The organism is Micromonospora sp. NPDC005173 (assembly GCF_040608515.1).
Taxonomy (GTDB): domain Bacteria; phylum Actinomycetota; class Actinomycetes; order Mycobacteriales; family Micromonosporaceae; genus Micromonospora.
In genome coordinates this window covers 1-53,406 of sequence record NZ_JBEXIK010000018.1, presented here as the reverse complement: position 1 = coordinate 53,406, position 53,406 = coordinate 1, and the positions used below count along the sequence as shown (strand labels likewise).

Below are 53,406 nucleotides of genomic sequence, written 5' to 3'. Positions count from 1 at the left end.
AGCCGCCCCATATCTGGGGCAGCTCGACAGGGCATCGGAGCAACGTCCGGCACCGGGCCGATCAGGCGGCCTGGCAGGTGCGGCACCAGTAGAGGTTGCGGCCGGCCAGTTCGCCGCGACTCACCTCGCCCCGGCAGACGTGGCAGGGCGCGCCGGGGCGGCGGTAGACGTACACCTCGCCGCCGTGCCGGTCCACCCGGGGCGGCCGGCCCATCGCCGCCGGCAGGTGCGCGTCACGCACGGTGTCGATCCGGCCGTGCTCGACCGCGAGCCGCATCAGCCCGACCAGGTCGGCCCAGAGCGCGTCCCAACCGGCCCGGGTCAGCCGCCGCCCGGGCAGCGTCGGCGGCAGCCCGGCCCGGAACAGCGCCTCGGTCACGAAGATCAGCCCGGTGCCGGCCACCACGGACTGGTCCAGCAGCAGCGCGGTCAGCGGCGTCGGGCTTCGCGAGATCCGGGCGTACGCCCGCTCCGGGTCGGCATCGGTGCGCAGCGGATCCGGCCCGAGGCGGCCACGCAGTGCGGCCACCTCGGGCGGGGTGAGCAGCTCGCAGGCGGTCGGCCCGCGCAGGTCCAGCCAGTGCCGGTCGCTGGCCAGCCGCAGCCGAATTTGACCGACCGGCTCCGGCGGCTCCCCCGGCCCGTCGGTGAACTTTCCGTACAGCCCGAGGTGCACGTGCAGGGTCAACTCGCCGACGTAGTGGTGCAGCAGGTGCTTGCCGTACGCCTCGGTGCCGTCCAGCACCGCGCCGGAGAGCAGGGCGGCGCCCTCGGTGAAACGGCCCTGCGGGCTGGCGGCGTGCAGCTTGTCCCCGGCGAACAGCTCGGCGTGCCGAGCCGCCAGCCGATGAATCGTGTGTCCCTCTGGCACGGGTGCCAAGGATAGTCAGCAGCGACCTCAGAGGGCTGGGCCCCGGTCCGAGCAGCCGGTGAGCAACCCCAAGGAATCCATTGACTTCTATTACAAGGAATATTAACTGTAGGCAACGGATGCCGGACAGGTCGGGGCAATCCGTGACATCCATCTGCCGCGCGAGAGGAAGCCGTCAAATGGCCGCCATCCCCGTACCCCCGCCACCGGGCCAGCGCCGACGGTCCCGACGCCGAACGACCGCGGCGAGCTTCCTCACGCTCTGCACCGCCGCGGCCGTCGCCACGGTCGCCCTGCCCGCCCCGGCGTCCGCCGCCGGCGAGCCGGTGAGCATCTGGCTGACCACCACCTCGGACTCCGGTGGCCGCCAGGTCAGCCGGGGCCTCCAACCACAGGCACCGGTCACCTTCGCCGCCACCAGCGGCGGCGCGACGCACACCATCACGGTCGACGAGAACACCCGCTACCAGCAGTTCGAGGGCGGTGGCGCGTCGATCACCGACACCACTGCGTACCTGTTCCGAGGCGGTCCGATCAGCGCCGCCACCCGCGACGCCGTGATGAGCAAGCTCTTCTCCCCAACCGACGGCATCGGCCTCTCCTTCGTCCGCAACCCGATCGGCGCCTCAGACCTCTCCCGCCCCGGCAACGTCTCGCTCGACGACACCTGCTGCAACCTGAACGACTTCCACGCCAACGGCTACGACACCAACGTCCGGCTGCTCACCGCGCAGGCCCGGTCGCTCAACCCGGCGCTGCGGGTGATGGGCGTGCCGTGGAGCGCCCCGGGCTGGATGAAGGACAACGGCCGGATGGACCAGATGGGCTGGCTCAAGTCCGAGTACTACCCGATGTACGCCCAGTACCTGGTCAAGTACGTGCAGATGTACCAGGCCGCCGGCGTACCGGTGAACTACCTCTCGGTGCAGAACGAGCCGAACTGCTGCCAGGCCGGCAACCCGACGGCGATGAACTACCCGGGCATGAGCTGGAACGGGTCCGGGCTGGTGGAGCTCACCAAGAACCACCTGTACCCGGCGCTGCGCGCCGCCGGCCTCACCACCAAGGTGCTCGTGCACGACTGGAACTACGGCGACTATCCGAACTTCGGCGCGGTGCTGCTGGCCGACGCCGCCGTCCGCAACGACCCGCTCTTCGGCGGCATCGCCTGGCACGGCTACTTCGGTGACCCGGCGGTCGGCACCCAGGTGCGCAACCAGTACCCGGCGGTACGCCAGTTCAGCACCGAACACTCCGGCGGCACCTGGATCGGCAACCAGCACAATGAGGACCTGGCCGACATCGTCAACTACGCCCGCAACTACAGCGGCAGCCTGGTCAAGTGGAGCCTCGCCCTCAACCAGTCGATGGGCCCGCACAACGGCGGCTGTGACGTCTGCACCGGTCTGGTCACCGTGCAGGAGGGCGGCTCCCGGGCCGGCCAGGTCGACTACACGATCGAGTACTACACCACCGGGCACCTCACCAAGTTCGTCAAGCCCGGGGCGTACCGGATCGCCTCGACCGCCAACGGCTCGGTGCCGAACGTGGCGTACGTCAACCCGGACGGCTCCAAGGCGCTGATCGCCCACAACGGCGGCACCGGCACCCAGTCGGTCAAGGTGGCCTGGGGCGGGCAGTCCTTCACGTACTCGCTTCCGGCCCGGACCACGGCCACCTTCACCTGGTCGGGCAGCCAGTCCGGTGGGGGCGGCGGGGGCCGGACCGGCCCGATCGTCGGACTGGCTGGCAAGTGCCTCGACGTGGCTGCGGCCAGCAGCGCCGACGGCACGACCGTCCAGCTGTACGACTGCAACGGCAGCGCCGCACAGCAGTGGACGCTCGGCACCGACGGCACCGTGCGGGCGCTGGGCAAGTGCCTGGACGTCCGGGACAACGCCACGGCCGACGGCAGCCGGGTGCAGATCTGGACCTGCACCGCCGCCGCGAACCAGCGCTGGACCGCGACGGCGGCCCGCGACCTGGTCAGCGTCAGCGCGAACAAGTGTCTGGACGTGGTGGGCAACACCTCGGCCAACGCCACCCCCACCCAGGTCTGGAGTTGCACCGGTGGCGCCAACCAGAAATGGACGGTGCCGGCCTGACCGCCGGTGCGATCGGGTGTCGAAAATCGAGCTTCTGGGTACCTCCGGTGACATACCGCGTGGGTGCCACCCGTTCCGTCGGCCACCACGCATTCATCAGGAGGTGTGTTGTGGTCAGGATTCCTTCGCTGTCCCGCCGGTCCGAGCCGGCACCGACGCGGGACGAGAACCTCGACGGCCGCATTGACGGCCGCGACACCCCGGTCGACAGCGGCCGGGAAAGCTCGGCGGTCACCGGCGTGGGCCGGTCGGACGACAGCCCCGGCCGCCCGGTGGTCACCGATCGGGCCGCCGACCAGACGACGTACCGCAGCGCCACCGCGACCGACGACCAGGCCGGCGACGCCGGCGAGGCCGAGCGGCGGGCGACCGAACGGGCCGCGGTGGCCCGCGCCGCCACCGCCCGTCCGGTGGAGGGCGAGACCCGGCGGCCTGACCCGGAGGACCGGGTCGCGACCGACCGGCCGGTCTCCCCGGCGCCGGAGCGGACCGAGCCGCCGGTGACGCGCGGCCCGAAGCCGCGCGCCAGCCTGCTCGCCACGTTCGGCCTCATCGTCGCCGTCGCCGGTGCGCTCTTCGTGCTGACCGGCGCCCTGGCCGGGTACGGCATCGGGCTCGGCGCCCTCGGCGCGGTGCTCTCGGTGCTCGGCCTGTCCGCCACCCGCCGCCGGCACGTCGCCGGCAAGACCGACGCGCTGTTCGGCGTGCTGATCGGGCTGGCCGCGGTGGTGCTCGGGGTGCTGGCGATGACCGGCCAGTTCGACTGGCCGACCACCGACGGCGACTGGGTGCAGCGGTTCCGCGAGTGGCTCGACTCACAGTTTGTCGATCGTTTCTAGCGGGCACTGTTCCGCTCGCCGGTGGTGCACCGGCAAAAGCCGGCGGTTCGCCGGCAGCCCGAACTCTCCGGTGGTTCATCGGCCGGGCGACACCCTTTCAGGGGCGGCGGTTCGCCGCCCCTGAAGTGTTTTCGGGGCCCGGTTCGCCGGGCCCCGAGGCGTTTCCACGGCCTCGTCGACCACTCACGCAACGAATCGCAGCCGCCGACGGCTCAGACGCAACGAATGTTCGGTGTGCGCAACTCTCGGTGGTGGATCCTGCTGCTGGCGCCGCATAACGTTGAGCAACGGCGCCAGCCCGTGGGCCATGGTGGCCGGGCGCGCCCGACCCCTGGGAGCAGGACAATGACGATGGACGCCACCAGCCAGCGCCTGTTGATGTGCCGGCCGACGTACTTCGCCGTGGATTACGCGATCAACCCGTGGATGGACCCGAGCGCGCCGGTCGACGCCGCGCTGGCCGTCCAGCAGTGGGAGCGGCTGCGCCAGACGTACCTCGACCTGGGCCACACCGTCGAGGAGATCACTCCGGTGCAGGGCCTGCCCGACATGGTCTTCGCCGCCAACGGCGGCACCGTGATCGACGGCAAGGCGATGGCCGTGCAGTTCCGCGACCCGCAGCGCGCCGACGAGGCGCCGGCCTACCGGGCCTGGTTCGAGGCCGCCGGCTTCGAGATGTACGACCCGAAGCACGTCAACGAGGGCGAAGGCGACATCCTGCTGGCCGGCGACTACCTGCTGGCCGGCACCGGGTTCCGCACCGCGCACGCCTCGCACGCCCAGTTGCAGGAGGTCTTCGGCTACCCGGTGGTCACCATGCAGCTGGTCGACCCCCGCTTCTACCACCTGGACACGGCGCTGACCGTGCTCGACGAGCGGACCGTGGCGTACCTGCCCGAGGCGTTCTCGCCCGGCAGCCAGGCCGTGCTGCGTCGGCTCTTCCCCGACGCCGTGCACGCCACCATGGCCGACGCCGAGGTGCTGGGGCTGAACGCGGTCAGCGACGGGCGGCACGTGGTGCTGCCCGCGCAGGCCACCGACCTGGCCGCCAAGCTGCGCGACCGGGGCTACGAGACCATCGGTGTCGACCTGTCCGAGCTGCGTAAGGCCGGCGGCGGACCGAAGTGCTGCACGCTGCGACTCCGTCAGGGAAAGGCAAGCAAGTGATCGTGGACGACATGCTGCGGACGCCGGGAGCGGTCCGGGACGCCGAGCGCTGGACAGCGCACAACTACCACCCGCTGCCGGTGGTGATCTCGTCCGCGGAGGGTGCCTGGCTCACCGACGTGGACGGCCGGCGCTACCTGGACTGCCTGGCCGGCTACTCCGCCCTCAACTTCGGCCACCGGCATCCACAACTGATCGCCGCCGCACACGCGCAGCTGGACCGGTTGACGCTGACCAGCCGGGCGTTCATCCACGACCAGTTCGCCGACTTCTGCCGGGAGCTGGCCGAGCTGTGCGGCAAGGATCTGGTGCTGCCGATGAACACCGGCGCCGAGGCCGTGGAGACCGGGATCAAGGTGGCCCGCAAGTGGGGTTACCAGGTCAAGGGTGTGGCAGCCGGTCAGGCCAACATCGTGGTGGCCGAGGGCAATTTCCACGGCCGGACCACCACCATCGTGAGCTTCTCCACCGACGAGGACGCCCGCGCCGACTTCGGGCCGTACACCCCGGGCTTCACCGTGGTCCCGTACGGCGACCTGGACGCGCTGGCTGCCGCGATCGACGAGAACACCGTCGCCGTGCTGCTGGAACCGATCCAGGGCGAGCAGGGCGTCGTGATGCCGCCGGAGGGCTACCTGCCGGGCGTACGCCAGGTGTGCACCGACCGCAACGTGCTCTTCATCGCTGACGAGATCCAGTCCGGCCTGGGCCGCACCGGCACCACCTTCGCCTGTGACCACGAGGGCGTCGTGCCGGACATGTACCTGCTGGGCAAGGCGCTCGGCGGCGGCATCGTGCCGGTTTCCGCCGTGGCCGCGAACGCCGACGTGCTCGGCGTGCTCAAGCCCGGCCAGCACGGCTCCACCTTCGGCGGCAACCCGCTGGCCTGCGCGGTGGCGATCGAGGTGGTCCGACTGCTGGCAACCGGCGAGTTCCAGCGCCGCTCGGCCGAGCTGGGCGAACGGCTGCGGGCCGGCCTGGAGGGGCTGGTCGGCAAGGGCCTGGTCGGGGTGCGCGTCCGTGGTCTCTGGGCCGGTCTGGACATCGACCCGGCGCTGATGAGCGGACGGGAGGCGTGCGAGCGGCTCGCCCAGCGCGGTGTGCTCGCCAAGGACACCCACGGCTCCACCATCCGGCTCGCCCCGCCGCTGGTGATCACCGAGGAGGAGATCGACCTCGCGGTGGCTCAGCTCGCCGCCGTGCTGGCCAGCTGAACCGGAACGTACTTCGGGCGGGCGTCGGGACCACGATCCCGGCGCCCGCCCGCACGTCAGGCGCGGGGTAGGCGCATCGCCATGGTGGGGGCCTCGGCCATCACCGAGGTCGGGGTGAACGGGGCGCCGGCGGGCAGCTCCTCGGCGCGGCCGACCTGCACCCCGGGGTAGAGCTCCACCATGTCGCCCTCGCCCAGCACCCGGGACTGCTGCGGGGCCAGGGGGATCCGGTCGGACTCGGCCATCGAGCCGGCCGGCCGGATGCCGGAGCCGTTGGTGCTGACGTCGGTCACGATGACCTCGCCGACCCGCAGCTCGAAGCGGACGTGCCCACGACTGATCCACCGCCGGGCCTCGTCATTGAGCCACTGCCCGAGCATGATCCCGCCGTCCTGTTCGGGTGCCCGACCGGCCACCACCGGCTGCTCCTCGGTCAGCACGAACCGCCGCCGGACCAGGCCGCCGACGCGGACCGCGAGCACCTCGGAGCGTGGCCGGGGGCCGGCGTCACCGAGCCGCACGCCGTGCCGGGGGCAGGTCGGTACGCCGTTGCGCAGCGCGGGCGGCGGCTGACCGGCCGGGCTGCGTTCCACCACCCGGGCCAGGTCGGCGAACGCGCCGCCTCCGCCACCACTGCCGAAGAGCGCGCAGCCCGGCTCGGGGCAGCGCCACTGGCGGGCCAGCAGCTTCGCCCCGGTCGGCGAGCGCTTGCCGGCAACCGGCGTGTGCCCGCCACCGACGTGCGCGATGAACGCAGGTCCGCCGGCACCGGGCACCGGGGCGAGCACCCGTCCGGCCTGCTCGACCAGCCACGGGAACCGCCCGCGCAGCCCGTCGAAGCGGACCCGGCTGAGCACCGGAAGCCCGAGCAGGTCGGCTACCTCCAACATCCGGTCGCCCGGGTTGTCGAGCACCTCGACGAGCCCGTCGTCGGCCCAGCGGCGGACCACCATCCGCTCGTTGGAGGTGAGGTCGGCGTCGGAGAGCAGCGCCCGGTGCACCACGGCGTAGACCTGGACGCTGTCCTCCTCCAGCTCGCGGGAGAGCGCGTCGATGACCATGCCGAGCCGCAGCAGGCTGGCCGGCCGGCCGCCGTCGATGTCCTGGTAGCGGATCACCTCAGCCAGGTCGAGCACGGCCCGGGCCAGCGACGGGTCCGTGCAGACCCGGCCCTCGATGGCGTCCAGCACCTTGCTGATCTCAAACCTCATCGGGCGCTCCGAATGATCTCGTCGATCCGACGCGCCAGGTCGACGTCGCGGTGGGTGACCCCGCCGGCCGAGTGGGTGACGCAGCGGAAGGTCAGCGTGCGCCAGCGGATGTCGATGTCAGGGTGGTGGTCCAGCTCCTCGGCTGTCCCGGCCACCCGGTCGACCACCGCGATGGCCGCCGGGAAGCTGGTCAGCTCCACCGTGCGGCTGATCCCGGTGCCATCGCCCGACCAGCCCGTCAGCCCGCCCAGCTCGTCTCGCACCGCCTCCGCGGTGAGCAGGTCTGCCATGCGCCGACCCTACCGGGCACGGCGAGTGCCACCGACCAGCGGTGGCGGGGTGTCGGGGCGGACCCCACACGACGAAGCGGGGGCGGTGCCCTCCGGCACCGCCCCCACCAGGTACGTCCTCAGCCGCGCAGCGGCCGGCGTGCTCAGCCGCGCAGCGGCTGTCCGACGTCGTGCAGGTGGCCGAGCGCCTGCCGGTACGACTCGACCAGCCCGGTCTCGGTGTACGAGATGCCCTGCTCGTCGCAGTAGGCGCGAACGATCGGCTGCGCCCGGCGCAGGTTGGCCCGGGGCATGTTCGGGAACAGGTGGTGCTCGATCTGGTAGTTGAGCCCGCCCAGCGCGGTGTCCACCAGCCGGCTGCCCCGCACGTTGCGGGAGGTCAGCACCTGCTTACGCAGGAAGTCCAGCTCGTCCTCGGCGGTCGGCATCGGCATGCCCTTGTGGTTCGGCGCGAACGCGCAGCCCATGTAGAGGCCCCACAACGCCTGGTGCACGACAGCGAAGAGCAGTGCCTTCCCCGGCGACATGACCGCCAGCAGCAGCGCCACGTAGCCGGCGGTGTGCAGGACGAGCAGCCCCGCCTCGACGGCCCGGTGCCGCATTGGGGTGCTGTACCCGCCGTCCGATTCCCGGCCGACGATCGCCCGGATGCTCGCCACGTGCAGGTTCAGCCCCTCCAGCAGCAGCATCGGGAAGAAGAAGTACGCCTGCCGCTTGGCCATCCAGCGGCCGAACCCACGGGTCTCCAGCGCCTGCTCGGGCGTCCACACCAGGGCACCCGCGCCGACGTCCGGGTCCTCGTCCTCGTGGTTCGGGTTGGCGTGGTGCCGGTTGTGCTTGTCGACCCACCAGCCGTAGCTGATCCCCACTGCGACGTTGCCGGCGAGCAGCCCCACCAGTTCGCTGGGGCCGCGCCGACGGAACATCTGGCGGTGCCCGGCATCGTGGCCGAGGAACGCGACCTGGGTGGTGGCCACCGCCATCACGGCTGCGAGCGGCAGCTGCCACCAGGAGTCGCCGACCAGGAACACGGCGACCCAGCCGGCCACGAAGGCACCGAGCGTGATCACGATGCGGGCGACGTACGCGGCTGGGCGCCGCTCCAGCAGGCCTGCCTCGCTGATCCGTCGGGACAACTGTGCGTAGTCACTGCCTCGCCGACGTACCGGCGGTTCCGCCACCGCTCCGAGCGCCATTGGTGCTCCCGTCCCGCTCACGCCCGTGCCGGGGCGCCCGGGCTCATCTCGAGTCTCCCGGCATTGGTTGCGCTGAGTAACCCTGACAACCCCCGAATGGGGGGTAGGGCGAGCCCTACCCCCGGGGATTCGGCTCAGCCCATCCGGGCCACCACGGCCCGTATCCGGGCCAGGTCGCGGCGCCGCCGCTCGTAGCTGGCGGCGAGTCCGATCAGCGCCAGCCCGCCGGCACCCAGGTAGATCCACCGCGGCAGCAGGTCCCAGCCGCGGGCCAGTTCGTGCAGCGCCAGCACCGCCAGCACCCCACCGCCGAGCAGCACCGGGGCCTGCCAGCGGCGGGTGGCGCCGGCCAGCACCACGCCCAGCGCCGCCACGCCGAGCAGCAGCCGCCGCCACGGCTGCGGGTCCGCACCGGCCAGCACCGACACCAGGCTCGGCAGCAGCGCCGCGACCAGCCCCGGGCCGAGCGCCGGCCAGCTGGTCAGCCCGGGTCGGGTGCGCAGCGCCAACAGGCCCGCGCCGAGTGCGAGGGCCGCAGCCGGCAGGGTGTACGCCTCCAGCACGGTCACCCCGCCCGCGGCCAACAGCACCCACGCCCCGAGCAGTTCGCTGCCACCGGCGATGCCGGCGAGTGCCCACCGCCGGTCGGCCGGCTCGCCCCGGCGCAGCAGCCGCAGCGCCACTGCGACGCCCCAGAGCACGCAGACGGTCGCGAGGTGCCGCGCCACCTCGACCGCGAGCAGTGCCGCCACCAGCGCCACCGCCTGTGCGGCACCGTCCTGCACCCGCCCGACCCCGGCCCGCCCCGCCACACTCCAGTCGGCCGAAGCACCCGCCCCGGACGTGTCGGTGGGCGCTCCCGCCGCAGCGACCGGCGGACTGATCGCGGCGGCGACCGCCAGGACCAGCGCGGCCACCCCCAGCAGCGGGTACGCCGCCGCCCGCAGCGGCAGCCCGCCGGCGAGCGGCACGGTCACCGCCAGCGCGGAGGCCGCGCCCACCGCCGCAAGACAACCCGTGACGCGCACCTCGACGATCCGCGCCCCGACGGCGACGGCCACCGCCGCCACCAGCAGCATGCCCTCGGCGGCGAGCGTGCCCGCCCGGGTGGCCAACAGCCCCACCACACCGGCGGCGGCCAGCACCGCCCCCACCGGCACCGCCATCGGCGCGAGCGCCGGGCGAGGCACCGCCAGGGCCGCGAGCAGCAGCGCGGCCAACCCGGCGAGCAGGACGGCTACCGGCAGCACCGGCCAGGGCGCGCCGACCGCGACGAGGAGCACCGGCAGCGCACCCGCGGCGAACGGCAGCGCGGGCAGCAGCGTTGGTCGGACCCCCCGGCCGATCAGCGCGGCGGCCACCGCCAACGCGACCAGCGCCAGCCCGGCGGGGAGCGCCGCCGGGTCGGCGACGACCGTGGGCACCCCGGACCAGATCGGCCCCCGGCTGCCGTACGGGGCGGCCAGCGCACTCAGCAGTGCCGGCAGTGCGGCCAGCACCGCGACCGCCGCCAGCCCGGCGCCCGCCACCACCAGTGGACCCGACCGGCTGATCGCCGGCGGCCCCCCGACCGCCGACGACCCCCCGACCACCGGCACCCGCGACTCATCAGGTTGATCGCCGGCTGTCGGCAGGTCCCGCCGGGCGACGAACACGACGCCCAGCGCCGCCAGCGCGGCGTACAGCCCGAGCCGCTCATCCCCCGCCACGACCAGCGGCGCGAGCCCGGCCGCAGTCACCGCGACCGCAGCACCGGTCACCGCGTACCCGGTCAGCTCGACCCGGTGGCGACGCGCCGCGAGCACCGCGACCAGCGGCAGCCCGGCGGCGGCCAGCGCGGCCCGGGCCTGCCACCAGGGCGGTGCACCCACGGCGAACAGCGCCAGCGCGGCGACCGCCGGCAGCGCGAGCTGCGCGACCAGCAGCCCCGGACCGGCCACCCACCGGTACGGCCCGGCGGCCCGGCGCACGGCCAGTGCCAACCCGAGCACGGTGATCGTCCCGAGCGCCACCAGGGCAGCGGCCGGGGCGGCCAGGGCCACCAGCAGCCCGTGCCCCAGCAGGACGGCGCCGCCAAGCGCCCCGGTGAGCAGCGTGGCCGGTCGGGCCGCCGGACGGGCCAGCACGGCGAGCAGCAGCATGACCCCGCCGACCAGGTCCACGGCCACCACGACCGGCCAGGCCGCCGCCCAGCCGACGGGCACGGCGAGCAGCACGGCCGCCGCGCCGGCCGTGGCGAGCGGCACCCGCGCGCCCCGGGGCAGCAGGAGGGCCATCGCGGCGAGCGCCACCGCCAGAGCGGGTGCCACCTGCCAGCCCCAATCCAGGTCCGGACCGTTCTCGGCACCAGTCCACGGCGGCAGCGATCGGGCACCGGCGGCGACCGCCAGCCCGCCGGTGATCAGCACCGCGGTCTGCACCGTGCCCGCCGAGACCAGCAGCGCCCCGACGCGCGGGCCGGTCCGCCAGCCGGCGGGCAGCAGCCGTACGGCGCCGGCCAGCCCGAGGGCCACCGTGGCCGCCGCGAGCAGCAGCAGTGACGGCCGCAGCTCGGCCACCGGGCGCAGCAGCGCGGCGGCGAGCACCGGCACCAGCAGCCCGGCCGCCACCACCCGCAGCGCCCGTCCGCCGACCAACCGTGCCGCACCGAGCCCGGTCAGCGCGACCAGCAACAGCGGAACCCCGGCCAACAGCGGTGCACCCGCCGCCCGGCCGAGCAGCAGCGGCACCACGGCGCAGCCGGCGGCACCGACCAGCGCGGCGACGTGCCCGAGCCCGGCGAGCACACGGCCGGCGAGCTGGGCCGGCCGCCCCCGATCGCGCAGCGCGGCCAGCACGGCCAGGTCGAGCAGCGCCACCCCGAGCAGGACCAGCGCCCAACCGCCCGCCCCCGGCCGGGCCTCGACGGCGAGCAGCGGCAGCACCGGCTGGGCGGCCAGCAACGCGGCGAACCAGGGCCCGGTCAACCGGCTCCACCGGGCGTACGCCACGGCGACCGCCGCGCTGGCCCCCCCGACCAGCGCGGCGTACCTGCTGCCCGGCCAGCCGGCCACACCGGCCAGGTCCACCGACCAGGCCGCGTAGCCGTCCAGCACCACCAGCAGCAGCCCCACCGCGGCGAACGTCTCCGCCGTGCCGCGCAGCCCCCGACGAACCGCCAGCAGCGGGGCGGCCAGGACGAGCGCGGTGACCGCCGCCAGGATCAGGGCCCGTCCGCCGACCCCCACCGCCGCCCAGGCCACCGCAGTGAAGACCACGGCCGCGGTACCCAGAAGGAGTCCACCGAGGACGAAGAGCAGGCCCTGGACCGTCCGCGTCGAGGTCTCCGCCGCGCCGGGTGCCGGGGATCCCGTACCGACCGGCGCCGGAACCCCCGGCCCGGCGGGCGTCCCCGGCCCCTGGAACGGCATCGGGCCGGTGAACGGCGTCGGGCGCACGGCGACGGAAGCGGCCAGCCCGGCGCGAACGCGCGCGGCCAACTCGGCCCGCCGCTGCGTACTGGCCGCCAGCCGCCCGGCCAGCTCGACGTACGTCCGGCGGGCCCGCTCCACCTCCGGCGCGAGCTGGGCGACCTCCCGGCCCAGCCGGACCACCTCGGCGGCGACGGGGTCGGGCGGACGACGGCAGCCGGCGCACCCGGTACTCAGGTCGGCCGGGGCGCCGCAGGCGGGGCAGGGATAGCCGGTGTCATCCACCCGGTCATCATCGAGACCGGGTGGGGTGCCCGCCCAGAGTGCGCGTACTCAGGGGCGCGTGTGCTCGTGTACCCAGGTGGCGTAGCCGGGGTCACCGCTCTCCACCCTGGACACCAGAATCTCCGGCACCTCGTACGGGTGGCTGGCCCGGACCTGGTCCACCAGCGCGGTCAGCCGGTCCGGCGCGGTCTTGAACTGCACCGACCACTCGGTGCTGGTCTCCACCCCGGACCGCCACCAGTAGGTGCTGTCCACCTGACCGCCGACCTGGGCGCAGGCGGCGAGCCGTCCGGCGACGGCCGCGGCCGCCAGCACGTCGGCGACCGAACGCGCATCCACCACCGTCGTCACCACGCAGATCTGGTCCACGTCCGCACCCTACGCGGCGACCTCCCGATTGGCCGCGATCCAGGTGTCGATCCGCGCCCACCAGTCATAAAGCCAGTCGATGCGTTCCTGCCGACCGGTCGGCACGTCCTCCGGCGGCACCGACCAGAACCGCATCACGATCCGCTTGTCCATCGGCAGTTCGCGCCACACGTCGGCGACGGTGACCATCCGGTCCAGCCCGGTGTGGGCGACGAAGATGACCCCGGCGTCCGGGGCGGCGTCCAGCGCGGCGAGCACCCCACCGGGCTGCGGGGCGAGCACGTGCCGCATCCGTTCCGCGCGCAGGGCCATTCGCTCCAGGCCGAGGGAGCGCAGCCGGGCGATGGCACGCAGCCGGCGCTTGGGGGTGAAGTTGCCGCCCTCCGGGAAGATCACGAAGGCGTCGTTGTCGTCCAGGCCGGTGGCCAGGTGCCCGACCTGGCGTACCGTCTCCTCGCCGCGCTCCGGCGTCGGCGCGATGAACCGGTTGGGCAGCCGGTTGAGCAGCACGTCGATCGCCGGGTCCCACTGGAGGCTGTCCTTGAGCACGATCCGCGGCTCCCGGTTGAACCAGTTGACCAGCCCGTGGATCAGGATGAACGAGTCGCCAGGCCCGGCGTGCCGGCAGAGCACCAGCTCAGGCCGGCCGGGCAGGGCGGTGTCGGGGTCGGTGCCCACCACGTCGATGCGCAACCGCAGCGTCCAGTGGGCCTGCCAGAACAGCACCCGCAGGAACCAGCCCGCCAGCACGTAGTGCGCGCGCTGGAAGGCCGGCGACCGGGTCCGCCAGCCAAAGCCGGAGACGACCCAGAGCACGAAGAGCGCGAGCAGCGCGGCGGCGTCCCAGACCAGGTACACGCAGCCGATCCAGAGCAGTCGCAGCGGGCGCAACCGGCCCCGGACCAGGGGGGAGGCGGCTGCGGCGACCAGCGCCCAGACCGGCAGCGTGGTCACCACGGCGACCGCGAGCAGCACCACGGCAGGGGCGAACAGCAGCCGGCGCAGCCACCTGGGGGGCAACGGCATCACCGCACCACGTGGGTGGCCAGGTAGTGCCGGGAGGCGGTGTACGCCCGGCTGATCCGCCGCCCCACCGCCGCCACGTCCCGGTACGCCCACGGGGTGTCGTCGCGCGGGTTCAGCCCCCCGGTCGGCAGGACGTGCACCTCCACCCCCTCGGGCAGCGCGGCCATCTCGCGGAAGAACCGGTGCCGGCGGGAGATCTCGAACGCGACCTGCGCGATCTCCCACGGACGCCGGGGCGGTGTCAGCTCCCGTTCGATCCGGCCCACCTGGAGGACGAAGATCTGGCGGGCCCCGACGGCCACCGCCTCGCCGATCGGGATGGAGTTGACGATGCCACCGTCCACATAGTGCGCTCCGTCGATCTCGGTGGGCGGAAGCAGGCCGGGCACCGAGGCCGACGCCAGCACCGCCGGCACCACCGGACCGCTGTCGAACCAGTGCTCGGCGGCCCGCTCGATGTGCGCGGCGCAGCAACGGAACGGCACCCGCAGGTCGGCGAAGGTGGTGTCCACCCCCAACTCGGATTCGAGTAGGCGGCGCAGCGGTCGGGGCGAGTGCAGGTGGGTCCGGGCGGCGAAGCGGCGCACCTGCCGGGCGACCGAGTCGCCGTACACCTCGCTGGCCTCCGGCGAGGCCCAGAGCCGGACCAGCCGGTCGGTCACCGCCTCCGACGGGTCGGCGGCGACCAGCGCGCCGTTGACCGCGCCGATCGAGGTGCCGAGCACCAGGTCGGGTTGGATGCCGGCCCGGAACAGGGCACGCAACATGCCCACCTCGACCGCGCCGAGCACTCCCCCGCCGCCGAGTACGAACGCCACCGGTCCCCCCGCCATACCACTCATCCTGGCACGGGCCCGCCGCCGACCGGTCGGCCGCCGTCGCGGGAGGGGGCGGCGCACGACAGGGCCACTCATCGACGACGGCGTTGACAGGCCGGACACATTCGCGCAACCTGATACCGCTCCCACCCCGAGGCAGGTGCGATCCGTGAAGGCAGCACTGCATCCGGGCCGGTTGCTGGCCCGCAGGTACCGGCTCATCGACCAGGTCGGCGCCGGCGGCATGTCGGTCATCTGGCGCGCCCGGGACGAGGTGCTGGACCGGGTCGTCGCGCTCAAGGTGCTCGCCCCGTCGCTGGCCGCCGACGCCCGGTTCCGGGGCATGGTGCGCGAGGAGGCCCGGGCCGCGGCCCAGTTGGTCCACCCGCACGTGACCTCGGTGCACGACTACGGCGAGACGGTCGACCCGGACGGTTCCATCACCTCGTTCGTCGTGATGGAGCTGCTCAGCGGCGAGGAGTTGAAGCTGCGGCTCACCGAGGGGCCGCTGCCGTGGGCCGAGGCGGTCCAGGTCGGCGCGCAGATCGCGGACGCGCTGGCCGCCGCGCACCGGCTCGGCATCGTGCACCGCGACATCACCCCGGCCAACGTGATGATGACCGACGTGGGCGTCAAGGTGCTCGACTTCGGCATCGCCACCCGGATCGGGGCACCGGACGAGGACGAGGACGGCGGCACCTTCGGGACTCCGGCATACGTGGCACCGGAACGGCTCGACGGCGCGCCCGCCCAGCCGGCCACCGACGTGTACTCGCTCGGCGTGCTGCTGCACGAGGCGCTCACCGGCCGGGTCCCGTACCCGGCGGACACCTGGGAGCAGCTCAGCGCAGCGCTGGCGGGCGGCCCGCCGCCGACGCTGGCCGAGGTGCCGGAGCTGCCGCCGGTCGTGGCCCGGATCTGCCTGCGCAGCCTGGCCCGGGATCCGGCCGACCGGCCGACCGCCCGGCAGGTCTCCACCGCGCTGCGCGACCAGCCGCTGCCGGCCGACCCGCCGACGGCCACCATCCGGGTGCCCACGCTGACCCCGCCCCCGGCACCCTCGGTGCCGGACACCGTGGCGACCGAAACCGGCGGGGCGGCGGCGGAACCGGCCGCACCGGAGGCGGGACCGGCCGACGGTGGGCCGGCCCGGTCGCGTCGCCGGCCGGCCCTGCTGCTGGTTCCGGGCATCCTGGCGGTCGGTGTGGCGCTGGCCGTCGCGGCCCTGCTGCCCGACGATCGGCAGCCAGCGCCCCGGACGCAGCCCTCGGTTGGTCCGTCGGCGTCCGCGTCGAACGATCCGCCGATCAGCGAGCCGTCGGGCCCGGCCGCGTCACCGTCGGCGCGGTCGAGCACCGGCTCGCCCACCTCGGAGCCGGGCACGCTGGTGGAGGCCGCCAACCGGCTCAACCGGCTGATCGGCGCCGGGTTGGACGCCGGGGAGATCCGCCCCGACGTCGGTCTCGACCTGCGCAACGAGCTGCGCAACCTGACCGCGGCCGTCGGCTCCGGCCGGGGCGAGCTGGCTCCGCCGGTGGCCCGGCTGCGCGAGAAGGTCGCCGTCCGGCTGGGCGAGGGCGGCATCAGCCCGGCGTACGCGGAGCGGCTGGACGCCGCCATCGCCGAGCTGGGTGCGGCCCGGGTCTGACCGCGGCCACAACGGCACCGGGGCAGGCTGATCAGCGGACCGCGACTCCGGCCGACTCGCGGACGTCGTGCCGGCCGGCGACGACCCGTCGGTAGACCTCCTCGTAGCCGGACGCCAGGCGCTCGGTCGAGAAGTTCTCCGCGACGTGCGCCACGCAGTCCTCCGGGTCCAGTTGCTTCGCCGCCCGCAGGGCCTCGGGCAGGTCCTCCGGCCGCTCGCACACCAGCCCGGTCACCCCGGGAAGGACCAGCTCCGGCACCGCGCCCCGGTCGAGTGCGACCACCGGTGTGCCGGTCGCCATCGCCTCCAACATCACCATGCCGAACGGCTCGTCCCACTGGATCGGCATGATCAGGCATCGGGCGTCGACCAGCATCCGCAGGGTCTCCGCGCGGCCGGCGTTGAACACGACCCTGACGTCGTCGCCGATCAGCGGCTCGACCACCTGCTCGTAGTAGCGGCGCTCGGCCGGCTCGTTGCACTTGCCCGCCAGCAGCAGCGGCACCCCGGCCGCTCGGCACGCCCGGATGGCGAAGTCCGGGCCCTTGTCCGGGCTGAACCGGGCCAACCACAGCACCGGCCCGGGACCGGGTGCGGTCTTGCGTGGAAAGCCCCGGATGTCCAACGCGTTGTGCACCGTACCGACCCAGGGCAGGAGCGGGTTGAGCCGGCGCTGGGCGTGCGAGATGGCCACCAGCCCGACCCCCTGGTCGACTTCGCCGAGCACGTCGCCGTACTCCCCCACCGGGTTGCCGTGCACGGTCGCCACCGTCGGCACGGCCCGGCGGCCGGCCACCAGCGGGCCGATCGTGGTGTGGTCGTGGATCACGTCGAAGTCCGCCGCTGTGATCATCTGGTTCACCCGGGCCAGGTGGGCCAGCTCCGGCAGTGACTCGCCGAGCCGCTCGTACTGGACCTCGGGAACGGTGGAGACGAAGCCGCCGGCGGCGGTGCCGTGCTCGACGCCGGCACCGAACAGGGTTACCGCGTGGCCGTGCCCGGTCAGCGCGTCCACCAGGCCGGCGACCACCTGTTCCAGGCCGCCGTAGCCAGGCGGCGGTACGGACAGCCACGGCGGGACCACCATCGCGATGCGCAACGACCGCTCCGGAGGGCGGTCGGCGGGCGGGTGGTTCACAACCACGAGTCCTCCCCGTTGATCCCCGGTCGAGCGTCGCCGCCGGCATGGTCTGCGGCGGTTTCCCCACGGCGTCTCCGGTAAACCGGACAAAGACGGACGCTCAACCGCCGACCAGGAGCTGGTCGTGGACCACCCGCACCCCCGGCGCGGACCAGGCCACCCGCTCGACCTGGTCGCGTTCCCACCACGAGTGGACCACCCCGGCCAGGACCAGCGTGTCGCCGTCCACCTCGACGGTCACCCGGTCGGCGCCGAGCGTGCGCAGCAGCGCGCGCTGTACGTCGCGCCGCAACCGCTCGGCGACCGGCGGCGCCGACGGTCGCACCTCGACCAGGTTGGTGATCCCCCGTACGCCGTCCAGCCGGCGCAGTTCCCCCTCGGCAGCGCGGCGCTGCCAGCCGAACTCGACCTCGCCGCGGAGCATCAGCCAGCCGTTCGCGACTGTCACGTCCAGGCGCTCGGCCGGCACGAAGCTGTCCCACTCCAGCGCCCGACTGGCGGCGATGGCGATCTCGGCGTCGGTACGCCCCGGTGTGCCCGGCAGCCGCACCTCGATCTCGTCGGCTACCGCCCGCACCCCACGGACGCGCTGCGCGCAGCGGGTCGCCGCCCAACTGCGGGCGGCGCCGTCGACGAATCCGGTCAGGGTGACCACCCCCTGGTCGACGGTCACGCCGATCTCGTTCGGTTGCAGCTGCGCGTCCCAGGCCAGCTCGGCCAGGACGTCGCGCTGGATCTGCTGGTCGTCGCGGACATCCGTCGCCGTGCTCATGGCATCCACCCCCCGTACGGTCGCGGGCTCGCCTTCCGAACGTGCCGGGCGCACGGGTGACGGCGGTTCACCCGATCCGGGTGAACCGCCGTCAGGGCGGAAAAGAGCGGCGGGTGACGGAGCCAACCCCCTTGGCCCCGCCACCCGCCGCCGGAGGGAGGAGGCAGGTTCAGATATCGGTTAGGACGTTTCGGCGAGCGTCACGGTTGCCGACTTCTCGGCGCCGTTCCGCTTGAACTGCACCTCGACCCGGTCGCCGACCTTGCCGGCCTGCACCGCGCCGACCAGGTCGTCGGAGTCGTTGACCGCCTTGTCGCCGAACCGGGTGATCACGTCACCCCGCTGGAAGCCGGCCTTCTCGGCGGGGCTGCCCGCGGTGATCGACGCGACCAGGGCGCCGCCGCCCTCGGCCTGGTTGACGCCGACCCCGAGCGACGGGTGGCTGACCTTCTCGCCGCGCTGGAGCTTGCCCGCGACGTCCTTGGCCTTGTTGCTGGGGATGGCGAACCCGACGCCGATGTTGCCGGTGCTCTGCCCGGAGGTGGCGATGGCGGTGTTGACGCCGATCACCTCGCCCCGGGTGTTGACCAGGGCGCCACCGGAGTTACCCGGGTTGATCGGGGCGTCGGTCTGGAGCAGGCCGGAGATCGAGCTGACCGCCTGGCCCTGCTGGCTCGGGTCCTGCTGCTGACCCTCGCCAGCCCGGATGGTGCGGTCCCGGGCGCTGAGGATGCCCGCGGTCACCGAGCCCTGCAGGCCGAGCGGGCTGCCCAGGGCGAGCACCTGGTCGCCGACCTGCATGCCGTCGCTGTCACCGAAGGTGGCCGGCTTGAGATCGGAGACCCCGTTGGCCTTCACCACGGCCAGGTCGGTCTTCGGGTCGGTACCGATGATCTTCGCTTCGGCGGTCTTGCCGTCGGCGAAGACCACCTGCACGGTGTCCCCGCTGGCGGAGGCGACCACGTGGTTGTTGCTGAGCACGTAGCCGTCGGCGCTGAGCACCACACCGGAGCCCTCGCCACTGTCGGTGGCGATGGAGACGACGCTGTCCTGCACGGCGGCGGCGATCTTCGGCAGGTCGGCGCTGTTGAGCACCGGGGCCGCGGAGTAGGTGCGGGTGACACCGCCACCGTCGTCGTCGAGAGCGAGCGCGAGCGACCCGCCCGCCACGCCGGAGCCGAGCATCAGGGCGAACACCGCGACACCGGCGCCGGCGAACTTGGCGATCCGGCCCGGCCGGGGCCCGGTGCCGGGCGGCGTAGCCTGCGGACCCCAGGGCGGCACCGGCTGCCCCGGGTGCTGCTGCTGGTGCTGGTGCTGCTGGTACGCCGCGCCCGGCTGGCCCCCGCCGGCCCAGCCGGACTGGTGCTGGCCCGGGTACCACGGAGAGCCGGGGTACCGGCCGGCGGTCGGCTGCGGGTAGCCGTGCTGGCCGGGCGCCGGGTGCCCGGAGACCGGGTACGGCGGCGCGGAGGGGGTGGCGGCCGAGGGCTCGTACCCGGTCGGCTGCCCAACGGCCGGCGGCGCGCTGGCCGGCTGGCCGGGCTCGTACCCGGTCGGCTGCCCAAAGGCCGGCGGTGCGCTGGCCGGCTGGCCGGCGGAGGCGGCGGGCACGGCCGGGGTGACGGCGGTGGTCGCCGCGTCCTCGGTGGTCGACACGACCGGAACAGGGGTGGTCGGGGAGTCGGACTGCGCGCGCTCGTCGCGCGGCAGCTCGGCGGTGGGGTGCGACGGCTCGGCGTCGGTTGCGGCCGGCCGGCGCTGCGGGTCGGACTCGAACTCGGTCATGCCACTACCTTCTCCCCGGCCACTGCGATCAAGCTGGATCCGTCCTGGAAGTTGGCTGAAAGTCACTCGCCCGTCTCGTCGACCTGAGGCGCCTGAGGCAGCCGGACCCGGAACGTGGCCCCGCCGCCGGGGGTCTCGGTCACCTCCACCGAGCCGTGGTGGGCGGCGACCAGCGCCGCCACGATGGCCAGGCCGAGGCCGGTGCCGGTGTTGCCGTCGGCCCGCCTGGTGCGCGCCGCATCGGCCCGGTAGAACCGCTCGAACACCCGTTCCGTCTGCTCCGGGGAGAGGCCCGGACCGGTGTCGGCCACCTCCACCACCGCGAGGTTCCCCGGCTCGGCGCGCAGCCGCAGCGTGATCTCGGCGTCCGGCGGGGTGTGGGTCAGCGCGTTGGTGACCAGGTTGCCGATCACCTGACGCAGCCGCGCGTCGTCGGCGAAGACGACGAGAGGGCCCGAGCCGGGCTCGATCTCCAGCTCGATCCGCCGGTCCGGCGCGATCGCCCGAGCGGCGTGCACCGCGTCGGAGGCGAGCACCGGCAGCTCCACCGGGGCGAGCGAGAGTGGCCGTTCCCGGTCCAGTCGGGCGAGCAGCAGCAGGTCCTCCACCAGCAGCCCCATCCGGGCCGCCTCGTCCTCGATCCGGCGCAGCAGGCCGGCGGTCTGCTCCGGTGCCCGGGCTGCGCCCTGCCGGTACAGCTCGGCGAAGCCGCGGATGGTGGTCAGTGGGGTACGCAGTTCGTGCGAGGCGTCCGCGACGAACTGCCGCATCCGCCCCTCCGAGCGCCGGGCCCGCGCCTCGGACGCCTGGGCGGCAGCGGCCGCGTCCCGCGCGGTGCTCTCGGCCGAGCGGGCGGCGGTCTCCGAGGCGGCCCGGGCGGTGAACGCCGCCTCGATCTGGGCGAGCATCGCGTTCAGCGCACGGGAGAGCCGGCCCAGTTCGGACGTGGGGTACTCCTGCCCCTCCTCCGGGTCGGGCACCCGGCGGGTCAGGTCACCGCCGGCGATGGCCGCGGCGGTCCGTTCGATCTCCACCAGCGGCTTGAGGCTGGTCCGCACGATGGCCGCGCCGATCGAGGCCAGCATGATCAGCACCGCACCGCCGACTAGGAGGTCGATCCAGACGAGCTGCTGCACCGCCCGGTCCACCTCGGTCAGCGGCTGGCCCACCGCCAGCACCGAGCCGTCGCGCTGGGCGGCGTAGTACACCCGCCACCGGGTCTGGCCGTCGTGGGACACGACGGTCCGCGGCTCCCCCTCCAGATCCGCGAAGCCCGCACGACTGGTGGGAAAGGTGGGCAACTGCTCGGGGTCGAGACTGATGTCGTCGTAGATCGCCCGGTACACCCGCTGGTCGTCGGCGAGGGTCACGACGTAGTCGCTGGGCAGCATGGCGTTGATCTCACCGCTGCGCAGCTTTGGGAGCAGCTGACCGAGACCCTGGGCGGTTGACCTGATCTGCCCGTCCACCTGGCCCACCAGGTAGTTGCGGAGGAAGTAGGCGGTCAGCGAGCTGATCACCAGCAGTGCGACAGCGACGAGCGCCAGCACCGAGGTGACCAGCTTGAACCGCAGTGGTACGCCCCGCAGCCGTCCCTTCGCCTGCTGGACCGCGTTCACGCCGCTGGCTTGCGCAGCACGTACCCGACGCCGCGGAGGGTGTGGATCAACCGGGGCTGGGTGGTGTCGACCTTGCGCCGCAGGTAGGAGATGTAGGACTCGACGATGTTGTCGTCGCCGCGGAAGTCGTAGTTCCAGACGTGGTCCAGGATCTGCGCCTTGGACAGCACCCGGTTGGCGTTGAGCATCAGGTAGCGCAGCAGCTTGAACTCGGTCGGCGAGAGCTGCACCCGCTGCCCGGCCCGGTGCACCTCGTGGGTCTCCTCGTCCAACTCCAGGTCGGCGAAGGTGAGCCGGGACGGGGCCTGCTCCCCGGTGGTGGTGCGGCGCAGCACGGCCCGGATCCGGGCCGTCAACTCCTCCAGGCTGAACGGCTTGGTGACGTAGTCGTCGCCACCCAGGGTCAGCCCACGGATCTTGTCGTCGGTGGCGTCCCGGGCGGTCAGGAAGACCACCGGGGTACGCGTACCGCCCTCGCGGAGCATCCGGATGACCTCGAAGCCGTCCAGGTCCGGCAGCATCACGTCGAGCACCACCAGGTCGGGCCGGTGATCCTTGGCGGCATTCAGGGCCGCGCTGCCGCTGGTCGCGGTGGCCACGTCGAACCCCGCGAAGCGCAGGCTTGCGGAGAGCAGTTCGAGGATGTTCGGGTCGTCCTCGACGACGAGCAGTCGCGCCTCGGTTTGGGTAGCGGGCATGTGCCCATCATCGGTGACCTCACTGCGTCGGCGCTGGACACTTCCTGCAAAAACCCTGTGAGTCGTTGACCGCCACCTCTCCCCGGCGGGCGACGACGGTCAGCGCAGCAGCCGGCGCAGCCCGTCCAGCGCGCCGTCGAGCAGTCGGATCGCGGTACGCACCTGGGTGTCGCTGAACTGCCGGGCCCGCGCCAGCCGGCCCACCTCGGCGGTGAACGCGGCCAGCCGCTGGTCGAACTCGTCGAGCAGGGCCGCGCTCGGCCCATTGGCCGACGCCGGACCGGGCGGCGGCGGAGGGGGAGGCGCCGAAGACTCCCACCGGGTACGCCGGGTCTGCCGGGCGGCCGCGTTGAGCTCCCGCTTGAGGTCGCGCACCGAGCCGCTCACCTCGCTGCGGATCTCGCCCGCCAGGGTAGAGAGGTCCGCCACCGAGGCGGCGATGTCCGCCTCCAGGGTGGCCAGCTCGCCGTCGCGCTGGCGCAGCTCGTCGCGGCCCGCGTCGGTGATGCCGTACGTCTTGCGGCCGCCCGCGGCGGTGTGGCTGACCAGCCCTTCGGCCTCCAGCCGCTGGAGCCGGGGGTAGATGGTGCCGGCGCTGGGGGCGTACAGCCCGAGGAACCGGTCCTCCAGGAGGCGGATCAGCTCGTAGCCGTGCTTCGGGCCGTCGTCGAGGAGCTTGAGCAGGTAGAGCCGGAGCCGGCCGTGGCTGAACACGGCGGTCACGGCAGCTCCTTCTCGTCGTCGCGCACCGGCCGGGCGAGCAGCGCGATGCTGCCCGAGGTGGCGGAAGCCCAGAGCTTACCCTCGCCTGCGCCGAGCACCCCCTCGCTGTTGGCCAGCGGGAATGTCGAGGTCCGCACCTGGGGAAACCCGCTGGTGATCCGGCCTGAGGCGGTGTGCAGCCGGACATCGAGGTCGCTGTCCTCCCGGACCCGCACCGTGATGCTGCCGGAGATAGTGGTGAGCCGGATCTCGCTGCCCCGGGGGTTGTCCAGGTCGCAGGTGATAGCTCCGGAAACGGTCTGGGCGTGCACCCGGTCGGCGGCACTGTCGGCGAGGATCACCTCCCCGGAGACCGTCTCCAGGGTGAGGTCACCACCCACCCCGAGCGCCTCCACCGGCCCGGAGGTGATCTTCGCGGAGGTGCTGCCGCGCAGCCCCATCAGGGTGATCTGGCCGGCGGTCACGTCGACCGTGGTCTCCCGGCGCAAGCCGGAGGCGACCAGCGAGCCCGCAACCAGGCGGAGGTCGGCGAGGACGTCGGCGGGCACCGCGACGGAGACGTCCACCTTCGGGTAGCGGGTCAGCGACCGGAGCCACCGCAGGGCGTCCGCCCAGCCCCGACCGCGCTCCTGGCGGAGGGTGAGCCGGCCGTCGGAGTGGGTGATCAGGACGGGCCGCCGGCCGACCCGGGTGATGTCGATCCGGGTCGGGCCGTCGGTGGCGACCACGTTGAGCCGCCCGCTCACCAGGCGGACGTCCAGCCGGGTGACCGGGCCGTCCACGGTGAGCCGCTGCGGGCTGTCGACCGTCCATCCGGTCATCGCGTTCTCCCCTCGACGACGCGCCGACGCGCGTCCGACAACGAGACAGTAACGCGATACATCGCGACAGCACAAGACTGCCGCCAGTTGTCAGGCCGCCGGGCGGAGCGGCGTCCACCCCGTGGCGTGGATGATCAGGCCGCCAGGTCCAGCTCCCGGCCGGCGTCCGGCGTCAGCGCGGGCGCGGATGCGGGCGACGCGACGGCCGTCAAGGTGGGCACCGGGTGCAGCCGGCCCCGCGTCGCGGCACCCGCCACAGGCCGCAGGTGTACGGCCGACTCGGCGGCCCGGGCCAGCAACCGCCGGTCGGCGTCGCGGGCCGGGTGCAGCGCGGCGGCGATCGTCACCGAGACCACCAGTTCCCGCGCCGCGACCACCCGCGCCATCGAGCGCAGCAGGGTGTCCGCACCAAGGAAGGCGGCTGCCGTGGTGGCCGTCCCGGTGACCTCGCACCGGTAGGCGAGCCGCAGCGGCACCACCGGGCTGCCCGCGTCGATGGCCGCCTGGAACATCGCGGGCCGGAACCCGCCGCCGGGACGGCAGTCGGCCGCGCCGTCCCCGGCGCACCAGGTCGTACCCTCCGGGAAGACCGCGACCGGCCGGCCGGCGCGCAGCGCGTCGGTCACCCGGCGCACGGTGGCCGGCAGCGCCCGCGGCCGGGACCGGTCCACGAAGACCGTGCCCGCCGCCGCGGCCAGCAGGCCGAGCACAGGCCAGGAGCGGACCTCACGCTTCGCCACCATCCGGGTCGGCGCGACCGCCAGCACCGCGAGGATGTCCAGCCACGAGACATGGTTGGCGACCAGCAGTGCGCGCCGCCGGGGCAGCCGGCCCCGGATCACCAGCCGGACGCCGAACGCCCGCGCGGTGCCCCGGGCCCAACCGCGCACCGCCGCCTGCCGCTCCGGTGCCGGCAACACCGGCAGGAGCACCGCCAGGCCCGCCCCGGCCAGCAGCATGCCGGCCACGGCGACCAACCGAAGGACCCGGCGGGGCACCGGCACCGTCGGCACCTCGCCGGCCGCCGGCAGGCACTCCTCGTCGCAGCCGGAGGAGGGCCGCCACAGGTCATCCGACACGGCGGTCACCGCTCCACCCCGCCCAGGAAGTGCCGCAGGTAGCGCGGGTTCATCCGGTCGAGCGAGAAGAGCACGTAGAAGTCCGCGACCCCGAAGTCGGGGTCGTACGAGGGCTCACCACTGATCCACGCGCCGAGCCGGAGGTAACCGCGCAACAACGGCGGCACCAGGGCCCGGCCGGCCGGGCTGGGAACGGTGGTCGCCGGGTCAACGAGTGCGGCCGGCTCGGCGAACCAGGGCCGCAGCGGGCGGACCCGCAGCGGCGGCGGCGCCAGGTGCCGGGCCTGGGCCTGTGCCCACACCTCGGCGACCGCGCGACCGCCGTCGGCCACCGGCACCGAGGCGCAGCCGCCGAGCCAGCGCGAGCCTCGCAGGTGCAGGTAACGGGTGATACCGGCCCACATCAGGTTGATCACCGCGCCGGAGCGGTGATCCGGGTGCACGCAGGACCGGCCCGCCTCGACCAGGACGTCACGGAGCGGGTCGAGCGCGGCGAGGTCGAACTCGTCCTCGGCGTACCGCCGGTTGGTGCGGCCGGGCGGCAGCAGCCGGTAGGTACCGACCACCTCGCCGGTGCTCTCCTGGCGGACGATGAGGTGGTCGCAGTGGGCGTCGAAGGGGTCCACGTCCAACCCGACCTCGCCCGGGCGGAGGGTGGCGCCGAGCTCGGTGGCGAACACCTGGTGACGCAGGCGTTGCGCGGCCGCGACCTGGGTGGGGTCGTCGGCGATCAGCAGGGTGTATCCGCTGGTCGTAAGGGGTGCGCCAGCGGCATGCAGAACGGCCATGGGATCTGTGTAAGTGCCCCGGGTTGCCATCCCCGGTGACCACCGGTGTCGATCGGGTGAACGCCGGCCCAACCACCGGATGACCCACCGGTACGGCCGCCGGAGGTGCCCGACGGTGCCCGTGCGAGGCTGCCGGACGGACCCGGCGACGGTGCCGGCACAGCCCTCCGGAGGTCGACGATGCGCATCGAGTCCCGCTACAACGGGCCCTCCGGCTCCGGCAACGGCGGCTGGAGCGCCGGAGTCTTCGCCGCCGCCGCGGGCGGCCCCGGACCGGTCGAGGTGACGCTGCGCCGGCCGCCGCCGTTGGAGACCGCGCTGCGGATGGTCGACGGCGAGGTTCGTGACCCGGCCGGCGAGCTGGTGGCCGAGGTCCGCCCGACCGGAGAGGTGGACGCCGTCGTACCGCCGGTCGACCGGGACGTCGCGGTGGACGCCGCGACCCGCCACCCCGGCCTGGTCGAGCACCCGTTCCCCGACTGCTACGTCTGCGGCCCGCACCGGACGGACGGGCTGCGGATCTTCCCCGGCCGGCTGCCGGACGGGCGGACCGCCGCGCCGTTCCGGGCACCCGAGCAGGTCAGCGGCGCCACGGCCTGGGCGGCGTTGGACTGCCCCGGCGGCTGGACGGTGCTCGCACCCGGCCGGCCGTACGTGTTGGGCCGGATCGCCGCCGTGGTCACCGCGCTGCCGGCGCCGGGCGACGAGTGCGTGGTGACCGGTGCGCTGATTCGCATCGACGGCCGCAAGGCGCTCGTGCACACCAGCCTGTACGGCCCGGACGGTGCCCTGCTGGGCGCGGCCCGGGCCACCTGGATCGCCCGCTGACCCACGGCGTCGTCCGCAGGACGGACCCGCCTCCACCTCGAGAAGGACCACGCCGTACGGACCGCGCCTGATTGACCTTGTTGCCTGGGGCCGTCACGCTGTGCCACGGCGTACCTCGACGCCACACGCGGGAGGAGAACGATGACTGACGGGCAGCGAAGCCCCACCAGCGACGGTCAGATCGTGGTGTCCGGTCTGACGAAGCAGTACAAGAACGTCCGGGCGGTGAACAACCTGTCCTTCACCGTGGCACCGGGGCGGGTGACCGGCTTCCTCGGCCCGAACGGCGCCGGCAAGACCACCACGCTGCGCATGCTGCTGAACCTCGTCACGCCCACCGCCGGTACGGCCACCATCAGCGGCCACCGGTACGTCGACCTCTCGGACCCGATGCGGCAGGTCGGCGCGGTGCTGGAGGCGTCCAGCGCGCACAAGGGTCGCACCGGCATCAACCACCTGCGGGTGATCTGCGCGGCGGCGGGGCTGCCCAAGCAGCGGGCCGACGAGGCGCTGGCCCTGGTCGGGCTGACCCCGGCGGCGAAGCGCAAGTTCAAGGGTTACTCGCTGGGTATGAAGCAGCGGCTCGGCATCGCCGCCGCGATGCTCGGCGATCCCCGGGTGCTGATCCTCGACGAGCCGGCCAACGGGCTCGACCCGGAGGGCATCCGCTGGATGCGGGGATTCCTCAAGAACCTCGCACACGAGGGTCGCACCGTGCTGGTCTCCAGCCACCTGCTGTCGGAGATGCAGCTGCTCGCCGACGACGTGGTGATCATCGCGGCCGGCCAGTTGGTCCGGCAGGGGCCGGTCGACCAGGTCCTCGGGTCGATGGCGCAGGGCGCCCGGGTGCGGGTCCGCACCCCGCAGGCCGAGGCGCTGACCGCCGCGCTGAAGGCGCAGTCGGCCACCGTCGACACCGACGAGCACGGCGTCCTGCTGGTGGCCGGGGTGGATGCCCCGACGGTCGGCCGGACCGCTCTCGCCGCCGGGGTGGAGCTGCACGAACTGACCACCGAACGGCCCGACCTGGAACGGGTCTTCCTGGAGCTGACGGCCGGAAAGGCGGGCATCCGATGAACCTGGTCCGAGCCGAACTGCTCAAGATCCGTACCACCAACACCTGGTGGCTGCTGGGCCTCGGGGCATTCCTGTCGATCGTCCTGGCCTTCGCGCTGAACGCCTGGCTGGCCAGCGAGGCGCTGAAGGGCAACGGCGAGAACATCGGCCTCACCGGCGACGCCGCCTCCGCTCCGTCCGTGATGGCGAACCTCTACACCTCGGGTCAGTACCTCGGCCTGATGTTCGTGATGCTCATCGGCATCCTCATGGTCACGAACGAGTTCTTCCACCAGACCGCGACCACCACCTTCCTCACCACCCCGCGGCGAACCTCGGTGATCATCAGCAAGCTCCTCGCGGCTGCCGTGCTCGGCTTCGCGTTCTGGCTGGTGACCACCGTGATCGACCTGGCCGCCGGGGCGTCGTTCCTGTCGCTCAACGGCTACGACACGGGCCTCGGGGAGTGGGAAGTCCAGCGCGCGCTGCTGCTCAACCTGCTGGCCTACGGCATCTGGACCATCCTCGGGGTGGGCATCGGCACGCTCATCACCAGCCAGTTGGGCGCCGTGATCACCGCCTCGGTGCTCTATCTGGTGGGTACGCAGGTCGTGGGGGTGCTCTTCCTCCTGCTGGCCAACTGGATGGACAACATGGACATCGTCAAGTGGCAGGTCGTCTGGCCGGCCGCCGCGTCGACCATCATGATCAGCGGGGGCGAGTCGGAGATGACGCCCGCCTGGTGGGTCGGGGCTCTGGTGTTGGTCGGCTATGCCCTGGTCAGCGGCATCGTCGGCATTCTGCTGACTCGTCGGCGGGACATCTCCTGAGACAGCCGGCCCCGGGTGGCGATCTGCCGTCGCCGCCCGGGGCTGGGGCCAACGGCACGGTCGTCGCCCGGGGCCAACGCCACGCGTCGCCGGCTACCCGCCCGGGCAGCTTCGGCCGCCGCTGATCGGGACGCAGTGGCCGACCGGCGGGTCCGGCTCCTGGTCGGCCGGGCTGTGGCCGATCAAGGCGCTGGTCGCCATGCTGCCGGCCAGCGCGACCGCCAGGTAGATCAGCGCCACCCCGCCGAAGGCCCAGCCGAAGTGCCGACGCCAGCCCTCCTCCCCGACCAGCCCGGCCAGCAGCAGGCCGACCGCCGGGAGCGCCACATTCAGCACCAGCCCGACGGCCAGCAGGGCGTCCGTGGTGGCCCCGAACGCCCGCGCCGCGTCCTCGGTCGGCGTGTACGGCGTCGACGTCCGCCGGATCAGGCCCACCACGAGCACGAACGGCACACCGTAGAGCCAGGCGAAGAAGAGCCCGCCCAGGCCGAGCCGCTTCACGATCGACCCAGGTACGCGCCGGCCACGACGGCGCCGACCGCGACGCTGACCGCCACGGACAGGGTGCCGGCCAGCACCACCGAGGGGATCCGGCGAACGAGCAGCGCGGCGACGATCGCCGTGACGACCAGCAAGGCCACGAGCACCGGCCCGCCCCAGAACAGCCCGGCCAGTGCCAGCGACTCCAGCGGCGAGAGGCAGCTGAACATCGCCGAGCAGTCCTGCCGCGGCGCGCTCGGCACGCTGGTCGTGCCCACCACCACCGCCGCGATCGCGGTGGCGTACCAGCCGAACTCGACCGCCATGCTCCGTCCGTACCGACCCGGCGCCTCTGTGTGATCCATGCGGCCGATCCTCGCCGGCATCGCTCCGGCGGACATCCGTACCGGTACTCAGTCGTGGCTGGTCAGCGCCTTTATCAGTGGTTGACGGACCACGCAGCGGTTGCTGAACTTCTGGCATCTTCTGTGAAACGGACCACGGGGCCGAGGCGGAAATGCCTGCGGGATCAGTACGGCGTAGCCTGGGAGCCGTCCTGTCCGTGCTCCTAACTGGGCGCGGCGGACACCGCTTGACACACAAACCCGCTTGAAAGAGGCGATTACCGGCCGTGTCGACCCAGCAGACTTCGCAGGAGAACCCACTGGCGGGTTTCGGCCCGAACGAGTGGATCGTCGAGGAGATGTACCAGCGGTACCTCGCCGACCCAACGAGCGTCGATTCGGCCTGGCACGACTTCTTCGCCGACTACCGGCCGGCGCCGGGCGCCGGCACCCCGCGCGCTGGTGAGCCGACGAGCGCACCGGCCGCCGCGCCGGAGCCGGACGGCCAGCCGGAAGCCGCCGCCAAGGTCAGCCAGCCGAGCGCCACGGCACCGTCGGCGCCCGCCAGCAAGCCGGCCGCCGCGAAGCCGGCACCGGCCAAGCCCGCCGCCGCACCCGCCCCGACGAAGGCCGCCCCGGCCAAGCCGGCCGCGAAGGCCGCCCCGGCGCCGAGCGCCGACGGCCCGCAGACCACGCCACTGCGTGGCGTCGCCGCGAAGATCGTCCAGAACATGGACGCCTCGCTGAGCGTGCCCACGGCAACCAGTGTGCGGGCGGTCCCGGCCAAGCTGCTGGTCGACAACCGCATCGTGATCAACAACCACCTCGCCCGGGGGCGCGGCGGCAAGGTCAGCTTCACCCACCTGGTCGGCTACGCGATGGTCCGGGCGCTGGTCCAGCACCCGGAGATGAACAACTCCTTCGCCGAGGCCAACGGCAAGCCGGCCGTGGTCCGCCCGGCGCACGTCAACCTCGGCATCGCGATCGACCTGGCCAAGCCGGACGGCAGCCGCAACCTGGTGGTCCCCTCCATCAAGGGCTGCGAGCAGATGGACTTCCGGCAGTTCTGGCAGGCGTACGAGGACGTGGTCCGGCGGGCGCGGCGCAACGAGCTGACCATGGAGGACTACTCCGGTACCACGATCTCGCTGACCAACCCGGGCGGCATCGGCACCGTGCACTCGATGCCGCGGCTCATGCAGGGGCAGAGCGCGATCATCGGCGTCGGCGCCATGGAGTACCCGGCCCCCTACCAGGGCATGTCCGAGGTCACCCTGGCCGAGCTCGCGGTCAGCAAGATCATCACGCTGACCAGCACGTACGACCACCGGATCATCCAGGGCGCGCAGTCCGGCGAGTTCCTCAAGGTGATGCACGAGCTGATCCTGGGCGAGCACGGCTTCTACGACGAGATCTTCACCTCGCTGCGGATCCCGTACGAGCCGGTGCGCTGGGTGCGCGACGTGGCGGTCAACTCCGAGGGTCAGATCAACAAGACCGCCCGGGTGCACGAGCTGATCCACGCCTACCGGGTGCGCGGTCACCTGATGGCCGACACCGACCCGCTGGAATTCAAGATCCGCAAGCACCCCGACCTGGACGTCCTCCAGCACGGGCTGACCCTGTGGGACCTGGACCGCGAGTTCCCGGTGAACGGTTTCGCCGGCCGGCAGCGGATGAAGCTGCGCTCGATCCTCGGCGTGCTGCGCGACTCGTACTGCCGCCGGGTCGGCATCGAGTACATGCACATCCAGGACCCGGAGGAGCGGCGCTGGATCCAGGAGCGGATCGAGCGCAAGTACGAGAAGCCGCCCCTCGACGAGCAGAAGCACGTGCTCAACCGGCTCAACGCCGCCGAGGCGTTCGAGACCTTCCTGCAGACCAAGTACGTCGGCCAGAAGCGGTTCTCGCTGGAGGGCGGCGAGTCGCTGATCCCGCTGCTCGGTGAGGTGCTGGAGTCCTCCGCCGAGGGCGGGCTGGACGAGGTCGTCATCGGCATGGCGCACCGGGGCCGGCTCAACGTGCTGGCCAACATCGTCGGCAAGCCGTACGAGAAGATCTTCTCCGAGTTCGAGGGTCACCTGGACCCGCGCTCGACGCAGGGCTCCGGCGACGTGAAGTACCACCTGGGCCAGAACGGCAAGTTCACCACCCCCGACGGCGAGCACGCCGTCAAGGTGTCGGTGGTGGCCAACCCGTCGCACCTGGAGGCCGTCGACCCGGTGCTGGAGGGCATCGTCCGGGCCAAGCAGGACCGGATCGACCTCAAGCTGGAGGGCTACACCGTGCTGCCGCTGGCGGTGCACGGTGACGCCGCCTTCGCGGGTCAGGGCGTGGTCGCCGAGACGCTCAACCTCTCGCAGCTGCGCGGCTACCGCACCGGCGGCACCGTGCACGTGGTGGTCAACAACCAGGTCGGCTTCACCACCGCCCCGGAGTACAGCCGGTCCAGCCTCTACAGCACCGATGTGGCCCGGATGATCCAGGCGCCGATCTTCCACGTCAACGGCGACGACCCGGAGGCCGTGGTCCGGGTGGCCCGGCTGGCCTTCGAGTACCGGCAGGCGTTCAACAAGGACGTCGTGATCGACATGGTCTGCTACCGCCGGCGCGGGCACAACGAGGGCGACGACCCGTCGATGTCCAACCCACAGATGTACAAGATCATTGACTCGAAGCGCTCGGTGCGCAAGCTCTACACCGAAGAGCTGATCGGTCGCGGCGACATCACCGTGGAGGACGCGGAGGAACTGCTGCGCGACTACCAGGCGCAGTTGGAGAAGGTCTTCAAGGCCACCCGGGACGCCGCCGCGGCACCGCGCCAGCTCAACCGGCCGCGCCGCGAGGAGGAGCCGGAGCCGCAGGTCGACACCGCCACCGACGCGGCCGTCGTGAAGGCGATCGGCGAGGCGCACGTCAACCTGCCGGAGGGCTTCACCCCGCACAAGCGGATCCAGCAGCTGCTCGACCGGCGGGCCAAGATGTCCGTCGAGGGCAACATCGACTGGGGCTTCGGCGAGATCATCGCGCTCGGGGCGCTGCTGCACGACGGGGTCACCGTCCGGCTGGCCGGTCAGGATTCCCGCCGCGGCACCTTCGTCCAGCGGCACGCCTCGGTGGTGGACGCCCGCACCGGCGACGACTACCTGCCGCTGAAGTCGCTCACCGGCGACGGCGAGCGTTCCCGGTTCTTCGTGCACGACTCGCTGCTCAGCGAGTACGCGGCGATGGGCTTCGAGTACGGCTATTCGGTGGAGAACATCAACGCACTGGTGGCCTGGGAGGCCCAGTTCGGTGACTTCGTCAACGGCGCCCAGTCGGTGATTGACGAGTTCATCTCCTCCGGGGAGGTGAAGTGGGGCCAGCGCTCCGCGGTCACCCTGCTGCTGCCGCACGGTCACGAGGGCCAGGGCCCGGACCACACCTCCGGCCGCCCGGAGCGGTTCCTGCAGATGTGCGCCGAGGACAACATGCGGGTGTCCATCCCGACCACTCCGGCGAACTACTTCCACCTGCTGCGCCGCCAGGCCCTGTCGCCTAAGCGCAAGCCGCTGGTGGTGTTCACGCCGAAGTCGCTGCTGCGGCACAAGCTCTGCGTCTCCTCGGTGGAGGACTTCACCACCGGCACCTTCCAGCCGGTGCTGCGCGACACGGCCGCCCCGGCGCCGGAGGCGGTGAAGCGCGTGCTGCTCTGCACCGGCAAGATCTACTACGACCTGTTCCAGGCTCGGCAGCAGCGTGAGGTCACCGACACCGCGATCATCCGGATCGAGCAGCTGTACCCGCTGCCGGTGGAGGAGATCCGGGCGGCCCTCGCGCAGTACCCGAACGCGGAGGACTTCGCCTGGGTGCAGGAGGAGCCGGCCAACCAGGGCGCCTGGTCGTTCGTCGCGCTCAACCTGCTGGAGCACCTCACGGACGTCCGGCTGCGGCGGATCTCCCGCCCGGCCGCGGCCGCCCCGGCGGTCGGCTCGGCCAAGACGCACGAGGTCGAGCAGAACGCGCTGATCGAGGCGGCTCTCCCCCGCCCGTGACCTGACCGCACCGTGAGAGCCGGGGCAGGGCCGTCACCACGGTCCTGCCCCGGCCTCCGTCGGTCCACCCGCCCGGCCCGAGCCGGGCCGAGCAGGAGGACGTACCGATGTACTTCACCGACCGTGGCATCGAGGAACTGGTCGAGCGCCGGGGCGACGAGCAGGTGACCCTGGAGTGGCTCGGCGAGCGCCTGCGCGACTTCGTCGACCTCAACCCCGACTTCGAAACCCCCATCGAACGCCTGGCCACCTACCTGGCCCGCCTAGACGACCCCGAAGACGACTAACCCCAAACCCACCCCACCCCACCCCGCCCGGCCGGCCCGCCCGCCCGCCCGCCCGCCCGCCCGGTGATCATGAAGTTGTTTGCGCGTGTCATCGGCGGGTCGCGGCATAACTTCATGATCAACGGAGAAAAGGCCCTGGGGGTGGGGGTCGGAGGGCCCGGGTGGGGGGCGGGCGCGATCTTCTAGGGTGGGGGGCGTGGCCAGGAGCGTGTATCTGACGAGTGTGGGGTCTGGCGGGGGTAAGTCGACGATCGCGCTCGGACTGGCCGAGTTGCTGTCCCGCCAGGTCGGGCGGATCGGTGTGTTCCGGCCGCTGGTCGGCGACAACGGCCCGGACCCGATCCTCGCCCTGCTCAGCGAGCGCTACCGGGTCGAGCTGCCGTTGGCCGAGTTGGCCGGGACGACCTATGCCGAGGCCGCTGCGCTGGTAGCCGACGGCCGGCGGGAGGAGCTGATCTCCGCCATCGTCGAGCGCTACCGGGCGGTGGAGCGGCAGTGCCCGGCGGTGGTCGTGGTGGGCAGCGACTTCGACGACCCGGGCGACCCGGCCCGTCCCCGGGAGTTGGCCTTCAACGCCCGGCTGGCCACCGAGTTCGGCAGCGTGGTGGTGCCGGTGGTGGACGGCTTCGGGCAGGAGCCGGCGGCCGTCGCGGCCGCCGTGCGGGGGGCGTACCACGATCTGGCCGACCTGGGCGCCACCGTGCTCGCGGTGATCGCCAATCGGGTGGCCGAGCCGATGACCCTGCCCGACCTGCCGGTCCCCGCGTACGCCATCCCGGAGGTGCCGACCGTGTCGGCTCCGACGGTGGCTGAGGTGGCGGCGGCGCTCGACGCCACCCTGCTGGCCGGGGACGACGCCGCGCTCGGCCGGGACGTGCTGGACTTCGTGGTCGGCGCCGCACATGTGCCGACCCTGCTGGGCCACCTCACCGAGGGCGCCCTGGTGATCACCCCCGGGGACCGGGCCGACCTGCTCGTCGCCGCCAGCGCCGCGCACGTCGCCGGGCAGGTGTCGGTGGCCGGGCTCGTGCTGACGCTCGGCGAGCAGCCCGACCCACGGGCGATGCGGCTGGTGGAAGGGCTGAACACCGGACTGGCGGTGCTGTCCGTGAGCAGCGACAGCTACGACACGGTGGCCGCGTCCAGCCGGATCGAGGGTCGGCCCAACGCGGCCAACCCCCGCAAGGTGGAGGCGGCGCTCGGCGCGTTCGAGCGCTGCGTGGACACCGACGACCTGGCCCGCCGGCTGCGGGTCAGCCGTTCGGCCCGGGTCACCCCGCTGATGTTCGAGAACGAGCTGATCGACCGCGCCCGCTCGCAGCGCCGGCACGTGGTGCTGCCAGAGGGCGCCGAGGAGCGGATCCTGCGCGCGGCCGAGATCCTGCTCCGCCGGGGGGTGGCCGAGCTGACTCTGCTCGGCCGGCCGGACGACATCGCCCGGCGGACCCGCGAGCTGGGAATCGACGTCGGCGACGCGCACCTGGTCGACCCGGTCACCAGCGGGTGGCGGGACGACTTCGCGGCCGAGTACGCCCGGTTGCGCGCCCACCGGGGCGTCACCGCCGAGTTGGCGCACGACATCGTGGCCCAGCCCAACTACTTCGGCACGCTGATGGTGGCCACCGGGCACGCTGACGGCATGGTCTCCGGCGCCACGCACACCACCGCCGCCACCATCCGGCCGGCGTTCGAGATCATCCGTACCGTGCCGGGGGCCTCGGTGGCCTCCAGTGTGTTCTTCATGCTGCTCGCCGACCGGGTGCTCGTCTACGGCGACTGCGCGGTCAACCGCGACCCGGACGCCGCCCAGCTCGCCGACATCGCGATCTCCTCCGCGGACACCGCGGCCCGGTTCGGCATCGAGCCTCGGGTGGCCATGCTGTCCTACTCCACCGGCAGCTCCGGCGCCGGCGCGGACGTGGAGAAGGTCGCCACGGCCACCGCGCTGGTGCGAGAGCGCCGGCCCGACCTGCTGGTCGAGGGGCCGATCCAGTACGACGCGGCGATCGACCCGGCGGTGGCGGCCACCAAGCTGCCGGGCAGCCCGGTCGCCGGCCAGGCCACGGTCTTCATCTTCCCGGACCTGAACACCGGCAACAACACGTACAAGGCGGTGCAGCGCTCCGCCGGGGCGGTCGCGGTCGGCCCGGTGATGCAGGGCCTGCGCCGGCCGGTGAACGACCTGTCCCGAGGTGCCACCGTGCCGGACATCGTCAACACGGTGGCGATCACCGCCATCCAGGCGGCCACCGAGGAGGCGTCGTGAGTTGCGTGCTGGTGCTCAACTGCGGGTCGTCGTCGGTGAAGTGGCGCCGCTACGACGGCGACCGGGTGCTCGACCAGGGCACGGTCGAGCGGGTCGGTGAGCCCGGCGGCGGGCCGGCGGACCACGCCAGTGCGGTCCGGCAGATCCTGGCCGGTCTGGACCTGGCCGGGCTGACCGCGGTAGGGCACCGGGTGGTGCACGGTGGCCGGAAGTTCAGCACGCCGGTCCGGATCGACGACGCGGTGCTGGCCGCGATCCGGGACCTGGTCCCGCTCGCCCCGCTGCACAACCCGGCGAACCTGGCCGGCATCGAGGTGGCCCGGGAGGCGCTGTCGGACGTCCCGCAGGTCGCCGTCTTCGACACCGCGTTCCACCACACCCTGCCGGAGGCCGCCGCGACCTACGCGATCGACCGGGACACCGCCGAGCGGTACGGCATCCGGCGGTACGGCTTCCACGGCACCTCACACGCGTACGTCTCCCGGCGCACCGCCGACCTGCTGGGCCGCCCGTACGAGCAGCTGAACACGATCACCCTGCACCTGGGCAACGGGGCGAGCGCCTGCGCGGTGGCCGCCGGTCGCAGCGTCGCCACCTCGATGGGCATGTCCCCGCTGGAGGGGTTGGTGATGGGCACCCGCAGCGGCGACCTCGACCCGACCGTGATCTTCCATTTGCGGCGGGAGGGCGGGCTGTCGGTGGACGACATCGACGACCTGCTCAACCACCGCAGCGGCCTGCTCGGGCTGACCGGCGTCAACGACATGCGCGAGGTGCTCCAACGCCGGGCGGGCGGGGACCGGGCGGCGGAGCTGGCCTTTGACGTGTACTGCCGGCGGATCACCGAGTACGTGGGCGCGTACTACGCGCTGCTCGGCCGGGTGGACGCGATCGCCTTCACGGCCGGGGTGGGCGAGCACGCCGCGCCGGTCCGGGCCGCGGCGCTGGCCGGGCTGGATCGGCTCGGCATCGCCGTGGACCCGGCCCGCAACGACGGTGCCGGCGACCGGCTGATCTCCCCCGACGGCGCCGAGGTGTCCGTTTGCGTCATTCGCACCGACGAGGAACGCGAGATCGCCCGGCAGACCCGGGATGTGGTCCAGGCCGGCTGACGACCGGTCGGGATCAGTGCCCGACGCTGCCGGTGCGCCGGGCCCGGTTCCGACCCGGGTCTCCGGGCGAGCGGACGCGCCGTCGCCCGGTCCGGCACGGTCGGCTCTAGGCGAGCCAGGCGACGAGGGCCACCAGCAGCACGACGACCACCGCCGCCGCGATGATCAGCGGTAGACGGGACGGCGACTCCGCCGATGCGGTGGCCTCCGGCGTCTGGGTGAACGCGCGGAACGCCTCGGTGTTGCCGCTGGGGTCGCTGTAGTTCTCAGGCATGCGGGTGACCCTAGCGAAGCTGGTCGCGGCGCACCGCCCCCGACCCACGCCGACCGGCCGGGTCGACCCGGCCGGCGGGGCGGAGCCGACCGGGTGGCGGGTACAGGCGGGCCGGACGGCGGGGTCGCTACGCACGCTCGGGCACCTACCGTGGAACGATGGGGGCGGGGCGGCTGATCGCCGTACTGGTGACAGCTCTGCTGGCTGGTTGCGCGCCGGCCACCGCCGTGGCGGGCGGGTCCACCGCCGCCCCGGGCGGGCCGCTGTCGGCGCGCCGGGCGCCCGAGGGGTCGTACGCCGTCGGCGTGCGTACGCTCACCCTCGATCCGCGCTCGGCGCGCCCCCTGCCGGTGACCATCTGGTACCCGGCTGCCCTGGGCGGGGTCGCCGCCGGGCGGTTCCCAGTCGTCATCTACAGCCACGGGCTGGGCAGTCGGCCCGACCTGCACGCCGGGCTGACCACCCGCTGGGCGGCGGCCGGTTTCGTGGTGGCCGCTCCCGCGTTCCCGCACACCCGGCAGGGCGCGGCCCATTTCACCCGGGCGGACGTCCGCAACCAGCCGGCCGACGGCTGGCGGCTGATCCGACATCTGCTCCGCCTCGACACCGACCCGGGCGATCCGCTCGCCGGCCACCTGAACACGGCGCGGATCGCCGCCGCCGGGCACTCGGCGGGCGGCTTCACCACCGCCGGCATGTTCAGCGCGGGGCACCCGGCCCGGCTGCGCGCCGGCATCGTGATCGCCGGAGGCGGACTGCCCGGCAGCTTCGCCGGGCCGGCCGCGCCGGTGCTCTTCGTGCACGGCACGGCCGACGCGGTGGTGCCGGTGACGGTCGGCCGAGCCGCGTACGGGCGTACCCCCGGGCCGGCCGCGTTCCTCAGCCTGCTCGGCCAGGACCACGGCGCGTACCTCACCCCGGGCCACCCGGGCTTCGTCCCGGTCCTCGCCACCACCACTGACTTTCTCCGCTGGACCCTCTACGACGACCCGGCGGCGGGTGCCCGCCTCCCCGCCGATGCCCACTCCCCCACCCTGACCCACTACGAGTCCCGTCCGGCACACTGATGCTGCGGCGGGACTGAGCGCTGGGTCAGCGGGCGGGCACGCCACGCCGATCCCGGCCGAGCGGGTCAGCCGGACAAGGCACAATCGGTCTCATGTCGCGTCGCGTCACCCCCGCGCTGCTTGCCAGCGCCCTGTTCCTCACCAGCATGGTCGGCTGCTCCGCCGATGCCCGCCCGGCCGAGAGCCGGCAGGCACTGCCGGCCGAGCCGCAGCCCACCGTCACGGCGACACCGCAGGTACCCGCCGGGACCGCCCCACAAAAGAGCTTCGCCGTCGGCGTACGCCAGCTGAAGCTGAACCGGGACGGCCGGGCGCTGCCGGTGACGCTCTGGTATCCGGCGGCCGGGGCGGCCGGTGGCGCGACGAAGCGGTCCGCGGCGGCTGCGGACGGCCGGTTTCCCGTGGTGATGTTCAGTCACGGCCTGACCGGGCGGCCGGAGGACTACGCCACGATCCTGACCCGGTGGGCGGCGGCGGGCTTCGTGGTGGCCGCGCCGACCTTCCCGCACACCGCCCGGGGCAGCGACGGCAACATCCTCGACGTGCTCAACCAGCCGGCCGACGTCTCCTACGCGCTGACCGAGGTGCTGGCGCTGGACGGGAAGGCCGGCGACCCGCTGCGCGGCCGGCTGGACGCCGAGCGGGTGGCCGCCGCCGGGCACTCCGCCGGCGGGGTGACCACCATCGGCCTCTTCACCGCCAGCAGGGACGAACGGCTGGACGCCGGCGTGGTGTTCGCCGGAACGGCGCTCGGCGTGGGCACCGCGTTCGCCGGTGCGTCCGCGCCGCAACTGTTCGTGCACGGCGAGCTGGACGAGGTGGTCGACTACGCGGCGGGCAAGGCCGCGTACGACAAGGTGCCCTGGCCGAAGGCGATGCTGAGCCTGCCCAAGGGCGACCACGGGCGTGCCCTGCTCAGCGACGGTGCGACGCTGCGGGTGGTCTCGGACACCTCGGTCGAGTTCCTCCGCTGGACGCTCTACGGCGACGCGAAGGCCAAGGGCCGCATCTCCACCGACGCCACCCGCGGCGACATCGCCACCTTCGACGATCACCTCTGACCACCGACGCGCCTGACGATCCGCGCAACATCAGGGAAAGAGTGGCCTCCGGCAGCGCTGAGGCCACTCTTTCCTGGATATTGCGCGGATCTTGAAGGTAACGCCGCGTCAGGCGGTGTGGTCGACGACGATCTTGCCGAAGGTGTCGCCGGAGTGCAGCCGGGCGAAGGCGTCCTCGACCCGGCTGAACGGGATCACGCTGTCCACCACCGGGCGCACGCCGCTGTCGGCGCAGAACGCCAGCAGCTCGTACAGCTCGCCCGGGGTGCCCATCGAGGTGCCCAGGATCTCCAGCTGCATGGCGAAGACCCGGCGGAGGTTCACCGACGGCTCGTGCCCGGCGGTGGCGCCGGAGACCACGATCCGGGCCATCGGCGCGGCCGACTTCAGGGAGTGGTCGAAGGTGGCCGCGCCGACCGTCTCGATCACCACATCGACCCGTTCCGGCAGCCGGGCACCCGGTTCCACGGCGATGGCGCCGAGCCCCGTGATGCGCTCGCGCTTGACGGGGTCGCGGCTGGTCGCGTACACCCGCTTGCCCATCGCGACGGCGAGCGCGACGGCCGCGGTGGCCACGCCGCCACCCGCGCCCTGCACCAGCACGCTGTCGGCGTCCGCGACACGGCCCTTGGTGGTCAGCATCCGCCACGCGGTCAGCCAGGCCGTGGGCAGGCAGGCCGCGTCGGTCGCCGCCAGCCCGTCGGGCAGCGGGACCAGGTTCGACCGGGGTACGGCGACCCGCTCGGCGAGGGTGCCGGGGAAGTGCTCGGAGAGGATGGAGACCCCGCGCGGGTCACCCGCGGTGACCACCACCGGGTACACGACCACCGTGTTGCCCTGCGGGTCCACGCCGACCGCGTCACAGCCCAGGATCATCGGCAGCTGGGCCTCGGTGAGCCCCACCCCGCGCAGTGACCAGAGGTCGTGGTGGTTGAGCGAGGTGGCCCGCAGCTGCACGGTCACCCAGTCGTCGGCCGGATGGGTCGGCTCGGGCCGCTCACCGACGGTGAGCGCGGCGAGCGGATCGGCGTCGTCGAAGCGGGAGGCGAAGGCAGCACGCATGATCGGCACGGTAACAAGCTGAGCGCCCGTTAAGAAGTGCCCGTCCCTACCGGCGGGCGACGCCGTCGCGGCGCGCCGCCTCAGCGACGGCCTCGGCGACGGCCGGGGCGACCCGGGGGTCCAGCGGCGACGGAACGATCGCCTCGGCGGTCAGCGACTCGGCCACCACGCCGGCGATGGCGTCCGCGGCAGCGACCTTCATGCCCTCGGTGATCCGGGTGGCCCGGGCGTCCAGCGCGCCGCGGAACACCCCGGGGAAGGCCAGCACATTGTTGATCTGGTTGGGGTAGTCGCTGCGCCCGGTGGCGACCACCGCGACGTGCCGGGCCGCCACCTCGGGGTGCACCTCCGGGGTCGGGTTGGCCAGCGCGAACACGATCCCGCCGGGCGCCATGCCGGCGACCGCCGCCTCCGGGATCTGCCCACCGGAGACGCCGATCAGCACGTCCGCGCCGCGCAGCGCCTCGGTGATGTCGCCCTGGCGACCGTCGGCGTTGGTGCTGGCGGCCAACTCGGCCTTGGTGCCGGTCAGCTCGGTGCGGTGCCGGCCGATGATCCCCTTGGAGTCGCAGACCACCACCTGGTCGGGGTTGACGCCCCCGGCGACCAGCATCTTCGTCACGGCCACGCCGGCCGCGCCAGCGCCGCTCACGGCGACCCGCAGGTCACCGAGCTTGCGATTGAGCAGGGTGGCCGCGTTGCGCAGCGCGGCGAGCACCACGATGGCGGTGCCGTGCTGGTCGTCGTGGAAGACCGGGATGTCCAGCGCCTCGTCCAGCCGACGCTCAACCTCGAAGCAGCGCGGCGCGCTGATGTCCTCCAGGTTGATCCCACCGAACGAGGGGGCCAGCGCCCGCACCACCGCGACAATCTCGTCGACGTCCTGCGTTTCCAGACAGATCGGCACCGCGTCCACCCCGGCGAACTGCTTGAACAGCACCGCCTTGCCCTCCATCACCGGCAGCGCGGCGCGCGGGCCGATGTTGCCGAGCCCGAGCACCGCCGAGCCGTCGGTGACCACCGCGACGGCGTGCGACGCCCACGTGTAGTCGTCGGCCAGGTCGGGGTCGGCGGCGATCGCCTCACACACCAGGGCAACCCCGGGGGTGTACGCGAGGGAGAGGTCTTCCCGGCTGGTGAGCGGCACCGTCGAGGTGACGGCCATCTTGCCGCCCAGGTGCAGCTGGAAGACCGGATCAGCAGGGTCCATGGTGGACGAGGACATGGCGGTGACTCCAGAATCTGTCGAGGCAGACGGGGCGGCCGGCCCGGCCGCGAGGTTGGCGGCGAGCGGTGGCACGCGGTGCGGGGGGTCACCCGGGCACATTCGAGCATAGTGTCGACACCGCCGCTCGGATGTGAGCAGGGTCATAACGGTCGACGAGGGACCCGTCCGGGGCGCGGCCAGTACCGGGCCACGACCCTTCCCCGCACATCGGCCACCCCGTACGCCCGGGAGTCGTCGGTGATCAGGTCGTTGTCCCCACGCAGCCACCAACCGCCGTCCTGCGGCCGAACCGCCCGCTTCACCACCAGCAGCTCCGGACGGGTCCGGAAGACCGCGACCACCACATCACCGGGACGGATCGGACGACCGCCCAGGCGGACCAGCACCGCGTCGCCGTGCCGCAGCGCCGGCGCCATGGACGGACCGGTCACCAGGACAGCGGTCAGCGGACCCCGCAGCCGGGGTGGCACCGCCGGGTGATCGGCCCGCACTGGTTTCACCTCCACCCGGTCCGGGGAGCACTCCCAGGAGTAATGTCGCCTTTGATCATCGCAAACTTCCCATGGAGGATCCCGATGCGACTTCCGCGCATCCTTGCGCCCCGCGTCACCGCGAGCGCTCACTGCGACCTGCCGTGCGGCGTCTACGACCCGGCCCAGGCCCGGATCGAGGCCGAGTCGGTCAAAATGATCTGCGAGAAGTACCAGTCGAACACCGACCCGGAGTTCCGCACCCGGGCGGTCATCATCAAGGAACAGCGCGCCGAGCTGGTCAAGCACCACCTCTGGGTGCTCTGGACCGACTACTTCAAGCCGGCCCACTTCGAGAAGTACCCGAACCTGCACACGCTGTTCAACGAGGCCACCAAGCTCGCGGGCGCCGGCGGCGTCAAGGGCAGCCTGGACCCGGCCACCGCCGACAAGCTGCTCGCGAAGATCGATGAGATCTCGAAGATCTTCTGGGAGACCAAGAAGGCGTGACCAACCCGGTCATCCCGACGATCCGGCCGGCACGTCCCGAGGATGTGCCGGCCGTCGTCGCCATGGTGCACGAGCTGGCGGAGTACGAACGCGCTCCCGACCAGTGCCACCTCACCACCGAGCAGTTGACCTCGGCCCTGTTCGGGACTGCGCCGGCCCTCTTCGGCCACGTCGCGGTCGACGAGCACGACCAGCCGATCGGCTTCGCGCTGTGGTTCCTCAACTTCTCCACCTGGGCCGGCGTGCACGGCATCTACCTGGAGGACCTCTACGTCCGGCCGACCGCGCGGGGCACCGGGGCGGGCCGGCTGCTGCTCGCCACCCTGGCGGACATCTGCGTACGACGCGGCTACCGGCGGCTGGAGTGGTGGATGATCGACTGGAACCCGGCCGCCGGGTTCTACGCCTCGATCGGCGCCGAGCAGATGAGCGAGTGGGTCCCCTATCGGCTCAGCGGCGACGCACTGCGCGACCTGGCTGGCCAGGCGGCGGCTGCCGGCACGCGTACGGACGACCGACCGGGTAGAGTCCCCGACCGGGGGGATGAGGCGTGACTCAACTGACCGGCCAGCCAGCGACCGACGACGACGTGGTGCACCTGACGGTGCCCGCCGACGGCGGCTACCTCGGCGTGCTCCGTACCGCCACCGCCGGTCTCGCGGCCCGGTTGCAGTTCGCGCTGGACGAGATCGAGGATCTGCGGATCGCGGTCGACGAGGCGTGCGCCATGCTGCTCGCCATCGCCACCCGCGACGCCGAGTTGGAGTGCCGGTTCTCCGTCACCGAGGACGCGCTGACCGTCGAGGTCACCGTGCCGACCGTGCACGGCGCCACGCTGCCTGCCGAGTCGTCCTTCGCCTGGAAGGTGCTCACCGCGCTGACCACGTCGGCGTCCGCCACGGCCGCCGACGGCCGGGCGACGATCTCGTTGCTCACCCGCCGCTCCGGCGGATACTGACCGGCCGCCGCGCCGTCACCTGCCGGTCGCGGTCACCTGCCGCGCGCCGTCACTCGAAGCCGAGGGCCCGGGTCGTCGGAGGGCTGACCAGCAGCCAGCCGACGCCCAGACCGAGCGCCATCAGCGGCACGCCCAGCCAGCCCAGCCCAGCCTGAATCATGAACCACCCGATCGGCAGCAGCATCAGCTGAAGCACGATTGCGGGGGCACGCGCGCCGGCCCGGCGGCGCAGCAGCGCACGGCCCAGCGCCCAGAGCACGACCGCCGCCCCGACGGCGAGCGCCGTCACCAGCAACGCCGACGGAAGATCCGTGGTGGTAGCGGTGAAATCGGCCCAGACCAGCCAGGCGGCGATCAACCCGACGGCGACCGCCTCCGCCCACAGCAGCCGGACCGCCCAGCGGAGCGTGACGGGAATCGGGTCCGAGTCGATGGTCACGCGCGACACGATACCTGGGCTACTGGGAGGTACAGTGCCGCCCATGCGCGCCGTCCTGGTGGTCAATCCGAAGGCCACCACCACCAGCGAACGCAGCCGGGACGTGCTTGTCCGGGCGCTGCGCAGCGAAGTCGACCTCAGCGTGCGCTACACCCGCCGGCGCGGGCACGCCATGGCGCTGGCCCGGGAGGCCGCCGCCGAGGGGGTTGACCTCGTCGTCACCCTGGGTGGCGACGGCACCGTGAACGAGGTGGTGAACGGCCTGATGACGGCCGAGCCGCCAACCGGCGCCGACGGCGCCACACTGGCCGAGCGGCTGCCCGCGCTGGCCACCGTTCCGGGCGGCTCGACAAACGTGTTCGCCCGCGCGCTCGGCCTGCCCCGGGAGTGGCCGGAGGCCACCAGCATGATCCTCGAAGGGCTGCGCCTGGGCCGACAGCGGACGGTGGGGCTGGGCCGCGCGGACGACCGCTACTTCACCTTCTGCGCCGGGTTCGGGCTGGACGCCGCGGTGATTCACCGGGTGGAGCAGGCTCGGCGTCGGGGTCGGGTCTCCACCCCGGCCCTCTACCTGCGCTCGATCATGAACCAGTACTTCCTCGCCTCCGACCGACGGCACCCGGCGATCACCCTGGACCGACCGGGCGAGCCGGCGGAGAGCGAGTTGGCCACCGTCATCATCCAGAACACCGCGCCGTGGACGTACCTGGGCGATCGGGAGATCAACCCGAACCCGGAGGCCTCGTTCGACCTCGGGCTGGATGTGCTGGCGCTCCGTCAGCTCCGGGTGGCCAGTACGACACGGACAGTGACGCAGTTTTTCTCCCGGCGGCCGGATCCCAAGGGGCGGCAGGTGTTACGACTCCATGACACAGCGGAGTTCACCCTGTTCTCCAGCCGCCCGCAGGCGTTCCAGCTCGACGGCGACTACCTTGGCGAGCGGGAGAAAGTCAGATTCACATCCGTTCCCGCCGCACTGAGAGTAATCTGCTAGGTCTCGGGTACTGCCCTAGGTCGACGCGGCGCCACATCGCGCACGTCGCGAGTCGCCGCCACACCGAGGGGCAGGTGCCGGAAATGTCAGCAATGTCACGCGCACTGTACTATATTGATCCTCGACTGTGGCACGGCGGGTAACCAGGAAGGCACTGGAACCCGGACAAATGGGTTGTGGGCTTGCTCACCGCCCGGAGTTTTTCCGAGCGTCACCCTTGACATCGCGAGCGTTCGTGAAAGTATTCACAAGCGAACTTGAGTTACCGGGACATTGCCTGGATATGCTCGTCAGGTTGAGCTGTTCCAGCAGGTCCACGGGGCTAACTGCCTGCTCACGCACTGCCGAATGGCCGGACGCGAACTGTCACCATCGGCACTGCGGATGCATATAGGAAAAGCACGACCAAGCAATTAATTGCCACCCATCCAGAATGAGGAGTGTTGCCGCCATGGACTGGCGTCACCATGCTGTCTGCCGCGACGAGGACCCGGAGCTGTTCTTCCCGATCGGGACGTCCGGACCGGCTCTCCTGCAGGTCGAGCAGGCCAAGGCCGTCTGCAGGCGCTGCTCCGTGACCGACCAGTGCCTGCAGTGGGCGCTTGAGTCGGGTCAGGACGCCGGCGTCTGGGGCGGGATGAGCGAAGAGGAGCGGCGCGCTGTCAAGCGGCGCGGCGGCCTCCGGGTGCTGCGCGCTCACTCCGCCTGATCCCACGACACAGCTGCAACGCCCCGGCGGGTCCGCCCGCCGGGGCGTTCTGCTGTCCAACCCCGGTCACACCGCTGTCGCCAGCACGCGGCGACCGGACCGGTCGTCGACCCGGCGCAGCACCAGCTCGGCCAACTCAGGGGCGTCGGACAACGGGGCCGCCACCGCCACCGCGCCGGCCGCCCGTGCCTCCTCGGTCACCGCATCGTGAAACAGGCCCGGCGCCAGGAAGTACCCGGACACCGCCACCCGGCGAGCGCCGGCCGCCCGCAGCAGGGACACCGCGACACCCGTCGCCGGCGGAGCCGCCGAGGCGTACGACACCCGGCAGGGCACCCCGAACTCCGCACCGAGCGCCTCCGCCACCCGGCCCACCGAGCCGCGTGCCCGCGCGTCCCGGGTGCCCGCCGCAGCCAGCACCAGCGCATCGATGCGGCCCGGACGCGACTCACCGAGCCGGCGGCGCAGCCCGGCCAGCAACGCCGGGTCCACCCTCCCGTCCGCCGGCCCGAGCACGTCGGTCACCCGTACCGCCAGCGGAGGCCCGGTCTGCGCCGCGGCTGCGACGGCCGCCGGGATGTCCACCCGATGGTGGTACGCGGCGGTCAGCAGCAGCGGCACCAGCACCGCGCGGCGGTGGCCGGCCACCGCCAGCGCGCGCAGCACCTCGGTCGGCCCCGGCTCGGTATGGTCCAGCCAGCTCGCCCACACCGGGGTGCCGGGCCGGGCCGCCGACACGGCCCGGGCCAGCGCCCGCGTCGCGTCGGCAGCTCGTGGATCGCGGCTGCCGTGGGCGACCAGCACGATCGGAACCGCCCCGCCGGCCACACCGGGCCAGGTCGGGGTCGGAGTCGGGGAGGTCAGACGTGCAGTCCGCACTCGGTCTTCTCGAACATGGCCCACCGGCCGGCGCGCGCGTCCTCGCCGGCCTTGGTACGGCGGGTGCACGGCCAGCAGCCGATCGAGCCGTAACCCTGCTTGAACAGCTCGTTGACCGGCACGTTCCACCGGGCGATGTACGCGTCCACGTCGCCCTGCGACCAGGCCGCGATCGGGTTGACCTTGACCTTGCCGCGCCGCGGGTCGAAGGTCACCACCGGCGTGTTGGCCCGGGTCGGCGACTCGTCCCGCCGCAGACCGGCGGCCCAGGCGTCGTACCCGGTCAGCGCCCGCTCCAGCGGCTCCACCTTGCGCAGTTGGCAGCAGTCGTCCGGCGACTTGTTGAACAGCCGTGGGCCGTACTGGCCGTCCTGCTGCCCGACGGTGAGACGGGGCCGGATCGACCGGACGTTCACCGGAAGCGTCCGGGCCACCTCGTCGCGCACCCGCAGCGTCTCCGGGAAGTGCAGGCCGGTGTCGAGGAAGACCACGTCCACCCCCGGAGCCACCCGGGACACCAGGTGGGCCAGCACTGCGTCGGCCATCGAGCTGGTGACGCAGAACCGGTCGCCAAACGTCTGCGCCGCCCAACGGGCGATCTCCAGCGCCGGGGCTCCCTCCAGCTCCCGACCCGCCTGCTCGGCCAGCGCCCGCAGCTCGTCGGGGCTGCGCCGGGCCGGGTCGGCCGGCGTCGGACCGCCCGGGCCGACCAGGCCCAGGCCAGTCGCGGAGACGAGGCTCATCGGGTCACCTCCCGCGAGAGCAGCCCGGTGAACTTCACCGAGAAGACCCGGGTGCAGGCGTGGCACTCCCAGGCGCCGTGCCCCGCCTCGTGCGGCCGCAGGTCCTCCTCGCCGCAGTACGGGCAGTACAGAGGTGCCGCTCGGTTCTCGCTGCTCATCGCAGTTCCTCCTCGTCGACTCTGATCACCCAGTTGGCGAACGTCTCGCCCTTGCTCCGGCCGGCCAGGTAGCGGCGGGCCAGCCGTTCCACGTACTCCGGAAGCTCATCGGCGGTGGTCTTCAGGCCGCGCAGCTTGCGCCCGAAGCCGGCGGTCTGCCCCTGCGCCATGCCCAGCCCGCCACCCAGGTGCACCTGGAAGCCCTCCACCTGCCGGCCGTCCGGGCCGACCACCAGCTGACCCTTGAGCCCGATGTCGGCCACCTGGGTGCGGGCGCAGGCGTTCGGGCAGCCGTTGATGTGGATCGAGATGTCCGCGTCGAAGTCGCGCAGCCGCTGCTCCAGCCGGGCCACCAGCTCCTCGCCGCGGGCCTTCGTCTCGACGATGGCCAGCTTGCAGTACTCGATGCCGGTGCACGCCATGGTGCCGCGCCGCCAGGCCGACGGCCGGGCCTCCAGACCGATCCCCCGCAGCGCGTCGACCAGCGACTCGGTCCGCTCCGACGGCACGTCGAGGACCAGCAGCTTCTGGTACGGGGTGAGCCGCACCCGGTCGCTGCCGTGCGCCTCGACCACGTCGGCCAGCTGGGCGAGCTGCCCACCGGAGACCCGGCCGACCACCGGGGCGGCCCCCACGTAGTGCCGCCCGTCGGCCTGCTCGTGCACGCCCACGTGGTCGACCGGCTTCGCCGGCAGGTCCGGTGCCGGGCCGTCGAGCAGCGTCCGGCCGAGGTAGTCCTTCTCCAGGACCTCGCGGAAACGCTCCACGCCCCAGTCGGCCACCAGGAACTTCAGCCGGGCCCGGCTGCGCAGCCGGCGGTAGCCGTAGTCGCGGAAGATCCCGACCACGCCGGCCCACACGTCCGGCACCTCGGCCATCGGCACCCAGACGCCGAGACGCCGGGCCAGCATCGGGTTGGTGGAGAGACCGCCACCCACCCAGACGTCGAAGCCGGGGCCGTGCTCGGGGTGGTCGACGCCGAGGAAGGAGATGTCGTTCGACTGGTACGGCGTGTCCACCAGCCAGGAGATCGACGTCTTGAACTTGCGGGGCAGGTTGGAGTACTGCTTGTCGCCGACGTACCGGGCCACGATCTCATCGATCGCCGGGGTCGGGTCGAGCACCTCGTCCCGAGCGACCCCGGCGACCGGGCTGCCCAGCACGATCCGGGGGCAGTCGCCGCACGCCTCGGTGGTCTGCAGGCCGACCGACTCCAGACGGCGCCAGATCTCCGGCATGTCCTCGACCCGGATCCAGTGGTACTGGATGTTCTGCCGGTCGGTGATGTCGGCGGTGTCCCGGGCGAACTCCCGGGAGATGTCCGCGATCACCCGCAGCTGAGCCAGGCTGAGCTGACCGCCGTCGATGCGGACCCGGAGCATGAAGAACTCGTCCTCCAGCTCGTGCGGCTCCAGCACGGCGGTACGCCCGCCGTCGATGCCCGCCTTGCGCTGGGTGTAGAGGCCCCACCAACGGAACCGGCCGCGCAGGTCCTGCGGGTCGATGGAGGCGAAGCCGCGATGCGCGTAGATGTTCTCGATCCGGGCCCGGACGTTGAGCGGATCGTCGTCCTTCTTGATCCGCTCGTTGGGGTTGAGCGGCTCGCGGTGGCCGAGCGCCCACTGACCCTCACCCCGCGGCCGGCGCGGCGCCCGGGTCGGGCCGGTCGTCGGGTCCTCGGAACGGGCCGGGATGCTGCTGACCGCCATCGCGGCGTCCTCCGTTGTCTGCGGTGTCTCGGGCAGGCGCGGGGCGCGGCGGCCGGCCCGTCAAGAGCGGGCGGGACAACGGTGTCTGAGACAGCCGGCGCGGAGCGCGCCCGAGACAGATGGGTCGGGCGTCGTCAGTAGGCCGGACAGATCGCGCTGCGCACGCGGCCGTAATCGACGTGGCGACGTGCCACGAAGCGGCGAAGGACAGCGGCGGTCATGGGCTCATGCTGCCACACGCCAGGGGGTCGGGCCAATGTCCGCGTGCCCGATCCCACATGACGGGTGAGCGCTAGCCGACCAGCTGGTCACCGAGGACAGTTCGGGCATAACAGACGGTACGTCCCCGCCGGACGCCGGCAATCAGGCCGTTGTCCCGCAGCGTGGTGAGGTGGTGCGACGCGGTCGCCGGCGCGAGGCCCAGCATCGCGGCCAGCTCGCCGGTGCTCAGCGGCGTGTCGAGCAGGGACAGCGCCGCCGCCCGCGTACTGCCGAGCAGAGCACCCAGCGCGGGGCTGGGCACCGGCGACGCCCACAGCCCGCCCAGCCCTCCGGGCGGATAGCAGAGGGCCGGCCCCGCCTCACCCTCGATGATCGTGTGCACGGACGGTCCGGCGAAGGCGGTGGGCAGCAGCGTCCACGGACGCCCGTCGAGACCGGTCGGCCGGGTCGTGCCGACGGCGACTCGCAGCGACGCGCCATCCCAGCGGATCGACGGGTGCAGCTCACGCAGCAGGGTCCGGCCGCCCTGCTCGGCGGCGAGTAGCGTCCGCCGCCGGATGTCGGCCAGGGCGAGCGCCCGCAGCCGGGGCCAGTCCGGAGCGATCAGCAGGGTGAAGTAGCGGCGTAGTTGCGCGACCAGTTCATCCGGAGCCAGCGCGGGCACGCCGGCCCGCTCCAGTTGCCGCCGTACCCGCGCCGGATCGGTGCCGGCGACCGCCCGCAACTCGGCCGCCAGGTTCGGTGCCACCCCGATCGGGGTGAGGAAGTCCGGCACGTACCCGGTGGGCGATCCGAGGACCGCCAACAGCGGCTCCAGGCCCGCTCCCGGCAGCAGCCGCTCGGCACGCTGCAACCACGGGCGGTGCAGCCAGTACTTCGCCGGTTTGCGCAGCGCCCAGGAGCTGGCGACCAGCTCAGCCAGCGGCGAGTGCGCGAAGCGGACCCGGCTCAGGTCGTCGGGCGTGAACTCGACGTCGATCACGCTCGGATTCGACCACGCTCGAACGGTTCGGCGACAGCGCCGGACGGCTTGAGGATCCTCATATGGAGCACAGGCAACTGGGCCGGTCGGGCCTGCGCGTGAGCGCGGTCGCGTACGGCAACTGGGTCACCCACGGCAACCAGCTCGACGAGGACGCGGCGGCGGCCTGCGTGGCCGCCGCCCTCGACGCGGGCATCACCACCTTCGACACCGCCGACCGGTACGCCCAGGGTCGGGCCGAGGAGGCGCTGGGCAAGGCGCTGAGCGGAGTCCGGCGCAGCTCGATCGAGCTGTGCACGAAGGTGTACCTCCCGGTCGGGCCGGGAGCGAACGATTCCGGGCTGTCCCGCAAGCACATCATGGAGAGCTGCCACGCCTCGCTCGGCCGGCTGGGCACCGACTACATCGACCTCTACCAGGCGCACCGGTACGACGACACCGTGCCGTTGGAGGAGACGATGACCGCCTTCGCCGACCTGGTACGCCAGGGCAAGGTGCTCTACGTCGGCGCCTCCGAGTGGACCGCCCCGCAGCTGCGCGCCGGCCTGCGGCTCGCCGCCGAACTGCACGTCCCGTTCATCGCCAACCAGCCGCAGTACTCGATGCTGTGGCGGGTGGTGGAGGCCGAGGTGGTGCCCGCCAGCGCCGAACTCGGTCTCGGACAGCTCGCCTGGGCGCCACTCGCCATGGGTGTGCTGACCGGCAAGTACCAGCCCGGCCACCGTCCCCCGGCCGGATCCCGGGCCACCGACGGCTTCGGCGGCTCGTTCATCGCCCGTTACTCCTCCGATCTGCTGCTCGCCCGGGTGCGCCAGCTCCGGCCGATCGCCGAGGCGGCCGGCTGCACGATGGCCCAGCTGGCGGTCGCCTGGGTGCTGCACCGACCGACCGTCGCCAGCGCGATTGTCGGCGCGTCCCGACCCGAGCAGCTCGCCGAGACGGCGGCGGCCACCGCGGTCCGGCTGGACGACGACCTGATGGCGCGGATCGACGCTGTGCTCGACGAGCTCATCGAGCGTGATCCGGCGAAGACCGCCCGCCCGAACGACGTGCTGCCCGCCTGGCGCTGACCACCGGCTCTCACCCGTGACCGGGGGTGGCCGTGGCAGGCTCACAGCGTGGGCATATTGTCCGGAAAGTCGACCAGGGCGGCGCGGAGCGGCCTGCACCGCGTCCCGGTCTGGCTCCCCCCGGCGCTGCTGACCCTGGCGGTGACCGGGACCGGGCTGAGCTCCGCCCAGCTCTGGCGCGACGAGCTGGCCACCTGGAGCGCGGCCACCCGGTCGCCCGGTGACCTGGCCCGGTTGGCCGGCACCATCGACGCCGCCACCGGCCCGTACTACCTGCTGATGCACGGCTGGCTCGCGATCGTCGGCGACTCCACGGTCGCCCTGCGCGCGCCGGCGGCGCTGGCCATGGCCGTCGCCGCCGGGCTGCTCGCCGTGCTCGGCGCGCGATTGGTCGACGGCCGGACGGGCCTCTTCGCCGGGCTGCTCTTCGCGGTGCTCCCCAGCACCTCCCGCTACGGCCAGGAGGCCCGCCCGTACGCCCTGGCCACCATGCTCGCGGTGCTCGCCACCCTGCTGCTGGTGGCGGCGCTGCGGCGCCCTGGCTGGCCCCGGTGGGCCGGGTACGCCGCCGCCGTGGCCGCACTCGGGCTCACCCACCTGGTCGCGCTCACCCTGCTCGCCGCGCACGCGCTCGTCGTACTGATCGCCTGGTGGCGGGGTGCCGCCACGGCCGGCGTGGCCGGGACGGCAGCGGCCGGTGCCGGCGACGCGCGCGACGGGGATCGGCCGGATCGGCGAGCGTGGCGGTGGGTGGTCGCGCTGCTGCCGGCCGCGCTGCTGGTCGGCCCGCTGCTCGTCGAGGCCGGCACCCAGCGTTCCCGGCAGTTGGACTGGGTCGACCCGGCCCGGTTGGACGACCTGACCGCGTTGCCCGGTGGAGTGGCCCAGGGCAGCGTGGTGGGAGGCCTGCTGGTCGGCCTCGCCACGCTCGGCGCGGCCCGGCTAGGGCGGCGCGCCCTGCTCCCGGTGAGCGCGGTGCTGCTGCCGGTACTGCTGCTCTTCGCCGCCGGCACGGTCGTACCGCTGTGGGTACCCCGGTACCTGGTCTTCGTGGTGCCCTTCGCCTGCCTACTGGCCGGCGCGGCGCTGGCCGGGGTGGCCGCGCCGGCCGCGCTGGCCGTGGTGGTCCTGGCCGGGCTGCTCGGCCTGCCCGATCAGGCGGCGCTGCGGCGGACCCACGAGTGGCCGCGCAGTGCCCCGGTGGACTACGTGGGTGCCGCGCGGGTGATCGCCGAGGGGCAGCGGCCCGGGGACGCGGTGGTTTACTCGCCCCGGCAGAGCTGGCTCTTCCTCGACCTGGGCATCGGGTACCACCTCGACGACCGGCCGCGGGACGTACTGGTCACCGAGGACGAGGCCCGCCGGGGTGACCTGTGGGCCGCCGAGTGCCTCCAGCCGGCGCAGTGCCTGGCCGGCACGCCACGGGTGTGGCTGGTCGTCGCCGGGCGGCAGGCCGAGCCGCTGGCCGCCGTGCCCGGCGCCAAGGGTGACGCGTTGCGCGCGGACTTCACCGTCGCCCGGGTCTGGCCCCGCCCCGGCCTGACCGTCGCCCTGCTCACCAGCCGCCCCGACCGCTGACCTGACCGCCCCGGCCGGCGGGCCGGCTGTGTGCTCGTCGGGTCACGCCCACCTTGGTGAGCGTGATACCGCAGAGGCATAAATATGGGTCTTGTGTTGGATGTGTGGGTCGTTGGTGATCATCTTGCGGGGAGTTGGGGTCGGTGGCCGCCGAGGCTGAGCATGGCCAGGGCGATGA

General features: G+C 73.0%; 50 protein-coding genes. 21 read left to right on the top strand and 29 right to left on the bottom strand.

The annotated features are described in order from the left end of the window. Nucleotides 1-61: 61 nt before the first annotated feature. The gene (locus ABZV00_RS20765) at nucleotides 62-871 is read right to left on the bottom strand and encodes a DNA-formamidopyrimidine glycosylase family protein (protein ID WP_355608587.1); all 810 of its coding nucleotides are present in this window, start codon (nucleotides 869-871) and stop codon (nucleotides 62-64) included. 179 nt (nucleotides 872-1,050) lie between these two features. On the opposite strand from ABZV00_RS20765, the gene ABZV00_RS20760 reads away from it, so the two are divergent. The 4 genes from ABZV00_RS20760 to rocD all read left to right on the top strand — a co-directional run bounded on the left by ABZV00_RS20760 (nucleotide 1,051) and on the right by rocD (nucleotide 6,196). Then, nucleotides 1,051-2,976: a ricin-type beta-trefoil lectin domain protein gene (locus tag ABZV00_RS20760; RefSeq protein ID WP_355608584.1), complete on the top strand. Its 1,926-nt coding sequence runs from the start codon at nucleotides 1,051-1,053 to the stop codon at nucleotides 2,974-2,976. 110 nt (nucleotides 2,977-3,086) lie between these two features. After that, nucleotides 3,087-3,815, top strand: a complete 729-nt coding sequence (locus ABZV00_RS20755) for a DMT family transporter (protein ID WP_328419944.1) — start codon at nucleotides 3,087-3,089, stop codon at nucleotides 3,813-3,815. Nucleotides 3,816-4,166: 351 nt separating this feature from the next. Further along, nucleotides 4,167-4,982 carry a dimethylargininase gene (gene ddaH, locus ABZV00_RS20750; protein ID WP_355608722.1) on the top strand — a complete coding sequence of 272 codons (816 nt, stop codon included), beginning with the start codon at nucleotides 4,167-4,169 and terminating at the stop codon, nucleotides 4,980-4,982. Then, nucleotides 4,982-6,196, top strand: coding sequence for an ornithine--oxo-acid transaminase (gene rocD / locus ABZV00_RS20745; RefSeq protein WP_328426075.1), 1,215 nt, complete (start codon nucleotides 4,982-4,984; stop codon nucleotides 6,194-6,196). The genes ddaH and rocD overlap by 1 nt, the downstream gene beginning before the upstream one ends. Nucleotides 6,197-6,252: 56 nt before the next feature. Here the strand turns inward: rocD and ABZV00_RS20740 are convergent, their stop codons facing one another. The 7 genes from ABZV00_RS20740 to ABZV00_RS20710 all read right to left on the bottom strand — a co-directional run bounded on the left by ABZV00_RS20740 (nucleotide 6,253) and on the right by ABZV00_RS20710 (nucleotide 14,816). After that, nucleotides 6,253-7,407, bottom strand: a complete 1,155-nt coding sequence (locus tag ABZV00_RS20740; protein WP_328419946.1) for an FHA domain-containing protein — start codon at nucleotides 7,405-7,407, stop codon at nucleotides 6,253-6,255. Further along, nucleotides 7,404-7,697 (bottom strand): 4a-hydroxytetrahydrobiopterin dehydratase, encoded by a 294-nt coding sequence (locus tag ABZV00_RS20735; RefSeq protein WP_355608580.1) that lies wholly within the window; start codon nucleotides 7,695-7,697, stop codon nucleotides 7,404-7,406. Before ABZV00_RS20735 ends, ABZV00_RS20740 begins: the two co-directional genes overlap by 4 nt. 143 nt (nucleotides 7,698-7,840) lie before the next feature. Continuing rightward, complete coding sequence (locus ABZV00_RS20730) at nucleotides 7,841-8,893, bottom strand: acyl-CoA desaturase (protein ID WP_328419950.1); 1,053 nt, start codon at nucleotides 8,891-8,893, stop codon at nucleotides 7,841-7,843. Between the two features lie 134 nt (nucleotides 8,894-9,027). Then, nucleotides 9,028-12,588: a hypothetical protein gene (locus ABZV00_RS20725; RefSeq protein ID WP_355608577.1), complete on the bottom strand. Its 3,561-nt coding sequence runs from the start codon at nucleotides 12,586-12,588 to the stop codon at nucleotides 9,028-9,030. Between the two features lie 48 nt (nucleotides 12,589-12,636). Further along, nucleotides 12,637-12,957 carry a divalent-cation tolerance protein CutA gene (cutA, locus tag ABZV00_RS20720; RefSeq protein WP_328419954.1) on the bottom strand — a complete coding sequence of 107 codons (321 nt, stop codon included), beginning with the start codon at nucleotides 12,955-12,957 and terminating at the stop codon, nucleotides 12,637-12,639. 9 nt (nucleotides 12,958-12,966) lie between these two features. Further along, nucleotides 12,967-13,983, bottom strand: a complete 1,017-nt coding sequence (locus tag ABZV00_RS20715; protein ID WP_328419956.1) for a 1-acyl-sn-glycerol-3-phosphate acyltransferase — start codon at nucleotides 13,981-13,983, stop codon at nucleotides 12,967-12,969. Continuing rightward, entirely contained in the window at nucleotides 13,983-14,816 is an 834-nt protein-coding gene (locus tag ABZV00_RS20710) for a patatin-like phospholipase family protein (protein WP_355608573.1), read from the bottom strand. The genes ABZV00_RS20715 and ABZV00_RS20710 overlap by 1 nt, the downstream gene beginning before the upstream one ends. 154 nt (nucleotides 14,817-14,970) lie before the next feature. Here ABZV00_RS20710 and ABZV00_RS20705 point away from each other — a divergent pair, with 154 nt between their 5' ends. Beyond that, the gene (locus ABZV00_RS20705; protein WP_355608570.1) at nucleotides 14,971-16,449 is read left to right on the top strand and encodes a protein kinase; all 1,479 of its coding nucleotides are present in this window, start codon (nucleotides 14,971-14,973) and stop codon (nucleotides 16,447-16,449) included. Between the two features lie 31 nt (nucleotides 16,450-16,480). Here the strand turns inward: ABZV00_RS20705 and ABZV00_RS20700 are convergent, their stop codons facing one another. From ABZV00_RS20700 to ABZV00_RS20660, 9 genes are all read right to left on the bottom strand, one after another. Continuing rightward, nucleotides 16,481-17,536, bottom strand: a complete 1,056-nt coding sequence (locus tag ABZV00_RS20700; RefSeq protein ID WP_328426077.1) for a glycosyltransferase family 4 protein — start codon at nucleotides 17,534-17,536, stop codon at nucleotides 16,481-16,483. Nucleotides 17,537-17,690: 154 nt separating this feature from the next. Next, entirely contained in the window at nucleotides 17,691-18,362 is a 672-nt protein-coding gene (locus tag ABZV00_RS20695; RefSeq protein WP_355608567.1) for a BON domain-containing protein, read from the bottom strand. A gap of 180 nt (nucleotides 18,363-18,542) precedes the next feature. Beyond that, nucleotides 18,543-20,150: a trypsin-like peptidase domain-containing protein gene (locus ABZV00_RS20690; RefSeq protein ID WP_355608564.1), complete on the bottom strand. Its 1,608-nt coding sequence runs from the start codon at nucleotides 20,148-20,150 to the stop codon at nucleotides 18,543-18,545. 62 nt (nucleotides 20,151-20,212) lie between these two features. Then, nucleotides 20,213-21,769, bottom strand: coding sequence for a HAMP domain-containing sensor histidine kinase (locus ABZV00_RS20685; RefSeq protein ID WP_355608561.1), 1,557 nt, complete (start codon nucleotides 21,767-21,769; stop codon nucleotides 20,213-20,215). Next, nucleotides 21,766-22,467, bottom strand: a complete 702-nt coding sequence (locus ABZV00_RS20680) for a response regulator transcription factor (protein WP_030336721.1) — start codon at nucleotides 22,465-22,467, stop codon at nucleotides 21,766-21,768. The genes ABZV00_RS20685 and ABZV00_RS20680 overlap by 4 nt, the downstream gene beginning before the upstream one ends. 99 nt (nucleotides 22,468-22,566) lie before the next feature. Further along, nucleotides 22,567-23,190, bottom strand: coding sequence for a PadR family transcriptional regulator (locus ABZV00_RS20675; RefSeq protein ID WP_355608558.1), 624 nt, complete (start codon nucleotides 23,188-23,190; stop codon nucleotides 22,567-22,569). Beyond that, nucleotides 23,187-24,011, bottom strand: coding sequence for a DUF4097 family beta strand repeat-containing protein (locus tag ABZV00_RS20670; RefSeq protein ID WP_328419970.1), 825 nt, complete (start codon nucleotides 24,009-24,011; stop codon nucleotides 23,187-23,189). The genes ABZV00_RS20675 and ABZV00_RS20670 overlap by 4 nt, the downstream gene beginning before the upstream one ends. A gap of 134 nt (nucleotides 24,012-24,145) precedes the next feature. Continuing rightward, nucleotides 24,146-25,099, bottom strand: a complete 954-nt coding sequence (locus tag ABZV00_RS20665; RefSeq protein ID WP_355608555.1) for a lysophospholipid acyltransferase family protein — start codon at nucleotides 25,097-25,099, stop codon at nucleotides 24,146-24,148. After that, nucleotides 25,096-25,878, bottom strand: a complete 783-nt coding sequence (locus ABZV00_RS20660; protein ID WP_355608552.1) for a GNAT family N-acyltransferase — start codon at nucleotides 25,876-25,878, stop codon at nucleotides 25,096-25,098. The genes ABZV00_RS20665 and ABZV00_RS20660 overlap by 4 nt, the downstream gene beginning before the upstream one ends. Before the next feature lie 180 nt (nucleotides 25,879-26,058). Between ABZV00_RS20660 and ABZV00_RS20655 the strand changes: the two genes are divergently transcribed. The 3 genes from ABZV00_RS20655 to ABZV00_RS20645 all read left to right on the top strand — a co-directional run bounded on the left by ABZV00_RS20655 (nucleotide 26,059) and on the right by ABZV00_RS20645 (nucleotide 28,592). Beyond that, a complete protein-coding gene (locus tag ABZV00_RS20655; protein WP_355608549.1) occupies nucleotides 26,059-26,706 on the top strand; it encodes a hypothetical protein in 648 nt (215 codons plus the stop codon). Nucleotides 26,707-26,847: 141 nt separating this feature from the next. Continuing rightward, nucleotides 26,848-27,783, top strand: coding sequence for an ATP-binding cassette domain-containing protein (locus tag ABZV00_RS20650; protein WP_328419977.1), 936 nt, complete (start codon nucleotides 26,848-26,850; stop codon nucleotides 27,781-27,783). Beyond that, on the top strand, nucleotides 27,780-28,592 hold the full coding sequence (locus tag ABZV00_RS20645) for an ABC transporter permease (RefSeq protein WP_328419978.1): 813 nt from the start codon (nucleotides 27,780-27,782) through the stop codon (nucleotides 28,590-28,592). The genes ABZV00_RS20650 and ABZV00_RS20645 overlap by 4 nt, the downstream gene beginning before the upstream one ends. A gap of 93 nt (nucleotides 28,593-28,685) precedes the next feature. Here the strand turns inward: ABZV00_RS20645 and ABZV00_RS20640 are convergent, their stop codons facing one another. Together ABZV00_RS20640 and ABZV00_RS20635 are read right to left on the bottom strand one after the other, a co-directional pair. Beyond that, nucleotides 28,686-29,093: a hypothetical protein gene (locus tag ABZV00_RS20640; RefSeq protein ID WP_355608544.1), complete on the bottom strand. Its 408-nt coding sequence runs from the start codon at nucleotides 29,091-29,093 to the stop codon at nucleotides 28,686-28,688. Then, nucleotides 29,090-29,437, bottom strand: coding sequence for a hypothetical protein (locus tag ABZV00_RS20635; RefSeq protein ID WP_355608541.1), 348 nt, complete (start codon nucleotides 29,435-29,437; stop codon nucleotides 29,090-29,092). Before ABZV00_RS20635 ends, ABZV00_RS20640 begins: the two co-directional genes overlap by 4 nt. A gap of 266 nt (nucleotides 29,438-29,703) precedes the next feature. Here ABZV00_RS20635 and ABZV00_RS20630 point away from each other — a divergent pair, with 266 nt between their 5' ends. The 4 genes from ABZV00_RS20630 to ABZV00_RS20615 all read left to right on the top strand — a co-directional run bounded on the left by ABZV00_RS20630 (nucleotide 29,704) and on the right by ABZV00_RS20615 (nucleotide 37,115). After that, nucleotides 29,704-33,450 carry a multifunctional oxoglutarate decarboxylase/oxoglutarate dehydrogenase thiamine pyrophosphate-binding subunit/dihydrolipoyllysine-residue succinyltransferase subunit gene (locus ABZV00_RS20630; protein ID WP_355608539.1) on the top strand — a complete coding sequence of 1,249 codons (3,747 nt, stop codon included), beginning with the start codon at nucleotides 29,704-29,706 and terminating at the stop codon, nucleotides 33,448-33,450. 107 nt (nucleotides 33,451-33,557) lie between these two features. After that, nucleotides 33,558-33,737: a DUF6104 family protein gene (locus ABZV00_RS20625; protein WP_328419986.1), complete on the top strand. Its 180-nt coding sequence runs from the start codon at nucleotides 33,558-33,560 to the stop codon at nucleotides 33,735-33,737. A gap of 187 nt (nucleotides 33,738-33,924) precedes the next feature. Beyond that, the gene (pta, locus tag ABZV00_RS20620) at nucleotides 33,925-36,003 is read left to right on the top strand and encodes a phosphate acetyltransferase (protein WP_355608536.1); all 2,079 of its coding nucleotides are present in this window, start codon (nucleotides 33,925-33,927) and stop codon (nucleotides 36,001-36,003) included. Further along, complete coding sequence (locus ABZV00_RS20615; RefSeq protein WP_355608534.1) at nucleotides 36,000-37,115, top strand: acetate kinase; 1,116 nt, start codon at nucleotides 36,000-36,002, stop codon at nucleotides 37,113-37,115. The genes pta and ABZV00_RS20615 overlap by 4 nt, the downstream gene beginning before the upstream one ends. 106 nt (nucleotides 37,116-37,221) lie before the next feature. Here ABZV00_RS20615 and ABZV00_RS20610 read toward each other — a convergent pair whose 3' ends face one another. Next, the gene (locus tag ABZV00_RS20610) at nucleotides 37,222-37,389 is read right to left on the bottom strand and encodes a hypothetical protein (RefSeq protein WP_328419992.1); all 168 of its coding nucleotides are present in this window, start codon (nucleotides 37,387-37,389) and stop codon (nucleotides 37,222-37,224) included. A 158-nt stretch (nucleotides 37,390-37,547) separates the two neighbouring features. On the opposite strand from ABZV00_RS20610, the gene ABZV00_RS20605 reads away from it, so the two are divergent. Together ABZV00_RS20605 and ABZV00_RS20600 are read left to right on the top strand one after the other, a co-directional pair. Continuing rightward, complete coding sequence (locus ABZV00_RS20605; protein WP_355608531.1) at nucleotides 37,548-38,456, top strand: alpha/beta hydrolase; 909 nt, start codon at nucleotides 37,548-37,550, stop codon at nucleotides 38,454-38,456. Nucleotides 38,457-38,548: 92 nt separating this feature from the next. Continuing rightward, nucleotides 38,549-39,517 carry a chlorophyllase gene (locus ABZV00_RS20600; RefSeq protein ID WP_355608529.1) on the top strand — a complete coding sequence of 323 codons (969 nt, stop codon included), beginning with the start codon at nucleotides 38,549-38,551 and terminating at the stop codon, nucleotides 39,515-39,517. Nucleotides 39,518-39,625: 108 nt separating this feature from the next. Here the strand turns inward: ABZV00_RS20600 and ABZV00_RS20595 are convergent, their stop codons facing one another. From ABZV00_RS20595 to ABZV00_RS20585, 3 genes are all read right to left on the bottom strand, one after another. Beyond that, entirely contained in the window at nucleotides 39,626-40,588 is a 963-nt protein-coding gene (locus ABZV00_RS20595; protein WP_355608527.1) for a zinc-binding dehydrogenase, read from the bottom strand. Between the two features lie 37 nt (nucleotides 40,589-40,625). Then, nucleotides 40,626-41,804 (bottom strand): NADP-dependent malic enzyme, encoded by a 1,179-nt coding sequence (locus ABZV00_RS20590; protein ID WP_355608525.1) that lies wholly within the window; start codon nucleotides 41,802-41,804, stop codon nucleotides 40,626-40,628. 143 nt (nucleotides 41,805-41,947) lie between these two features. Beyond that, the gene (locus ABZV00_RS20585) at nucleotides 41,948-42,298 is read right to left on the bottom strand and encodes a S24/S26 family peptidase (protein WP_355608522.1); all 351 of its coding nucleotides are present in this window, start codon (nucleotides 42,296-42,298) and stop codon (nucleotides 41,948-41,950) included. An 84-nt stretch (nucleotides 42,299-42,382) separates the two neighbouring features. On the opposite strand from ABZV00_RS20585, the gene sodN reads away from it, so the two are divergent. The 3 genes from sodN to ABZV00_RS20570 are packed head-to-tail and all read left to right on the top strand — an operon-like array spanning nucleotide 42,383 to nucleotide 43,745. Continuing rightward, nucleotides 42,383-42,787, top strand: coding sequence for a superoxide dismutase, Ni (sodN, locus tag ABZV00_RS20580; RefSeq protein WP_328420004.1), 405 nt, complete (start codon nucleotides 42,383-42,385; stop codon nucleotides 42,785-42,787). Continuing rightward, complete coding sequence (locus ABZV00_RS20575) at nucleotides 42,784-43,341, top strand: GNAT family N-acetyltransferase (protein WP_355608519.1); 558 nt, start codon at nucleotides 42,784-42,786, stop codon at nucleotides 43,339-43,341. The genes sodN and ABZV00_RS20575 overlap by 4 nt, the downstream gene beginning before the upstream one ends. After that, nucleotides 43,338-43,745 carry an ATP-binding protein gene (locus ABZV00_RS20570; protein ID WP_328420008.1) on the top strand — a complete coding sequence of 136 codons (408 nt, stop codon included), beginning with the start codon at nucleotides 43,338-43,340 and terminating at the stop codon, nucleotides 43,743-43,745. The genes ABZV00_RS20575 and ABZV00_RS20570 overlap by 4 nt, the downstream gene beginning before the upstream one ends. A 49-nt stretch (nucleotides 43,746-43,794) precedes the next feature. Here the strand turns inward: ABZV00_RS20570 and ABZV00_RS20565 are convergent, their stop codons facing one another. Continuing rightward, nucleotides 43,795-44,184: a hypothetical protein gene (locus ABZV00_RS20565; RefSeq protein WP_355608516.1), complete on the bottom strand. Its 390-nt coding sequence runs from the start codon at nucleotides 44,182-44,184 to the stop codon at nucleotides 43,795-43,797. Between the two features lie 43 nt (nucleotides 44,185-44,227). Between ABZV00_RS20565 and ABZV00_RS20560 the strand changes: the two genes are divergently transcribed. Together ABZV00_RS20560 and ABZV00_RS20555 are read left to right on the top strand one after the other, a co-directional pair. Further along, the gene (locus ABZV00_RS20560; protein WP_328420012.1) at nucleotides 44,228-45,178 is read left to right on the top strand and encodes a diacylglycerol kinase family protein; all 951 of its coding nucleotides are present in this window, start codon (nucleotides 44,228-44,230) and stop codon (nucleotides 45,176-45,178) included. A 451-nt stretch (nucleotides 45,179-45,629) separates the two neighbouring features. After that, nucleotides 45,630-45,887: a WhiB family transcriptional regulator gene (locus ABZV00_RS20555; RefSeq protein WP_007072794.1), complete on the top strand. Its 258-nt coding sequence runs from the start codon at nucleotides 45,630-45,632 to the stop codon at nucleotides 45,885-45,887. Nucleotides 45,888-45,953: 66 nt separating this feature from the next. Here ABZV00_RS20555 and ABZV00_RS20550 read toward each other — a convergent pair whose 3' ends face one another. The 5 genes from ABZV00_RS20550 to ABZV00_RS20530 form a co-directional block, all read right to left on the bottom strand. Further along, nucleotides 45,954-46,694, bottom strand: a complete 741-nt coding sequence (locus ABZV00_RS20550; protein WP_355608719.1) for a CbiX/SirB N-terminal domain-containing protein — start codon at nucleotides 46,692-46,694, stop codon at nucleotides 45,954-45,956. A gap of 53 nt (nucleotides 46,695-46,747) precedes the next feature. After that, nucleotides 46,748-47,509, bottom strand: coding sequence for a phosphoadenylyl-sulfate reductase (locus tag ABZV00_RS20545; protein WP_355608513.1), 762 nt, complete (start codon nucleotides 47,507-47,509; stop codon nucleotides 46,748-46,750). After that, on the bottom strand, nucleotides 47,506-47,667 hold the full coding sequence (locus ABZV00_RS20540) for a hypothetical protein (RefSeq protein WP_328420022.1): 162 nt from the start codon (nucleotides 47,665-47,667) through the stop codon (nucleotides 47,506-47,508). Before ABZV00_RS20540 ends, ABZV00_RS20545 begins: the two co-directional genes overlap by 4 nt. Beyond that, nucleotides 47,664-49,376: a nitrite/sulfite reductase gene (locus ABZV00_RS20535; RefSeq protein WP_355608509.1), complete on the bottom strand. Its 1,713-nt coding sequence runs from the start codon at nucleotides 49,374-49,376 to the stop codon at nucleotides 47,664-47,666. Before ABZV00_RS20535 ends, ABZV00_RS20540 begins: the two co-directional genes overlap by 4 nt. A gap of 292 nt (nucleotides 49,377-49,668) precedes the next feature. Further along, nucleotides 49,669-50,580, bottom strand: coding sequence for an ArsR family transcriptional regulator (locus ABZV00_RS20530; protein ID WP_355608508.1), 912 nt, complete (start codon nucleotides 50,578-50,580; stop codon nucleotides 49,669-49,671). Nucleotides 50,581-50,642: 62 nt separating this feature from the next. Here ABZV00_RS20530 and ABZV00_RS20525 point away from each other — a divergent pair, with 62 nt between their 5' ends. Continuing rightward, complete coding sequence (locus ABZV00_RS20525) at nucleotides 50,643-51,650, top strand: aldo/keto reductase family protein (protein WP_355608505.1); 1,008 nt, start codon at nucleotides 50,643-50,645, stop codon at nucleotides 51,648-51,650. A gap of 48 nt (nucleotides 51,651-51,698) precedes the next feature. After that, nucleotides 51,699-53,228, top strand: a complete 1,530-nt coding sequence (locus ABZV00_RS20520; protein ID WP_355608503.1) for a glycosyltransferase family 39 protein — start codon at nucleotides 51,699-51,701, stop codon at nucleotides 53,226-53,228. Nucleotides 53,229-53,406 lie beyond the last annotated feature (178 nt).

Coding starts and splice junctions, on each gene's coding strand:
- ABZV00_RS20760 (WP_355608584.1), top strand. CDS start 1,051: ATGGCCGCCATCCCCGTACCCCCGCCACCGGGCCAGCGCCGACGGTCC.
- ddaH (WP_355608722.1), top strand. CDS start 4,167: ATGGACGCCACCAGCCAGCGCCTGTTGATGTGCCGGCCGACGTACTTC.
- ABZV00_RS20740 (WP_328419946.1), bottom strand. CDS start 7,407: ATGAGGTTTGAGATCAGCAAGGTGCTGGACGCCATCGAGGGCCGGGTC.
- ABZV00_RS20735 (WP_355608580.1), bottom strand. CDS start 7,697: ATGGCAGACCTGCTCACCGCGGAGGCGGTGCGAGACGAGCTGGGCGGG.
- ABZV00_RS20730 (WP_328419950.1), bottom strand. CDS start 8,893: ATGGCGCTCGGAGCGGTGGCGGAACCGCCGGTACGTCGGCGAGGCAGT.
- ABZV00_RS20715 (WP_328419956.1), bottom strand. CDS start 13,983: ATGCCGTTGCCCCCCAGGTGGCTGCGCCGGCTGCTGTTCGCCCCTGCC.
- ABZV00_RS20710 (WP_355608573.1), bottom strand. CDS start 14,816: ATGGCGGGGGGACCGGTGGCGTTCGTACTCGGCGGCGGGGGAGTGCTC.
- ABZV00_RS20700 (WP_328426077.1), bottom strand. CDS start 17,536: ATGGTGGTCCCGCCGTGGCTGTCCGTACCGCCGCCTGGCTACGGCGGC.
- ABZV00_RS20695 (WP_355608567.1), bottom strand. CDS start 18,362: ATGAGCACGGCGACGGATGTCCGCGACGACCAGCAGATCCAGCGCGAC.
- ABZV00_RS20690 (WP_355608564.1), bottom strand. CDS start 20,150: ATGACCGAGTTCGAGTCCGACCCGCAGCGCCGGCCGGCCGCAACCGAC.
- ABZV00_RS20680 (WP_030336721.1), bottom strand. CDS start 22,467: ATGCCCGCTACCCAAACCGAGGCGCGACTGCTCGTCGTCGAGGACGAC.
- ABZV00_RS20670 (WP_328419970.1), bottom strand. CDS start 24,011: ATGACCGGATGGACGGTCGACAGCCCGCAGCGGCTCACCGTGGACGGC.
- ABZV00_RS20660 (WP_355608552.1), bottom strand. CDS start 25,878: ATGGCCGTTCTGCATGCCGCTGGCGCACCCCTTACGACCAGCGGATAC.
- ABZV00_RS20655 (WP_355608549.1), top strand. CDS start 26,059: ATGCGCATCGAGTCCCGCTACAACGGGCCCTCCGGCTCCGGCAACGGC.
- ABZV00_RS20650 (WP_328419977.1), top strand. CDS start 26,848: ATGACTGACGGGCAGCGAAGCCCCACCAGCGACGGTCAGATCGTGGTG.
- ABZV00_RS20645 (WP_328419978.1), top strand. CDS start 27,780: ATGAACCTGGTCCGAGCCGAACTGCTCAAGATCCGTACCACCAACACC.
- ABZV00_RS20635 (WP_355608541.1), bottom strand. CDS start 29,437: ATGGATCACACAGAGGCGCCGGGTCGGTACGGACGGAGCATGGCGGTC.
- ABZV00_RS20625 (WP_328419986.1), top strand. CDS start 33,558: ATGTACTTCACCGACCGTGGCATCGAGGAACTGGTCGAGCGCCGGGGC.
- ABZV00_RS20610 (WP_328419992.1), bottom strand. CDS start 37,389: ATGCCTGAGAACTACAGCGACCCCAGCGGCAACACCGAGGCGTTCCGC.
- ABZV00_RS20605 (WP_355608531.1), top strand. CDS start 37,548: ATGGGGGCGGGGCGGCTGATCGCCGTACTGGTGACAGCTCTGCTGGCT.
- ABZV00_RS20600 (WP_355608529.1), top strand. CDS start 38,549: ATGTCGCGTCGCGTCACCCCCGCGCTGCTTGCCAGCGCCCTGTTCCTC.
- ABZV00_RS20590 (WP_355608525.1), bottom strand. CDS start 41,804: ATGTCCTCGTCCACCATGGACCCTGCTGATCCGGTCTTCCAGCTGCAC.
- sodN (WP_328420004.1), top strand. CDS start 42,383: ATGCGACTTCCGCGCATCCTTGCGCCCCGCGTCACCGCGAGCGCTCAC.
- ABZV00_RS20560 (WP_328420012.1), top strand. CDS start 44,228: ATGCGCGCCGTCCTGGTGGTCAATCCGAAGGCCACCACCACCAGCGAA.
- ABZV00_RS20555 (WP_007072794.1), top strand. CDS start 45,630: ATGGACTGGCGTCACCATGCTGTCTGCCGCGACGAGGACCCGGAGCTG.
- ABZV00_RS20545 (WP_355608513.1), bottom strand. CDS start 47,509: ATGAGCCTCGTCTCCGCGACTGGCCTGGGCCTGGTCGGCCCGGGCGGT.
- ABZV00_RS20540 (WP_328420022.1), bottom strand. CDS start 47,667: ATGAGCAGCGAGAACCGAGCGGCACCTCTGTACTGCCCGTACTGCGGC.
- ABZV00_RS20535 (WP_355608509.1), bottom strand. CDS start 49,376: ATGGCGGTCAGCAGCATCCCGGCCCGTTCCGAGGACCCGACGACCGGC.
- ABZV00_RS20525 (WP_355608505.1), top strand. CDS start 50,643: ATGGAGCACAGGCAACTGGGCCGGTCGGGCCTGCGCGTGAGCGCGGTC.